Annotated in this window: 49 protein-coding genes and 2 pseudogenes; 20 read left to right on the top strand and 31 right to left on the bottom strand. The window is 69.6% G+C overall.

The features are described 5' to 3' along the window. The 17 genes from ABD378_RS12270 to ABD378_RS12350 all read right to left on the bottom strand — a co-directional run. The coding region (locus tag ABD378_RS12270) for a cytochrome P450 (RefSeq protein WP_425583832.1) at window positions 1-1404 on the bottom strand (1404 nt) is incomplete at its 3' end. 70 nt (window positions 1405-1474) lie between these two features. Beyond that, window positions 1475-2089 (bottom strand): GTP-binding protein, encoded by a 615-nt coding sequence (locus tag ABD378_RS12275; RefSeq protein ID WP_344520681.1) that lies wholly within the window; start codon window positions 2087-2089, stop codon window positions 1475-1477. Further along, complete coding sequence (locus ABD378_RS12280; RefSeq protein ID WP_344520683.1) at window positions 2070-2459, bottom strand: DUF742 domain-containing protein; 390 nt, start codon at window positions 2457-2459, stop codon at window positions 2070-2072. The genes ABD378_RS12275 and ABD378_RS12280 overlap by 20 nt, the downstream gene beginning before the upstream one ends. Further along, window positions 2456-2863: a roadblock/LC7 domain-containing protein gene (locus ABD378_RS12285; protein WP_344520684.1), complete on the bottom strand. Its 408-nt coding sequence runs from the start codon at window positions 2861-2863 to the stop codon at window positions 2456-2458. Before ABD378_RS12285 ends, ABD378_RS12280 begins: the two co-directional genes overlap by 4 nt. Beyond that, window positions 2860-4506, bottom strand: coding sequence for an ATP-binding protein (locus tag ABD378_RS12290; RefSeq protein ID WP_344520685.1), 1647 nt, complete (start codon window positions 4504-4506; stop codon window positions 2860-2862). Before ABD378_RS12290 ends, ABD378_RS12285 begins: the two co-directional genes overlap by 4 nt. Window positions 4507-4871: 365 nt before the next feature. Beyond that, window positions 4872-7682, bottom strand: a complete 2811-nt coding sequence (locus tag ABD378_RS12295) for a DEAD/DEAH box helicase (RefSeq protein WP_344520686.1) — start codon at window positions 7680-7682, stop codon at window positions 4872-4874. 52 nt (window positions 7683-7734) lie between these two features. Continuing rightward, complete coding sequence (locus tag ABD378_RS12300; protein ID WP_344520687.1) at window positions 7735-8643, bottom strand: diacylglycerol kinase; 909 nt, start codon at window positions 8641-8643, stop codon at window positions 7735-7737. A 58-nt stretch (window positions 8644-8701) separates the two neighbouring features. Beyond that, a complete protein-coding gene (gene tatC, locus ABD378_RS12305; protein ID WP_344520688.1) occupies window positions 8702-9664 on the bottom strand; it encodes a twin-arginine translocase subunit TatC in 963 nt (320 codons plus the stop codon). A 47-nt stretch (window positions 9665-9711) separates the two neighbouring features. Then, entirely contained in the window at window positions 9712-10002 is a 291-nt protein-coding gene (gene tatA / locus ABD378_RS12310) for a Sec-independent protein translocase subunit TatA (RefSeq protein WP_344520689.1), read from the bottom strand. A 249-nt stretch (window positions 10003-10251) separates the two neighbouring features. Further along, window positions 10252-10449 (bottom strand): hypothetical protein, encoded by a 198-nt coding sequence (locus tag ABD378_RS12315; protein WP_344520691.1) that lies wholly within the window; start codon window positions 10447-10449, stop codon window positions 10252-10254. 9 nt (window positions 10450-10458) lie between these two features. After that, entirely contained in the window at window positions 10459-10710 is a 252-nt protein-coding gene (locus tag ABD378_RS12320) for a hypothetical protein (RefSeq protein ID WP_344520740.1), read from the bottom strand. A gap of 11 nt (window positions 10711-10721) precedes the next feature. Further along, complete coding sequence (locus tag ABD378_RS12325; RefSeq protein ID WP_344520692.1) at window positions 10722-11711, bottom strand: helix-turn-helix transcriptional regulator; 990 nt, start codon at window positions 11709-11711, stop codon at window positions 10722-10724. A gap of 15 nt (window positions 11712-11726) precedes the next feature. Continuing rightward, window positions 11727-12680, bottom strand: a complete 954-nt coding sequence (locus ABD378_RS12330) for a helix-turn-helix transcriptional regulator (protein ID WP_344520693.1) — start codon at window positions 12678-12680, stop codon at window positions 11727-11729. A gap of 150 nt (window positions 12681-12830) precedes the next feature. Continuing rightward, a complete protein-coding gene (locus tag ABD378_RS12335; RefSeq protein ID WP_344520694.1) occupies window positions 12831-13205 on the bottom strand; it encodes an FKBP-type peptidyl-prolyl cis-trans isomerase in 375 nt (124 codons plus the stop codon). A gap of 43 nt (window positions 13206-13248) precedes the next feature. Beyond that, entirely contained in the window at window positions 13249-14250 is a 1002-nt protein-coding gene (locus ABD378_RS12340) for an FKBP-type peptidyl-prolyl cis-trans isomerase (protein ID WP_344520741.1), read from the bottom strand. Between the two features lie 130 nt (window positions 14251-14380). Continuing rightward, window positions 14381-15742 carry a Pup--protein ligase gene (pafA, locus tag ABD378_RS12345; protein WP_055550703.1) on the bottom strand — a complete coding sequence of 454 codons (1362 nt, stop codon included), beginning with the start codon at window positions 15740-15742 and terminating at the stop codon, window positions 14381-14383. Window positions 15743-15751: 9 nt separating this feature from the next. Beyond that, the gene (locus ABD378_RS12350; protein ID WP_344520695.1) at window positions 15752-17011 is read right to left on the bottom strand and encodes an MFS transporter; all 1260 of its coding nucleotides are present in this window, start codon (window positions 17009-17011) and stop codon (window positions 15752-15754) included. A 131-nt stretch (window positions 17012-17142) separates the two neighbouring features. On the opposite strand from ABD378_RS12350, the gene ABD378_RS12355 reads away from it, so the two are divergent. Continuing rightward, complete coding sequence (locus ABD378_RS12355) at window positions 17143-18168, top strand: LacI family DNA-binding transcriptional regulator (RefSeq protein WP_344520697.1); 1026 nt, start codon at window positions 17143-17145, stop codon at window positions 18166-18168. A gap of 67 nt (window positions 18169-18235) precedes the next feature. Here ABD378_RS12355 and prcA read toward each other — a convergent pair whose 3' ends face one another. From prcA to arc, 6 genes and pseudogenes are all read right to left on the bottom strand, one after another. Further along, the gene (gene prcA, locus ABD378_RS12360) at window positions 18236-19024 is read right to left on the bottom strand and encodes a proteasome subunit alpha (RefSeq protein WP_344520698.1); all 789 of its coding nucleotides are present in this window, start codon (window positions 19022-19024) and stop codon (window positions 18236-18238) included. Between the two features lie 53 nt (window positions 19025-19077). Continuing rightward, window positions 19078-19923, bottom strand: coding sequence for a proteasome subunit beta (gene prcB / locus ABD378_RS12365; RefSeq protein ID WP_344520699.1), 846 nt, complete (start codon window positions 19921-19923; stop codon window positions 19078-19080). After that, window positions 19875-20082, bottom strand: a pseudogene (locus ABD378_RS12370) (endonuclease domain-containing protein); the annotation flags it as partial. The pseudogene ABD378_RS12370 and the gene prcB, both read right to left, overlap by 49 nt. Window positions 20083-20172: 90 nt before the next feature. Beyond that, window positions 20173-20391, bottom strand: coding sequence for a ubiquitin-like protein Pup (locus ABD378_RS12375; RefSeq protein WP_249590985.1), 219 nt, complete (start codon window positions 20389-20391; stop codon window positions 20173-20175). A gap of 124 nt (window positions 20392-20515) precedes the next feature. After that, window positions 20516-22027, bottom strand: a complete 1512-nt coding sequence (dop, locus tag ABD378_RS12380; protein WP_344520702.1) for a depupylase/deamidase Dop — start codon at window positions 22025-22027, stop codon at window positions 20516-20518. A 213-nt stretch (window positions 22028-22240) separates the two neighbouring features. After that, window positions 22241-24007: a proteasome ATPase gene (gene arc, locus ABD378_RS12385; RefSeq protein WP_160503984.1), complete on the bottom strand. Its 1767-nt coding sequence runs from the start codon at window positions 24005-24007 to the stop codon at window positions 22241-22243. A gap of 254 nt (window positions 24008-24261) precedes the next feature. Here arc and ABD378_RS12390 point away from each other — a divergent pair, with 254 nt between their 5' ends. Continuing rightward, on the top strand, window positions 24262-24576 hold the full coding sequence (locus ABD378_RS12390; RefSeq protein WP_344520703.1) for a ferredoxin: 315 nt from the start codon (window positions 24262-24264) through the stop codon (window positions 24574-24576). Between the two features lie 79 nt (window positions 24577-24655). Here the strand turns inward: ABD378_RS12390 and ABD378_RS12395 are convergent, their stop codons facing one another. The 3 genes from ABD378_RS12395 to ABD378_RS12405 form a co-directional block, all read right to left on the bottom strand. Beyond that, window positions 24656-25234: a hypothetical protein gene (locus tag ABD378_RS12395; protein WP_344520704.1), complete on the bottom strand. Its 579-nt coding sequence runs from the start codon at window positions 25232-25234 to the stop codon at window positions 24656-24658. Between the two features lie 202 nt (window positions 25235-25436). Further along, window positions 25437-26348, bottom strand: a complete 912-nt coding sequence (locus tag ABD378_RS12400) for a tRNA (adenine-N1)-methyltransferase (protein WP_344520705.1) — start codon at window positions 26346-26348, stop codon at window positions 25437-25439. 49 nt (window positions 26349-26397) lie between these two features. Next, window positions 26398-27951 carry a site-2 protease family protein gene (locus ABD378_RS12405; RefSeq protein WP_344520706.1) on the bottom strand — a complete coding sequence of 518 codons (1554 nt, stop codon included), beginning with the start codon at window positions 27949-27951 and terminating at the stop codon, window positions 26398-26400. A gap of 130 nt (window positions 27952-28081) precedes the next feature. Between ABD378_RS12405 and ABD378_RS12410 the strand changes: the two genes are divergently transcribed. Together ABD378_RS12410 and ABD378_RS12415 are read left to right on the top strand one after the other, a co-directional pair. Further along, window positions 28082-28972, top strand: coding sequence for a RecB family exonuclease (locus tag ABD378_RS12410; protein ID WP_344520708.1), 891 nt, complete (start codon window positions 28082-28084; stop codon window positions 28970-28972). A 14-nt stretch (window positions 28973-28986) separates the two neighbouring features. Then, a complete protein-coding gene (locus ABD378_RS12415) occupies window positions 28987-29658 on the top strand; it encodes a response regulator (RefSeq protein ID WP_135332738.1) in 672 nt (223 codons plus the stop codon). Between the two features lie 60 nt (window positions 29659-29718). Here ABD378_RS12415 and ABD378_RS12420 read toward each other — a convergent pair whose 3' ends face one another. From ABD378_RS12420 to metH, 4 genes are all read right to left on the bottom strand, one after another. Then, a complete protein-coding gene (locus ABD378_RS12420; protein WP_344520709.1) occupies window positions 29719-31305 on the bottom strand; it encodes an ABC transporter substrate-binding protein in 1587 nt (528 codons plus the stop codon). Between the two features lie 67 nt (window positions 31306-31372). Continuing rightward, the gene (locus ABD378_RS12425; protein WP_344520710.1) at window positions 31373-32980 is read right to left on the bottom strand and encodes an ABC transporter substrate-binding protein; all 1608 of its coding nucleotides are present in this window, start codon (window positions 32978-32980) and stop codon (window positions 31373-31375) included. Between the two features lie 321 nt (window positions 32981-33301). Continuing rightward, complete coding sequence (locus ABD378_RS12430) at window positions 33302-34003, bottom strand: HAD-IA family hydrolase (protein WP_344520711.1); 702 nt, start codon at window positions 34001-34003, stop codon at window positions 33302-33304. 98 nt (window positions 34004-34101) lie between these two features. Next, window positions 34102-37620 (bottom strand): methionine synthase, encoded by a 3519-nt coding sequence (metH, locus tag ABD378_RS12435; RefSeq protein WP_344520712.1) that lies wholly within the window; start codon window positions 37618-37620, stop codon window positions 34102-34104. A gap of 322 nt (window positions 37621-37942) precedes the next feature. Between metH and ABD378_RS12440 the strand changes: the two genes are divergently transcribed. The 8 genes from ABD378_RS12440 to mtnB all read left to right on the top strand — a co-directional run bounded on the left by ABD378_RS12440 (window position 37943) and on the right by mtnB (window position 46367). Then, the gene (locus ABD378_RS12440; RefSeq protein WP_344520713.1) at window positions 37943-38707 is read left to right on the top strand and encodes an IclR family transcriptional regulator; all 765 of its coding nucleotides are present in this window, start codon (window positions 37943-37945) and stop codon (window positions 38705-38707) included. Between the two features lie 401 nt (window positions 38708-39108). Further along, the gene (locus tag ABD378_RS12445; protein ID WP_344520715.1) at window positions 39109-39900 is read left to right on the top strand and encodes an MIP/aquaporin family protein; all 792 of its coding nucleotides are present in this window, start codon (window positions 39109-39111) and stop codon (window positions 39898-39900) included. Between the two features lie 63 nt (window positions 39901-39963). Beyond that, complete coding sequence (glpK, locus tag ABD378_RS12450; protein WP_344520716.1) at window positions 39964-41511, top strand: glycerol kinase GlpK; 1548 nt, start codon at window positions 39964-39966, stop codon at window positions 41509-41511. Between the two features lie 5 nt (window positions 41512-41516). Continuing rightward, on the top strand, window positions 41517-43139 hold the full coding sequence (locus ABD378_RS12455) for a glycerol-3-phosphate dehydrogenase/oxidase (protein ID WP_344520717.1): 1623 nt from the start codon (window positions 41517-41519) through the stop codon (window positions 43137-43139). A gap of 136 nt (window positions 43140-43275) precedes the next feature. Beyond that, complete coding sequence (locus tag ABD378_RS12460; RefSeq protein WP_344520718.1) at window positions 43276-44340, top strand: LLM class flavin-dependent oxidoreductase; 1065 nt, start codon at window positions 43276-43278, stop codon at window positions 44338-44340. A 58-nt stretch (window positions 44341-44398) separates the two neighbouring features. Beyond that, the gene (locus tag ABD378_RS12465; RefSeq protein WP_344520720.1) at window positions 44399-45010 is read left to right on the top strand and encodes a 1,2-dihydroxy-3-keto-5-methylthiopentene dioxygenase; all 612 of its coding nucleotides are present in this window, start codon (window positions 44399-44401) and stop codon (window positions 45008-45010) included. Continuing rightward, window positions 45007-45762 (top strand): acireductone synthase, encoded by a 756-nt coding sequence (gene mtnC, locus ABD378_RS12470; protein WP_344520721.1) that lies wholly within the window; start codon window positions 45007-45009, stop codon window positions 45760-45762. Before ABD378_RS12465 ends, mtnC begins: the two co-directional genes overlap by 4 nt. Beyond that, entirely contained in the window at window positions 45759-46367 is a 609-nt protein-coding gene (gene mtnB / locus ABD378_RS12475) for a methylthioribulose 1-phosphate dehydratase (RefSeq protein WP_344520722.1), read from the top strand. Before mtnC ends, mtnB begins: the two co-directional genes overlap by 4 nt. A 247-nt stretch (window positions 46368-46614) precedes the next feature. On the opposite strand, the gene mtnA is transcribed toward mtnB, so the two are convergent. Further along, window positions 46615-47667 carry an S-methyl-5-thioribose-1-phosphate isomerase gene (mtnA, locus tag ABD378_RS12480; protein ID WP_344520723.1) on the bottom strand — a complete coding sequence of 351 codons (1053 nt, stop codon included), beginning with the start codon at window positions 47665-47667 and terminating at the stop codon, window positions 46615-46617. A 371-nt stretch (window positions 47668-48038) separates the two neighbouring features. Here mtnA and ABD378_RS12485 point away from each other — a divergent pair, with 371 nt between their 5' ends. From ABD378_RS12485 to ABD378_RS12520, 8 genes and pseudogenes are all read left to right on the top strand, one after another. Beyond that, window positions 48039-49097, top strand: coding sequence for a BMP family ABC transporter substrate-binding protein (locus ABD378_RS12485; RefSeq protein WP_344520724.1), 1059 nt, complete (start codon window positions 48039-48041; stop codon window positions 49095-49097). Further along, window positions 49081-50595: pseudogene (locus ABD378_RS12490) on the top strand (ABC transporter ATP-binding protein); the annotation flags it as partial. The gene ABD378_RS12485 and the pseudogene ABD378_RS12490, both read left to right, overlap by 17 nt. A gap of 448 nt (window positions 50596-51043) precedes the next feature. After that, complete coding sequence (locus ABD378_RS12495) at window positions 51044-52135, top strand: ABC transporter permease (protein WP_344520725.1); 1092 nt, start codon at window positions 51044-51046, stop codon at window positions 52133-52135. Continuing rightward, entirely contained in the window at window positions 52132-53031 is a 900-nt protein-coding gene (locus ABD378_RS12500; RefSeq protein ID WP_344520726.1) for an ABC transporter permease, read from the top strand. The genes ABD378_RS12495 and ABD378_RS12500 overlap by 4 nt, the downstream gene beginning before the upstream one ends. Next, a complete protein-coding gene (locus ABD378_RS12505; RefSeq protein ID WP_344520727.1) occupies window positions 53028-53837 on the top strand; it encodes a nucleoside phosphorylase in 810 nt (269 codons plus the stop codon). The genes ABD378_RS12500 and ABD378_RS12505 overlap by 4 nt, the downstream gene beginning before the upstream one ends. Window positions 53838-53872: 35 nt before the next feature. Continuing rightward, complete coding sequence (locus ABD378_RS12510; protein WP_344520728.1) at window positions 53873-55300, top strand: amidohydrolase; 1428 nt, start codon at window positions 53873-53875, stop codon at window positions 55298-55300. Window positions 55301-55302: 2 nt separating this feature from the next. Next, complete coding sequence (locus tag ABD378_RS12515) at window positions 55303-55914, top strand: sulfite oxidase-like oxidoreductase (RefSeq protein ID WP_344520742.1); 612 nt, start codon at window positions 55303-55305, stop codon at window positions 55912-55914. Next, complete coding sequence (locus tag ABD378_RS12520) at window positions 55907-56662, top strand: FAD-binding oxidoreductase (RefSeq protein WP_344520730.1); 756 nt, start codon at window positions 55907-55909, stop codon at window positions 56660-56662. Before ABD378_RS12515 ends, ABD378_RS12520 begins: the two co-directional genes overlap by 8 nt. The last annotated feature ends 102 nt before the right edge of the window (window positions 56663-56764 follow it).

Here is a 56764-nt window from a genome sequence, read left to right on the forward strand (position 1 = left end):
CGCCGGCCCCGCGGTCGGCTGAGGCGTCGGCGTCGCGGGATACGCGGGACGCGGCCCGGGGGACGACACCTGCCAGTCGTTGCGCGCGCTCGGCACCCGCGCCATGGGCCGCGCCATCACGTCCTGCGGGGGCCGCGGCGCGAACTGCACCGGAAGAGACACCAGATGCCGGGAGAGGATGGACGAGGTCCACGTCAACTCGTGTTCCTCGACGGAGAGTTCCACGTCCGGGAAGCGCATGAGCAGCGCGTCCACGCCCGTGTCGGCGATGGCACGGCCGATGTCCTGCCCCGGACACTCGTGCGGTCCGCCGCCGAACGCCAGATGGGAGCGGTTGCCCTGCATGTTGGCGGCGAGATCCGGACGTACGACGGGGTCGACGTTGCCCGGCGCGATGCCGAAGATCAGACCGTCGCCCGCCTTGATCTCCTGGCCGCCGAGCTGCGTGTCCTGCTTGGCGAAGTAGCCGACCATCGCGCTGAACGGCGGCTCGTCCCACAGGGACTGCTCGACCGCCTCCGGGACCGTCATCTGGCCGCCGCTGAGCTGGGCGCGGAAGCGCGGGTCGGTGAGGACCATGCGCAGGGCGTTCGCGATGAGGTTGGCCGTGGCCTCGTACGCGGCGATGAGCACGAGCCGCAGGTGCGCGCCGACCTCGTCGTCGGTGAGCTGCGCGGGCTGCGCGATGAGGTTGCTGGTGAAGTCCTCCTCCGCCTTCGCCCGGCGCCGCGCCACAAGGCGCATCAGCGCGTCCATGATGTACGCGTTGCTCGCGATGGCGGTCTCGGTGCCCTTGAGCATGTCGCGGGCGGCCTGCACGATCCGCTCGTTGTACTCCTCGGGCATCCCGAGGACATGGCACATCACCATCATCGGCAGATGCTCGGCGAACTGGCTCACGATGTCGGCGTGGCCGTCCTGGCAGATGTCGTTGAGCAGGAGGTTGCTGTAGCGGTTGATGTAGCGGCGGATCCCCCGGTGGTCGAGGCCCGCCATCGCCCCGGTGACCGCGCCGCGCAGCCGCTGGTGCTCGGCGCCCTCCGCCATGCTGGCCATGGGCTGCCAGGTGAAGACGGGGGCCAGCGGGTGGTCGGGGCCCGCGGTGCCGTCGATGACGGCCCGCCATGTGCGCGAGTCGCGGGTGTACTGCGAGGGGGTGCGGACCATGTGGAGGTTCTCGCTGTGGCCGAGGACCGCCCAGATGGGTACGTCGTTGTGCAGCAGGGCCGGGGCCACGGCGCCGTGTTCGGCGCGCAGCTTCTCGTACACGCCCGAGAGGTCGGTATCCGCCTCGGGCCCGTACAGACGGCGCATGCCACCTGGGCCGAGGCCGTGCGCGGGGCAGCCGGGCGGTGGCATGGCCGGGTCGTCCATGCCTGGGTGGGAGTGGGAAGGAGTCGTCACGTTCGTCGCTCCGGGGTCGCGGAAGAGATTCCGGGGTTGGAGATTCCGGGGTTGCGGATGGGATGAGGTGTCAGACGCGGGCCACCGACAGGGAGTGGAGGTACCGCATGAGGGTCAGCAAGGTGTCGCGGCTCGATGCGCGCTGCCGGGCGTCGCACTTCAGCATCGGCACCGCCTCGTCCAGGTCGAGGGCACGGCGCAGCGCCTCCATCGAGTGATGGGGCGCGTCGGGGAAGTCGTTGACGGCGACGACGAACGGCACGCCGCGCTCCTCCAGGCGGCCGATCACGTCGAAGCTGACTTCGAGGCGGCGGGTGTCGAGGAGGACGACGGCGCCGAGCGCCCCTTCGAAGAGGCCGTTCCACAGGAACCAGAAGCGCTCCTGTCCGGGGGTGCCGAACAGATAGAGCACCAGCTCCTCGGAGATGCTGATCCGGCCGAAGTCCATCGCGACGGTGGTGGCCGTCTTGGTCTCGGAGCCGTAGTTGTCGTCGACTCCGATGCCGGCCTGGGTCATGGTCTCTTCGGTGGTCAGCGGACGGATCTCGCTGACCGAGCCGACCATCGTCGTCTTGCCGACCCCGAACCCGCCCACGATAACGACCTTCACGGCGGCCGTGGCCGTGTGGGGCAGGACGTCTTCGCTGCGGGGCCCGGTGATCGTGTCAGAGCTTTTGAAGTCCATGCATCACCGCTTCGAGAAGGGAACGATCGGGGAGCGTGGAGCGGACGATCGGCGCGCGCGCCTGCACCAGGTCGGCCCCGAGCATCTTCGTCAGCAGGACGGTCACCACGCTGAACGGCAGCGCGAGATACGCCGAGAGTTCGGCGACCGACAGTGGCGTCTTGCACAGCCGCAGGACGGCGGAGTGCTCCGGCTCGGCCGTGGGGGGCGCCTCGCCGTGCGCGACGATCAGCGTGACGAGGTCGAGCGCCGCCCGCTCCGTGTCCTCACCGGTCAGGATGTAGAGCCGCTCGGGGTTCTCCGGGCTGCGCCGCTGCCGTTGGGGAGGGTCGTCTCGGTGGGAGGGGTTCTCGCCTTGCGGAGGATTCATACGGCCTGCCCATCTCGCCGGGGCGGGCTCGTCAGATGGGCGCCGATCCGGACGACCAAGTCCCGCATGCGGTTGCCGATGAGGCCCGCGTCGACGGTCTCGTCGGCGAGCACCGCGAGGTAGGCACCGGCTCCGGCGGCCATCAGATAGAAGTAGCCGCCGCCGACCTCGATGATCACCATGCGCATCCCGCCGTCGGCGTGCGGGATCTCGGTGGCGACCGCGGCGGCCAGGGACTGCAGTCCCGCGCAGGCGGCGGCGAGCCGGTCGGCGGCGTCAGGGTCGCCGCCGTAGCGCGCGATGCGCAGACCGTCCGCGGAGAGCACCACGATCTGCCGCGTCTGCGGCACCCCGTCGGCGAGCTCCTTGAGCATCCAGTCGAAATTGGCCCGTTGCTGGATCACTTCCAGCCCCCCTCGTCGGCGTTGTCGGCACTGCCAGCACTGTCTGGGGTGCCGTGGTCGTTCTCGCTGTGGCCCTTGGGGAACAACGGGTCATCGGCTGCGGACTCGTCGCCGTTGACGCCCTTCATGAAGGCCTCGATCCAGAGGCCGGGCTCCTTCTCCTCCTTCTTCGCCGGTTCCGGTACGACCGGCGCGGCCGCCTGCGGGGCGTACTGGGCGCGCTGCGCTGCGTACTTCTCGTCCGCGGCCTCCTGCGCGAGCCGTTCGGCCAGCGGGGTGCGGACCCGGCTGCGGCGCTGCGGCAGACCGTTCGACGTCCACTCGGTGACCTCGGGGATGTCGTCCTCCATGGCCGCGGTGAGCGACTTGGAGAGCGGCGGTCCCGCCGTCATCACGCGGGGCTTCTTGCGCCGGATGCCCTGGGCCTCCTCGATGGGCTGGCCCTCGGCGTTCACCCGGGGCACCGCGGACGCGCCGATGCCGTGCGCGAGGCCGGGGGCGGGCCCTGTGGTGATCATCTCGCGCGGGACGATGAGCACCGCGCGGACGCCGCCGTACGCGGACTGCCGCAGCGAGACCTGCAGGTTGTACATCTGCGAGAGCCGACCCACGACGGCCATGCCCAGGCGCGGGCTCTCACCGAGGTCGTTCAGGTCGATGCCGGCCTGGGCCTGCGCGAGCATGCGCTCGGCCCGTGCCCGCGCCTCCTCGCTGAGGCTGACGCCGCCGTCCTCGATCTCGACGGCGATACCGGTCTGCACCTCGACGGCGGTGACGTGCACACGGGTCTGCGGCGGCGAGTAGCGCGTGGCGTTGTCGAGCAGCTCGGCGCAGGCGTGGATCAGCGGTTCCACGGACGTGCCGCGGATGGCGACCTTGGCGATCGAGTGCAGGTCGACGCGCTGGTACTCCAGGATCCGGGACATGGCGCCGCGCAACACGCTGAACAGCGGTACGGGCTTGGGCCATTGGCGTCCCGGACGGGCGCCGCCGAGCACGGTGATCGAGTCGGCGAGGCGGCCGATCAGCGCGGTGCCGTGGTCGATGCGGAGCAGGTCGTCGAAGACCTCGGGGTTGCGGCCGTGGAACTCCTCCATCTCGCGCAGTTCCGCGGACTGCTGGTGGACGATGGACTGGACGCGCCGGGCGATGTTGACGAAGGCGCGCTGCGAGGACTCGCGCATCGCCTCTCCGGTGTCCAGGGTGTCCAGGACGTTACGGAGCATCTGGCGCTGTGACTGCGGGAGTTCGGAGAAGGACTCGTCGCTGTCGACGAGATTGCGGATCACTTCCGAGGGTGCTTCGCCCTGGCGGAGCCGGAAGACGGCCTCGGGGATGATCTCCCTGCCCAGGCGGACGGTCTCGTCGTCATGGGACGCGATGCGCCGCTCCAGGAATGCGAGCCGCTGTGCGTACTGGGTGTGCAACTCCCGGATGGACCGGCCGCGGCGCACCGCTTCGGCGCCGACCGCGATGACCACGAGGGTCGCGATCGCGCCGCACCAGCCCACCGCGATGCGGGCGGGTTCCGTTACCGCGGCGACGGCGGCTCCGGTCGCCGCGGCCATCAGCATGGCGGGCAGCAACAGCACACGTGCGTAAGGGACTTCTCGGCCACCGGGAGGCGATTGAACACTCACCATGTATGCCCTCTGAACACTCGTCTTGGGGGAGGAATGGGGGTTGATTCTGTGAAATGGGGGGAGTTTACGGGGAGTTGAGCGCGGGAGACGTATGCGAACTATCGAAAGATTTGGGAACAAGCGCGCGAATCTATCGCAACTCGTTTCAACTCGCCGCGCTCCGGGCGAGCTTAGTCCGCCGGAATCATCGCCGAGTCATATTCAGCAACCCTCTGCAGCGGCCTTGCCGACGGGCATACACTCGGCTCCATTTGCACGCGTGGCGATCAATCGAACACGTGGAGTGATGGCGTCGAACAGGCGGATCCGGGTACGAAAAAGGGCGGGCCCGGGGGTGAAACCCCCGGGCCCGCCCTGTCCCCGTGTCAGCCGACGGAGCTGTACGCCACCACACCCCGCAACAGCTGATCCACGGCCTTGCGGGCGTTCTTGGCCACGGTCGAACCCTCGCGGGGAGCGGCCGCGGAAATCTGCCCGAGGACGTCGATCACCTGCTTGCACCACCGCACGAAGTCCCCCGCGGGCATCTCGACCTCCCGGAGCACCTCGTCGAGGCCCTTGTCGGACGCCCACATGTACGCCGCCCAGGCGAACCCGAAGTCGGGCTCCCGCTGCCCGACCCCTTCCGCCTGGTTGATCTTGAACTCTTCCTCCAGGGCGTCGAGCCGCCCCCAGATCCGCACCATCTCGCCGAGAGAGGCCTTCACCTTCCCCGAGGGCATCTTGGGCGCGAGCGCGTCGTCCGCGACCCGGGCCTCGAAGACCAACGCCGAGACGCAGGCGGCCAGTTCGGCCGGGCTGAGCCCTTCCCACACGCCTTCCCGCAGGCATTCGCTCGCAAGGAGGTCCAGCTCTCCATAGAGCCGGGCGAGCCGCTTGCCGTGCTCGGTGACCTCGTCACCCCGCAGGTAGTCCATCTCCGTGAGCAGCGCGACGATCCGGTCGAAGGTCCGCGCGATCGTGTTCGTGCGCCCCTCGATGCGCCGCTCCAGCTGCACCGTGTCCCGCCGCAGGCGGTAGTAGCGCTCGGCCCACCGCGCGTGGTCCTCGCGGTCGTCGCACCCGTGACAGGGGTGCGCCCGCAGTTCCGTGCGGAGCCGGGCGATCTCGCGGTCGTCGGCTGCGGCGGCGCGTCCCTTGCGATGCCGCTCCGGGACGATGTGCCCCGCCTTCGTGCGCAGCGCGGACGCCAGGTCCCGGCGCGACTGCGGCGAGCGCGCGTTGAACGACTTCGGGATGCGCATCCGCTCAAGCGCCTCGACCGGCACCGGGAAGTCCATCGATGCGAGCCGCTTGACCTGCCGCTCGGCGGTGAGGACCAGGGGCCTTGGCCCGTCCTGGTGCTCGAAGCCGCGGTGGCCGTTGACCCGCCCCGCGGGGATCCCCGGATCCAGGACGAGCGCCAGGCCGGCGTACTTCCCGGTCGGCACGTGGATGACGTCACCGGGCTTGAGCTTCTCCAGGGCAGCGGCGGCGGCCACCCTGCGCTGGTTGGCACCCTGCTTGGCGAGCTCGGTCTCCCGGTCCTTCAGCTCGCGGCGCAGGCGCGCGTACTCGTCGAAGTCGCCCAGGTGGCAGGTCATCGAGGCTTTGTAGCCCTCGAGCCCCTCTTCGTTCTTCTGCACCTGGCGTGAGATGCCGACGACCGACTTGTCGGCCTGGAACTGCGCGAAGGACGTCTCAAGGAGCTCGCGCGAGCGGTGCCGCCCGAACTGCTCGACCAGGTTCACCGCCATGTTGTACGACGGCTTGAAGCTGGACCGCAGCGGGTACGTGCGCGTGCCGGCCAGGCCCGCGAGGTGCTCCGGGCTCATGGCGCGCTGCCACAGGACGACCGCGTGGCCCTCGACATCGATGCCGCGACGCCCGGCACGGCCGGTCAGCTGCGTGTACTCACCGGGGGTGATGTCCGCGTGCTGCTCGCCGTTCCACTTGACGAGCTTCTCCAACACCACACTGCGCGCGGGCATGTTGATGCCGAGCGCGAGGGTCTCGGTGGCGAAGACGGCGCGCACGAGCCCACGGACGAAGAGCTCCTCCACGACCTCCTTGAAGGTCGGCAGCATGCCCGCGTGGTGCGCGGCGATGCCGCGCTCCAGGCCCTCCAGCCATTCGTAATAACCGAGGACGTGCAGGTCCTCGTCCGGGATGGCGGCCGTGCGCTCCTCGACGATCTCGCGGACCTGGGCCCGCGCGTCCTCGTCGTTCAGCCGCAGGCCCGCGTGCAGGCACTGCTGCACGGCTGCCTCGCAGGCCGCGCGGCTGAAGATGAACGTGATCGCGGGAAGGAGATCTTCGGAGTCGAGCCGGTCGATGACCTCGGGCCGTCCCGGCGTCCAGATCCGCGACCGCTGTCTGCGCTCGCGCTCGCGGTCCGCCTCACGGATCATCTTGCCCTTGCGGCGGTCACGCGGGTTGTACGAACGGCTGGCCTCCATCCGCGCCATGCGCGTGAGGTCGGGGTTGACGGCCTTTCGCTGGCCCTCCCCCTCCTCGAAGAGGTCGTACATCCGACGCCCGGCGAGGACGTGCTGGAACAGCGGCACGGGGCGGTGCTCCGAGACGATCACCTGGGTGTCGCCCCGCACGGTGTCGAGCCAGTCGCCGAACTCCTCGGCGTTCGAGACGGTCGCCGACAAGGAGACCAGCGTCACCGACTCCTGGAGGTGGATGATCACCTCTTCCCAGACGGCGCCACGGAAGCGGTCGGACAGATAGTGCACCTCGTCCATCACCACATAGCCGAGGTTCAGCAGCGACTGCGAGCCCGAATACAGCATGTTCCGCAGCACTTCGGTGGTCATCACGACCACCGGAGCATCGGAGTTGACGCTGTTGTCGCCGGTCAGCAGACCGACCTTGTCCGCGCCGTACCTCTTGGAGAGGTCGGCGTACTTCTGGTTGGAGAGCGCCTTGATCGGCGTCGTGTAGAAGCATTTCTTGCCCTGCAGCAGGGCCAGGTGCACGGCGAACTCGCCGACGATCGTCTTGCCCGAACCCGTGGGGGCGGCCACGAGCACTCCCTTGCCCGCCTCGAGCGCCTGACAGGCCTCGATCTGGAAGGGGTCGAGGCCGAATTCGTACATCTCGCGGAAGCCGGCGAGTGCTGTGGCCTGCTCGACAGCGCGCTCGCGCGCCGCCGCATACCGCTCGGCCGGTGAGAGGTCCTCTGTCATCGTGCTTTCGAGACTACCGGCCACCACTGACAACGGACGATCATTATCTGCCTTACGGTTCCTGCGACCCCCGGGGGCCAAGGACCCGCACGGCCCCCGGCACGCACTCGGCCTTCAGCGGAAGCCCGCCGAGCTGCTCCCCGTCCGCGTACCCGGTGACCCCCGAGGCCGCGAGCTCCACCTTCGCCGCCCGGAACACGGTGACCTTGGGATGGTCCAGGTGCGTGCCCTTGTAGACCCGCGGGAAGACCTTCAGGAGCGTCGTACGGCTGCAGTCGCCGACGACCGTGACATCGAAGAGGCCGTCGCTCATGTCGGCCCGCGCGCAGATCTTCATGCCACCGCCGTACGACGATCCGTTCCCGACGGCGACGAGTGTCGCCTCGACCTGGTGGACCTGGTCGTCGTCCAGCGTGATCCGGTACGGGATGGGCCGGAAGGCGGCCAGCTCGGCGACCATCGCCAAGTCGTACTTGAAGCGCCCGGTCGGCCAGCGCATCCGGTTGCCCCGGTCGTTGACCCGCGAGTCGAAGCCCGACGCGAGCACGGTGCCGAACCACGTCTTGCCCACCCGGCCCAGGTCGATGTCGCGGGTACGCCCCGCGCCGAGCGCGTCCGCGACGACCGCCCCAGCGGCGGCCGGATCGCGCACCGGAAGCCCGAGGGCACGCGCGAAGTCGTTGCCGGTGCCCACGGCGATCACGCCCAGGGGCGTCGATGTCTCTGCGACGGCCTGCAGCGCGAGGCTCGCCATGCCGTCGCCGCCGACGGCTATCAGTGCGCGCGTACCGGCATCCACGGCATCGCGCGCCCGGCGCAGCGCGTCGGAAGAGTCCTCGCCGATGACCGTGCGCACGGAGAATCCCGAGGCCCGCAACGCGGAAGCGGCCGGCTGCGCCGCGTGGGCGCCCCGGCCGCGTCCCGCGGTGGGATTGACGAAGAGCGTGATCTCGCTGGTCACTGGAGGTCCCCCCGGACGGAGTTTGAGGGAGGACCTTACAAGGTCACGTCACACAAGGTCACGTCACGTCGTCGAAACCGTTTACCCGGTCCCGGTCGGCGCCGTCGCCGCTCGCCTGCTCGGGCAGCGCCCTGTTCGCGGACACGGTCTCGATCTCGCCGACGTCCTCGGGGGTCAGATCGAGGTCGGACGCCTCGTCGTCATCGGGCCCGGCCGCCTCGATCTTGGCCTTGCGCCGGTCGTTGAGGAGCGAGAAGCCGGTGGCCGCGAAGTACAGCACCCAGATCGGCCCGGCGAGCATGATCATGGTCAGCGGGTCCGTGCTCGGCGTCGCCACGGCCGCGAAGACCGTGATGCCCATGATCATGGCGCGCCACCAGCCGAGCATCCGCTGCCCGGTGAGCACTCCGGTGAGGTTCAGCATCACCAGGAGGAGCGGCAGCTCGAAGGAGAGGCCGAAGACGATCACCATGCGGGTGACCAGGTCGATCAGCTCGTCCAGCGGCAGCTGGTTGTCGACGCCGCCCGGCGAGAACTCGAGCAGCACGCGCGCCATCGTCGGCAGTGTCTGGTACGCGAAGTACCCGCCACCGAGGAACAGCGGGAAGCCTGCGCCCACGAATCCGTAGGCGTACTTCTTCTCGCTCTTGTGCAGGCCGGGGGCGACGAACGCCCACAGCTGGTACAGCCAGATCGGCGAGGCCAGCACCACACCGGCCATCAGGGAGATCTTCAGGGCGAGCGTGAACGGCGTGATCAGACCGTTCAGCACGATGCGCGCGCAGGTCTCCTTGCCGCCCTTGTCGGCCAGCTCGGTGAAGCTGGATTCGCACCCCACGGAGCTCAGGATCGGGTTCGTGAAGAACTCGATGATGTCCTTGTAGAAGAAGGCAGCGACGATCGCGACGACGATGATGGCCAGCACGGCCTTCGCGAGCCGGTTGCGGAGCTCGCGCAGGTGCTCCGCAAGCGGCATCCGCCCCTCGGGATCCTGTTCCTTCTTGCGGGCAGACTTGAGCAACCCACGTCCTCATCTCGTGCGGCAGGCCGGCCGTCGCCGGCCTTGGATCAGCGCTTAGTCGTGCTGTCGGTGGGCTCGGTGACCGGGCGCGAGCTGGTCACGTCGCCGGGCGCGGCCTGGATGGTGCGCGGCTGGGCGGCGGAAGGGTCGCTGGGCGGGTCGGCCGGGGCGGCTTCGTCCTTCTTGCCGTCCGTCTTCATCGCCTTGGCCTCGCTCTTGAGGATGCGCGCGGACTTGCCGAGCGACCGGGCCATGTCGGGAAGCTTCTTCGCGCCGAACAGGAGAACGATGACGACGAGAATGAGAATGATCTCGGGGGCGCCGATCTTTCCGAACATAGGTCTTTACCTTCTCACCGAGGCGGCAGGGGCGGGGCTGCCGGACAGGCCGGACTTGCTGTCCGGCCACCGTGCTGGCAGCGATCGTAACGCTCAGGGGTGAACGCAGGGCAATCCCTGTGCGTACTCCCAGTTGCGGCCCGCGCCTCGCACTCCGGGCCACTTCAGCAGCGTACCTTCCGGACAAGGGAAGTTGACAGGCCGCGGTGTCGATGCGCGTCTCGGCTGCACCGTCAGGACTCACAGGATCTAAAGGACATCTCGGCCCGCACGGACCACACCGGTCGCGGCCGCCTCGAGATCCTCCGCCGCGCGGTTGATCCGCTGTGTGGTCTCCGTCACTTGGGAGCTGAGGCGCTGCGCCTCTACGAAGACCCGGATCGCCAGTACGCCGAGCACGGCGAGGCCACAGAACCCCGCGGCAATCGCCAGCATCGCCCAGAACATGCGCCGAGCCTAGACGGTCGAGTGCAGACGCAGCGTCCGCACCCCGCCGCCGGTGAGCAGTTCGACGATGCGCTCGCCCGCTGGCTTGCGCACCGCGATGCCGCACTCGGGGCACGTGAACGAGTAGAAGGTGGTCCGGGCGGAGGCTCCGATGGCCAACCGCAGGGCGCCTGCGGAGAGTTCGAAACCGGCGCGGCAGTCGGGACAGGCGGCCTTGAAGAGCACAGGGGCGATTCTCGACATTCCGGGAATCTCGGACATGATGCTGGTGTTCAACGCCCTTGCTCCTGCCTGTCGTACGACCCGTCGGGTTGTCTGTCGTAGGCCGCGAGCGCCTCGCGCGCCGCAGCCCGTGCGCTGTCCGCGAGATCCGCCGGGGAGACGATGTGGCCGTCCCCGCCGAGCCGCAGCGCGAGCCTGCGCAGCGAAGTGGGGTCCGGGGTGCGCAGCGTGATCCGCAGCCCACCGTCGGGGAGTTCATCGGCGCTGTCGTGGGGGTAGTACTCGGCGACCCAGCGGCCGCCGGGCCCGACCTCGATGACGACCTCGGGGTCCTCGGCGGCGGGCTGCACCAGTCCCTCGGAGAGGTCGCGCAGTTCGACCTCGGGCGGCGAGGACGCCTCGTCCAGGATCCTGATCTCGGCCACCCGGTCGAGGCGGAAGGTGCGGCGCGCCTCGGAGAGGTAGCACCACCCCTCCATGTACGTGTGCCCGACGGCGAAGAGCCGGATCGGGTCGACCTCGCGCTCGGTTAGCTCGTCACGCGCCGGTGAGTAGTAGCGCAGCCAGAGCCGGCGCCGCTCGGAGATGGCGCGGTCGACGTCGGCGAAGACACCGCCCTCGGACTCGAAGGTCACCGAGAGCCGCGCACTGGCGCCCGCGTTGTCACCGGCCGCCGTCTCCAGCTTCGCGGTGGCGCGCACCAGCGCCTGCCGGTCGCTCTCGCGCAGCCCAGGAAGCGTGGAGACCGCACGGGCGGCCACCAAGAGCGCGGTGGCCTCGTCCGCGGCGAGCCGCAGGGGGGCCGCCACGTCGTCGGCGTTGTGCCACCAGATGCGGTCGCCGTCGGTGTCGATGTCCAGGAGGTCGCCGCCGCGGAAGCTGGTCCCGCACAGCGGCAGCACGTCCAGGTCGGAGATCAGCTCGTCCTCGGTGATCCCGAAGGCGCGGGCGACATCGGTGACGTGGGCGCCGGGGCGCTCGCGCAGATAGGTCACCAGGGAGAGCATCCGCCGGGTCTGGTCGATGGCGTTCGAGGCCATGGTCTGTACGTCCCCTCAGCCCTTGGCCACGGCGCGCAGCCGGTCCACTACGTCGGCCCGCAGCTCCGCGGGCTCCAGGACCACGACATCGGGCCCGAACTCCACCAGCCAGGCGTCGAGCCCGTGCCCGTACGGAATCTCCAACTCGTCCCACCCCTCGCCCACTTCACGTATCTGGGCGGCCTTGGCGCGCAGCGGATAGCCCGCGCCCGTACGCAGTCTGATCAGGGCGGAGCGGTCGGCGCTCTCCCCCGCCCAGCTCGCGACGGTCTCGCGCACCGTGACCACATCGGGGATGTCCGCGGTGAACTTGCCGGCGCGGGCGCGGACCTTCCCGGTGATGCGGGAGAGCCTGAAGACCCGCTCGGCGCCGCGGTCGCGGTCCCAGCCCGCGAGGTACCAGTGGCCGCGCCAGCACTCCAGGGCCCACGGCTCGACGTGGCGCTGCTCGGGGCGGGCCGCGGTGGCCTTGCGGTAGTCGAAGACGACGGGGCGGCGGTCCCGGCAGGCGAGCATCAGCGGCTCGAAGGACGCCTCGTGCACGGGGATGCGCGGTTCGAGCGCGCTGTGTGTGCCGTACGGGTCGACGTCCTCCGGCAGTCCTGCGGCGCGCAGCTTCTGCAGGGCGCCGCTGGCGGCTCCGGCGAGGCGGGCCTGCTGCCAGACCTTGGCGGCGAGGCCGAGCGCTGCGGCCTCCTCGGCGTCGATGGTGATGGGCGGGAGGCGGTTGCTGTCGCGGCGCGCGAGATAGCCCACGTCGCCGTCGAGGTTCTCCACCGTCTCGATGACCAGGCCGAGTTCGCGCAGATCGTCCTTGTCGCGCTCGAACATCCGGTTGAAGGAGTCGTCGGACCCCGCCTCCAGATAGGCCTCGATGGACTCGCGCAGCTCGCGCTTGCTGAGCGGCCGCCTCGTCCCGAGCAGACACAGCGCCAGGTTCATCAGCCGCTCGGCCTTGGCAATGGCCATCGACGCCCTTTCTCAACAGTGCTTCCGACCGCCGACCGTACCGCCCCGGGGTGTCGTGGCAAAAGTCGTGGCAACAGCCGAGGGCCCATGCCAGGACAGGCATGGACCCTCGATGGGCAGGTCTGATCAGACCCTGACCTCAGTCGTCACTCAGACGCCGACGAGGTCGCAGACAAAGATCAGCGCCTCGCCGGGCGCGATACGGCCGCCACCGGCGCCGCGCTCGCCGTACGCCAGGTGCGAGGGGATGGTCAGCCGGCGGCGTCCGCCGACCTTCATGCCCTGGACGCCCTGGTCCCAGCCGGCGATGACCTGGCCGGCGCCCAGCTGGAACTGGAGCGGCGTGCCGCGGTTCCAGGAGGCGTCGAACTCTTCACCGGTGGAGAAAGCCACACCCACGTAGTGGACGGAGACGGTGGCGCCCGCCTTCGCCTCGGGCCCGTCGCCCTCCCAGATGTCCACGATCTCGAGGTCGGCCGGTGCCGGACCTTCGGGGAAGTCGATCTCGGGCTTGTCGATGCTCACGTCTAGTGCTCCTGCTTGATACGAATGGCCAGCTGGGACAGTGTTACATCTTCGCGAGGATGTCCACGGTGAAGACCAGCGTGGAGTCCTTCTTGATGGTGCTGCCCTGCGGCGGCTGGTCGCCGTAACCGAGCTTCGGCGGGACGACGACCAGGACGCGGCTTCCGACCTTCTTGCCGGTCAGGCCCTGCGCCCAGCCCTTGACGACCTGCGCCAGCTGGAACGAGGCGAGCTGACCGCTCTTGTACGAGGAGTCGAACTCCTTGCCGTCGGCCCACAGCACGCCCTTGTACTGGCACAGGAGGCTGTCGGTCTCCTTGATCTCGTCGCCGTCGCCCTCGAGGATGTAGTTCGCGACGAGCTTCTTCGGGGCGTCCTTCTTCGGGACGTCGATCTTGGGAGCCTTGCCGTCCGTGTTCGTGCCGACCTTGGGGAGGTCGATGTTGGACTGCGCGACCTCCTTGCCCTTGGCCGAGCTCTTGTTGCTGAAGGTGCCCACGAGGTCCACGACGAAGACCAGCGTGTCCGAGCCCTTGATGCCCGCCTGCTTGTTGCCCTCGGTGCCGTAACCCATCTTCGGCGGGATCGCGAGCTGCACACGGCTGTCGAGCTTCTTGCCGACCAGGGCCTGGTCCCAGCCGGGGATGACCTGACCGACGCCGATCGGGAAGACCGTGGGGTTGCCGCGGTCGTACGAGTTGTCGAAGACCTTGGCCGTGGCCCAGATCTGGCCGAGGTAGTTCGCCTGGAGGTAGTCGCCCTTCTTGACCTCGTCCCCCTTGCCCTCGATCAGCGTCTTGACCGCGAGGTCGGACGACGGCTTGCCGGGCCCCTTGGCGACGGTCGGCTTCTCACCGAACTTCGTCCCCTTCGTGATCTCGGGAACGGGCCCGTCCACGATCTTCGCCGTCGGCGCGGCCGACGTCGAGTTGGAAGGGGACGGGCTGTCGCTTGACTTGGCCTTGTCGGCCTTTTTGTCGTCACCACACCCGGCCAGCGTGAGCAGGCCGGCCGGGACAGCAAGGAGAAGTGAGCGTCGGCGCACGGTGGGGGCCTCGTATCGGTCGATCTTGTCGGTTGGCGTGCGCGCAACTCTACGCATGGAGAAGGGCGCCGTACGAGGAACGTACGGCGCCCCGCGTTGCGTTCCCGCAACGCACCTCCTGTATCGGGGGTTACATACCGGCGATCAGTTTCTCCACCCGGTCGTCGACCGACCGGAAGGGGTCCTTGCACAACACGGTGCGCTGTGCCTGGTCGTTGAGCTTCAGGTGCACCCAGTCGACCGTGAAGTCGCGGCGCTGCTCCTGGGCCCTGCGGATGAAGTCGCCGCGCAGCCGTGCGCGGGTCGTCTGCGGCGGCACCGACTTGCCTTCGAAGATCTTCAAGTCGTTGCAGATACGGGCGGCTTGACCCTTCCTCTCCAGGAGGTAGTAAAGCCCTCGACGGCGGTGGATGTCGTGATACGCGAGGTCTATCTGCGCGACCCGCGGATGCGACATGGTCATGTTGTTCTTCGCTCGGTACCGCTCGATGAGCTTGTACTTCATGACCCAGTCGATCTCCGTGCCGATGCGGTCGAGGTCCTCGGCCTCGATCGCGTCGAGCGTGCGGCCCCACAGCTCGAGGACCTGCTCGACCGTGCCCGTGCGGATGCCGCGGCGGTCCACGAAGTCCACGGCCTTCTCGTAGTACTCGCGCTGCACTTCGAGGGCCGAGGCCTCACGGCCGCTGGCCAGGCGCACCTTGCGGCGGCCCGTAATGTCGTGACTGACCTCGCGGATCGCCCGGATCGGGTTCTCCAGGGTCAGGTCGCGCATCACCGTGCCCGCTTCGATCATGCGCAGGACGAGGTCGGTGGCGCCGACCTTCAGGAGCATGGTCGTCTCGGACATGTTCGAGTCGCCGACGATGACGTGCAGCCGGCGGTAGCGCTCGGCGTCCGCGTGTGGTTCGTCGCGGGTGTTGATGATCGGCCGGGAGCGGGTGGTCGCGGAGGAGACCCCTTCCCAGATGTGCTCGGCACGCTGACTGACGCAGTACACGGCGCCGCGCGGAGTCTGCAGCACCTTGCCCGCGCCGCACAGCAGCTGTCGCGTGACGAGGAAGGGAATGAGGATGTCCGCGAGCCGCGAGAACTCCCCGTGCCGGGCCACCAGATAGTTCTCGTGGCAGCCGTAGGAGTTTCCCGCCGAGTCGGTGTTGTTCTTGAAGAGATAGACGTCGCCCGCGATTCCCTCCTCGTGCAGGCGGCGTTCGGCGTCGACGAGCAGGCCTTCCAGAATGCGCTCGCCCGCTTTGTCGTGGGTGACCAGCTCGGTCACGTTGTCACATTCCGGTGTCGCGTATTCCGGATGTGACCCGACGTCAAGATAGAGGCGGGCGCCGTTCCGCAGAAAGACGTTGCTGCTGCGGCCCCATGAGACAACACGGCGGAAGAGGTAGCGCGCCACCTCGTCAGGAGACAGACGCCGCTGTCCCCTAAACGTGCACGTGACGCCGTACTCATTCTCCAGCCCGAAAATGCGGCGGTCCATGACTGAACATTACGCCTGATGCCCTGCCCTGAAACCGGGTTCGACGGCACCGTTTCGATCATTTTCCGATGAACCCGCAACGACCGCTGAATCAGCGGGTAGTGCGAGCGCCCGCGCTGTGGCCAGCAGGACAAGCAGCGCGGCGATCCCCGCGAGCCCCGGAACGGCGAAGCCCCACACGGTCCCGCCCCACTCGACGACCGGCCCCGCCGCGGCCGTGCCGAGCGACGCGCCGACCGTGAACGTCGTCACGAGCCAGGAGAACGCCTCGGTGACGGTGCCCCGGGGAGCGTGCCGGTCGACGATGATGAACGCGCATGCGAGCGCCGGCGCGAGGAAGACCCCCGCGACGCCCGCGAGCGCCGTCATCGCGACGGCGCCGGGCGTCAGCGTCAGCGGCCAGTAGCCGAGTGCGAGCAGGGCCACCAAGAAGGTCAGCCGCTTCTCCGGTACGCCTGCCCACTGCCGCGCCCCGTACACGGATCCGCCGATGAGGGCGCCGAGTCCGAGCGCCGCCATCATCCAGCCGTACACCGCGTCGCCGCCGTGCTCATCGGCGTACGACACACCGGCGACGGTGATGGAACCGAGCGCCATGCCGATGAAGAGGAACGCGCCGAGCAGCGCGATGAGCCCGGGTGAGCGCAGCGCGCCGAGCCAGTGCGCCTCGCGGGGCGCCGAGCGCCACGCGCGCGAGGGCTTCGACATCACCACGGAGAGGGCGCCGAGCACACCGATGACGTTCACGACGAGCAGCGCGACCTGCTCCGACCAGAGCGCCACACAGCCCGTGATGAGCAACGGCCCGACGGTGAACATGACTTCCTGGGCGATGGCGTCCATGGCGTACGCCCTGTGGACCTGCTCCTCCTTGCCCAGGACGCTCGGCCACAGCGCGCGCAGGCCGCCCTCCAGGGGCGGTGTGAAGAGACCTGCCACGCCCACCGCGACGTACCCGAGGCCGAGCGAATCGGGCCCGGTGAAGGCGAAGGCCCCCATGCCGAGGGCGGAGATGACCGCCGACGGAAGCTGGATCCGCGGCTGCCCGTAGAGGTCCACCAGGCGGCCGAGCAGCGGCTGCCCCACCGCGTTGGCCACGCCGTACACCGCGGCGAGACCACCGGCCAGGCTGTACGTCCCGCCCTCCGCGCGGATGAACAGCACGATGGCGATCGCGGCGGTGGCGTTCGGCAGCCGGCCCACCAGCGTGCCCGCGAGGAGACGCCCCGCGTATCTCGTCCGGAGGATCTCCGCGTACCCGGCAGCCATGCTTCCCGCCCCTCCGCTCGGCGACGTCGCACCGAGGTTTTACGTATAACGTCGAGCGTCATACGTACCATGAGCGCTCACCGCGGGTCCATCCCGATCTCCCCGCGGGACCGACCTGGGAGGTACCAGTAGTGGCCGGGCCACAGCAGGAGGCCGCAGGGCCACGCCCCACGAGCCGCGACGTCGCACGCGCCGCCGGGGTGTCCCAGGCCACCGTCTCCCTCGTGTTCGGCGAGAAGTGGCGCGGCCGGGTCGCCGAGCGCACCGCCGAGCGCGTCAGGGCCACCGCCCGCGAACTGGGCTACCGCCCGAACCTCGCGGCCCGCAACCTCCGCCTCGGCCGCACCAGGACAGCGCTCCTCGTGGTCCCCGCCCTCACCAACGAATTCTTCGCCCGCGTCTACACCGGAGCCGCCCGCGTCGCCGGCGAACACGGCTTCGGAGTCGTCCTCTACCCCTCCCCCGACGGCCTGGGCCCCGCCCGCGACCCCTTCGACTCCAGCCGCGCCGCCCTCGACGGCATTCTCGCGTCCTCCATCGCATCCGACGCCCTCGCCACCATCCAGGGAGACGCGCTCCCCCTGGTCATGCTCGACAGCGACCCGGCGGGCAGCCTCGGCGCGGCCACCGTCAACCTGGACATCGGCGACGGCATGCGCCAGACCGCCGAGCACCTGCTCGCCCTGGGCCACCGCGACTTCCTGCACCTCGCCGCGGGCGTCGACTCCTGGACCTTCGACGTACGCTCCGACGCCCTCGCACAGGCGCTGAGGGGCACCGACGCGGCCGTACGCACCGTCCGGGCGCCCCTCACCGTCGACGATGCCCGCACGGCCGCTGAAGCCGCCCTCTCCGCCCCGGGACCCCGCCCCACCGCTCTCGTCTGCGACGACGACATCCTCGCCGCGGGCGCCTGCAAAGCGGCCCGCAGGCTGGGCCTGCGCGTGCCCGAGGACCTCTCGGTGACCGGCTTCGACGACCTCACCCTCGCAACCGCCGTGGAACCCGAACTCACCACCGTGCGCCTGCCCGCGGAACTGTTCGGCGAACGCGGCATGACGTCCCTGCTCGCCGTCCTCGACGGGCGCACACCCCGGACCGACACCCTCCCCGTCGAGCTGGTGATCCGCGGCTCGACGGCACCCGCCGCCCGTTGACCCCCCACATGCGTACGCCCCGCGCCCCGGCCGCTGGGCCGGGACACGGGGCGTACGACGAACCGAACTACTCCTCGGTCGACCCGGAGTCGGGGGCGGAGCCGGATTCGGCATCCAGCTCCTCGTTGTCGGACTCCGCGTCCGTGGGCGCCGAGGCGTCCCCCTCGAGCAGCCGCGCCAGCTGACGCCCGACGATCCGCTTGAACTTCCGCTGCTGCGGCCGCGTACGGTCCAGGACCGCCACCTCGAGCCGCTCCGCGGGGATCTCCCGCTCACTGCCGTTGGTGTCGCGGGACAGCGACTGCACGGCCAGCTTCAGCGCCTCGGCGAGCGTCATCCCGTCACGATGACGCTGATCGAGATACGTGCTGATCTGTTCGGCATTGCCGCCGACCGCGACCGAGCCGTGCTCGTCCACGATCGAACCGTCATGCGGAAGCCGGTAGATCTGATCGGCGTCAGCCGTGGCACCCACCTCGGCGACGACCAACTCCACCTCGTACGGCTTCTCCGCCTGGCTCGAGAAGATCGTGCCAAGCGTCTGGGCATAGACGTTCGCGAGCCCACGGGCCGTCACGTCGTCACGGTCGTAGGTGTACCCACGCAGATCGGCGTACCGCACGCCACCGATCCGCAGGTTCTCGTACTCGTTGTACTTGCCGGCGGCCGCGAAGCCGATCCGGTCATAGATCTCGCTGAACTTGTGCAGCGCACGGGACGGGTTCTCGCCGACGAACACGATGCCATCGGCGAACTGCAGCACAACAAGGCTGCGACCACGGGCGATGCCCTTGCGGGCGTATTCCGCCCGGTCAGCCATGGCCTGCTGGGGTGAGACATAGAACGGCGTCGACACCGGCTATCCGTCCCTTTCTGTCAGTGACTCAGTCAGTGGCGAATACGGATCGATCAGAGCAGCGAGGCCCGCGGGCCGTCGGGCTGCTCCAGGCGCCGCTCCAGGATCGAGCGGGCGATCTCGGAGGACTCGTCGTCCGCCAGCCTCCGGAAACCCTCGTCGGAGATCACAGTCACGATCGGATAGATGCGGCGGGCCACATCCGGGCCACCCGTCGCCGAGTCGTCGTCCGCGGCGTCGTACAACGCCTGCACGACGAGCGTCGTCGCCTCCTGCTCCGTCAGATCGTTGCGGTAGAGCTTCTTCATCGCCCCACGCGCGAAGACCGAACCGGAGCCGGTGGCCGCGAAGCCGTGCTCCTCGGAACGGCCGCCCGTGACGTCGTACGAGAAGATGCGCCCCTTCTCGCGGTCCACGTCGTACCCCGCGAAGAGCGGGACAACTGCCAGGCCCTGCATGGCCATTCCCAGATTCGACCGGATCATCGTGGAGAGACGATTGGCCTTGCCCTCCAGGGAGAGCGTGGCACCCTCGACCTTCTCGAAGTGCTCGAGCTCCAGCTGGAAGAGCTTGACCATCTCCACGGCGAGACCGGCGGTGCCTGCGATGCCGACGGCCGAGTACTCGTCGGCCGGGAAGACCTTCTCGATGTCGCGCTGCGCGATGACATTGCCCATGGTCGCCCGCCGGTCACCGGCGAGCACCACGCCGCCGGGGAACGTCGTCGCCACGATCGTCGTGCCGTGCGGCGCCTCGATCACACCCTGCGTGGGCGGCAACTGCCGGTTGCCCGGCAGGATCGCGGGCTGGTGCTCGGACAGGAAGTCCATGAAGGACGAAGAACCAGGCGTCAGGAAGGCAGCTGGTAGACGCCCGGTGCTACGAGTGTTGGCTTCCACGCGTTTCCTTCCAGGTAAGTGACGGCCCGCCGCAAAGTGTCAGGATCTTCTCCCAACTCGCCGATGGCCGCATTGCAGTTGAAGCACAGTACGTCAGGGACCCTACCCGGCTCATGGGAGTGATCCACATGTGCGGCTGGGGGCGTTGAGACAGATCACATCGACTCGCGTCGACGCCGCCGGTCATGCGCGGCCCGGTACTCCGCCACGCATTCCCGGCACCGCTCGCGCCCTCGCCCGCCGCGCCCGTTACTGCCCGCCCTTTTGAACAAATGAGCGAACGAAGTCCTCGGCGTTCTCTTCAAGCACGTCGTCGATCTCGTCCAGGACGGAGTCCACGTCGTCGCTCAGCTTCTCCTGGCGCTCCTTGAGGTCTTCGGAGCCCTGCGCTTCCTCTGTCTGCTCCTCGACCTCCTCGGTGGAACGCGTTGCCTTCTGCTGTCCGCCGCCGGTGTCCTTGGTCGCCATCTACCTCACCCCGCTCGTTAGGTTCGATGCACTTGATCAGACCCTATAAGCCAGGTCTGACATCGGCCCCGTAGTTACTGCAACGTCCGGGGACCACCTCGATGATTCCCACACGCCGGGTCTTTCAGCCTCCGGAGAGCACCCGTACTAGGTCCTCTGCCGTGCGGCAGCGGTCCAGGAGCTCCTTGACGTGGTTCCGCGTGCCGCGCAGCGGCTCCAGTGTGGGCACGCGCTGGAGCGAGTCGCGGCCAGGAAGGTCGAAGATGACCGAATCCCATGAGGCAGCGGCCACGTCGTCCGCGTACTGCTCCAGGCACCGGCCGCGGAAGTACGCGCGCGTGTCCTCAGGAGGCTTGGTCTGGGCGCGCTCGACCTGAGGCTCCTCCAGAAGGCGCTTCATCTTGCCTCGGGCCACCAGACGGTTGTAGAGGCCCTTGTCGGGCCGTACGTCCGCGTACTGGAGGTCGACCAGGTGCAGCCGCGCCGCGTCCCAGTCGAGGCTGTCACGGCGGCGGTAGCCCTCCATGAGCTCCCGCTTGGCGACCCAGTCGAGCTCTCCGGAGAGGCTCATCGGATCGCTCTCCAGACGGCCCAGGACGTCTTCCCAGCGGGCGAGGACGTCCTTGGTCTGCTCGTCGGCGTCGGAGCCGTACCGCTCCTCCACGTATTTGCGGGCCAGCTCGAAGTACTCCATCTGGAGCTGGACCGCGGTCAGTGTCCGGCCGCTACGGAGCGTGATCAGGCGCTTGAGTGTCGGGTCGTGCGAGACCTGGTGCAGGGTGCGCACGGGCTGGTCGACGGCGAGATCCACCGCGATGAAGCCGTCCTCGATCATGGCGAGGACCAGGGATGTCGTGCCCAGTTTCAGATACGTCGAGATCTCGGAGAGGTTCGCGTCGCCGATGATGACGTGCAGGCGGCGGTACTTCTCGGCGTCGGAGTGCGGCTCGTCCCGAGTGTTGATGATGGGCCGCTTGAGGGTGGTCTCCAGGCCCACCTCGACCTCGAAGTAGTCGGCGCGCTGGCTGAGCTGGAAGCCGTGCTCGTGGCCGTCCTGGCCGATGCCGACGCGGCCGGCGCCCGTGATGACCTGCCGGGACACGAAGAACGGCGTCAGGTGGCGCACGATGTCCGAGAAGGGGGTCTCCCGCTTCATCAGATAGTTCTCGTGCGTGCCGTACGAGGCGCCCTTGTTGTCGGTGTTGTTCTTGTAGAGGTGGATCGGCTGGGCGCCGGGCAGCTGCGCGGCGCGTTCGGCCGCCTCCGCCATGATGCGTTCGCCCGCCTTGTCCCACAGGACGGCGTCCCAGGGGTTGGTGACCTCGGGTGAGCTGTACTCGGGGTGCGCGTGGTCGACGTAGAGGCGCGCCCCATTGGTGAGGATCACGTTGGCGAGGCCGATGTCCTCGTCGGTGAGCTGACTGGCATCGGCGGTCTCACGGGCGAGGTCGAAGCCCCGTGCGTCCCGCAGGGGGTTCTCCTCCTCGAAGTCCCAGCGGGCGCGTCGCGCCCGGTGCATCGCCGCGGCGTAGGCGTTGACGATCTGGGACGAGGTGAGCATGGCATTGGCGTTCGGGTGGCCGGGGACGGAGATGCCGTACTCCGTCTCGATGCCCATTACTCGCCGTACGGTCATGCGGCCCTCCTTGCCCGGCGGCGCTCCCCTTCGGGAACGGCGCTCAAGTACCGCTGGTTCTCCGGTGCGTGTGCGGTGCCCGTCCCCGCACTGCGCGACTCGGCGGTACCGAAGAGCCTAGAGCGCCTTTGCGCTGGTGGGGAGATCATTGCCTTCATTGAAAAACAGACAGCTGCGGGTACCCACGAAGGACACCCGCAGCCGCCCTGTCTTCTACAGGTACTGACCGGTGTTCGCCACCGTGTCGATGGAGCGCCCGGTGTCCGCGCCCTGCTTTCCGGTGACGAGCGTACGGATGTACACGATCCGTTCGCCCTTCTTGCCGGAGATGCGGGCCCAGTCGTCCGGGTTCGTGGTGTTGGGCAGGTCCTCGTTCTCCTTGAACTCGTCGATGCAAGCCTGCAGGAGGTGAGAGACCCTGATGCCCTTCTGGTTGGCGTCGAGGAAGGCCTTGATGGCCATCTTCTTGGCGCGTCCGACGATGTTCTCGATCATGGCGCCGGAGTTGAAGTCCTTGAAGTACAGGACTTCCTTGTCGCCGTTGGCGTACGTCACCTCGAGGAAGCGGTTCTCCTCGGACTCCGCGTACATCTGCTCCACGACGGACTGGATCATGCCGTCCACGGTGGTACGCCGGTCGGCGCTGTGTTCGGCGAGGTCGTCCGCGTGCAGCGGGAGCCGCTCGGTGAGGTACTTGGCGAAGATGTCCTTCGCCGCCTGGGCGTCCGGGCGCTCGATCTTGATCTTCACGTCGAGTCGTCCTGGCCGCAGGATCGCGGGGTCGATCATGTCCTCACGGTTGGAGGCACCGATGACGATGACGTTCTCCAGGCCTTCCACGCCGTCGATCTCGGCGAGCAGCTGGGGGACGATGGTGTTCTCCACGTCCGAGCTGACTCCGGATCCGCGGGTGCGGAAGAGGGATTCCATCTCGTCGAAGAAGACGATGACGGGGGTGCCCTCGCTCGCCTTCTCCCTCGCACGCTGGAAGACCAGGCGGATGTGACGCTCGGTCTCGCCGACGTACTTGTTGAGGAGTTCGGGGCCCTTGATGTTGAGGAAGAAGCTCTTCCCCGCAGCCGCTCCGGTCACCTCGGCGACCTTCTTGGCAAGGGAGTTGGCGACGGCCTTCGCGATCAGCGTCTTGCCGCAGCCGGGGGGCCCGTACAGCAGGACGCCCTTGGGCGGCCGCAGTTCGTGCTCCCTGAAGAGGTCCGGGTAGAGGTAGGGCAGTTCGACCGCGTCGCGGATCAGCTCGATCTGGTTGCCCAGGCCGCCGATCTGTTCGTAGCCGATGTCCGGTACCTCTTCGAGGACGAGCTCTTCGACCTCGCTCTTGGGAACCACTTCGTAGACGTAGCCGGAGCGGGGTTCGAGCAGGAGTGCGTCGCCGGGGCGGATGGTGACGTCGAGGAGTGGCTCGGCGAGCCGTACCACCCGCTCCTCGTCGGTGTGCCCGACCACCAGGGCGCGCTCGCCGTCCTCGAGGATCTCCTTGAGGGTGACGATGTCCCCCACGCTCTCGTACTCCATGGCCTCGACCACGTTGAGCGCTTCGTTGAGCATTACTTCCTGGCCGCGCCTGAGCTCTTCGAGCTCCACGCTGGGGCTGACGTTCACCCGGAGCTTGCGGCCCCCGGTGAAGATGTCCGCCGTGCCGTCCTCGTTCGCCACGAGGAAGACTCCGAAGCCGGCCGGCGGCTGCGCGAGCCGGTCGACTTCCTCCTTGAGGGCCACGATCTGGTCTCGGGCCTCACGGAGCGTGTTGGCGAGCCGCTCGTTCTGTGCGGATACGCCGGCCAGGTTGGTCTGCAGCTCGACGATCCGCTCTTCGAGAATCCTCGTATGCCGCGGAGAGTCGGCGAGCTTGCGTCGCAGGACGGCGATTTCCTGCTCGAGATAGGCAACCTGACCGGCGGGGTCCTCAGACCCTCGCCCCGGCCGGATGCCGCGGTTGATGTCGTCGTCGTGGGCTGCCACGGTCCTCACCTCCTCCAAGGGGAGCTGGACGCTTCCAGACCCTACCTGGGTGGGTGTCGATTGAAACCCCTAGATCACAAAGACGGTAGAGGTGTGTCCGATCTTCACCCTTGCGCTCTCCCTCACGTCAGGTCATTACCCACCCAGCAACATCGGAAAGCGGGCGGTTGTATCGTCGAAGCGTTCAACACCCGTCAGGGCTGGCCCGACTTGTACCCGAGTCGGTGGGCTCGACGCAGCGATCGGCAGGAGAGATGACCGTGCAGAACGAGGCTGGGACCGGCCCTGAGGGCCGCGATCTCCTGGAGGTCTGGATCGACCAGGACCTCTGTACCGGCGACGGCATCTGCGCGCAGTACGCGCCCGAGGTCTTCGAGCTGGACATCGACGGTCTGGCCTATGTGAAGAGCGGTGACGACGAGCTCCTGCAGACGCCGGGCGCCACAACGCCCGTACCGCTGACGCTTCTGCGTGATGTGGCGGACTCGGCGAAGGAGTGCCCCGGCGACTGCATCCACGTGCGTCGCGTTTCGGACAGCGTGGAGGTCTACGGCCCCGACGCGGCGTGAGGCCGCGAACTCAGCGATGAAGAAGGGCCTGTGCCCGCCGTCGGACGGCGGGCACAGGCCCTTCTTCGTGTCTCTTCGGTCACACGCTGTGCGCCCCGGCCGGCGTGGACCGCGCGAACGTGCCGTCCTTCCATTGCCACTTGGCCTCGTCCTCGAGGTCCGGGCAGCAGCTGGGCACGCTCGGTGACGAGTACCCGAGGAGCGTGGCGGTGATCACACCATCACGTACGGCGAAGTCGCTGACGTTCTGGCGGTCCCCAGGGTCGACGAGGGTGGCGACGACCCTCGGCTTGCCCTGCGTGGCCCGCGTGACGACGTACACGCCGTCGGGGGGCGTGCCCGATCCGGCGGCGCAGTGCACCACGGCGACGGTCTCGGATCTGCCGTCCCCGTCGAGGTCCCCGGAGGCCTTCTTCTTGACCACGGGTTTCACGCTGCCGCAGGTGATGGGGTACGTGACGGTGGCCGCGTCCGGGGCGGGCGCGGGGGCCGCCGCGGTCTTGCTCGACGGCTTGGAGCCCGGCTGGGCGGCGTTCGCGGGGTCGGGCTGCAGAAAGGACGAGCCGGCGATGACGGCGGCGAGCGCGGCCGCGGTGGCCAGCCAGTGGATGGGGCGGGTGGTGTTGTGTGCCAGTTCCGGGACGGCGGGGTGCTGCACTAGGAGTGTCTCCTGTGAGGGCTGTGCCGGTGGGGGAGGTGGCCAGCATCGTGCCATACCTCACAGTGAGGCGGAACACCGGGGTCGACGGCTTCCGTGAACGGAAAGGCGCCGCAGCCGAGTTCCCCGGTCGAAGGGGGAACTCGGCTGCGGCGCCAGTGCGTTCAGCGGGTGTACGCGGGTGACTGCGCTGTCAGCGCTGTCAGCCCTCCGCGCGGGGTGTGCCGCCGCCGGCGTTCGGGCCGGTGTAGTCGTCGCCGTACGCGCCCTTGGAGGGGCGGCGGCGGCGCATGGGCGGCTCGACGCCGTCCGCGAGGCGGCGGGCGGTGAGCAGGAAGCCGGTGTGGCCGATCATGCGATGGTCGGGGCGGACCGCGAGGCCCTCGACGTGCCAGTTGCGGATCATCGATTCCCAGGCGGTCGGCTCGTTGAAGCCGCCGATCTCTCGGATGGACTCGACGGTCCTCGCGAGCTGGGTGGTGGTCGCGACGTAGCAGCAGAGGATGCCGCCCGGGACGAGCGCCTTGGAGACGACGTCCAGGCACTCCCAGGGGGCGAGCATGTCGAGGATGACGCGGTCGACGTCGGTGTCGCTCAGGTTGTCCTGGAGGTCGCCGACGGTGAGCTGCCAGGCGGGGTGCGGGGCGCCGAAGTAGCGCTCCACGTTCTGCTGGGCGATCTCGGCGAAGTCCTCGCGGCGTTCGTACGAGTGCAGCATCCCCTCGTCGCCGATGGCGCGCAGGAGGAAGCTGCTGAGCGAGCCGGAGCCCACACCCGCCTCGACGACGCGGGCGCCGGGGAAGATGTCCGCGAAGGCCAGGATCTGCCCCGCGTCCTTGGGGTAGACCACGGCGGCGCCGCGGGGCATGGAAAGGACATAGTCGGGGAGCAGGGGGCGCAGCGCGAGGTAGGCGACGTTTCCCGTGGTGCGGACAACGCTGCCCTCGGGAGCACCGATCAGCTCGTCGTGGGGGAAGGAACCCTTGTGGGTGTGGAAGTTCTTCCCGGCCTCGAGCGTGAACGTGTAGTGGCGGCCCTTGGGGTCGGTCAGCTGAACCTGGTCCCCGACCTTGAAGGGCCCGCGTCGGCGGGCGGCACCGGTCGGTTCGGACATGTGAACAGCCTACCGGCCCGTGCGGGGGCCCAGGACCAGGGTGGCGGCGTCAGCTGGGGCGGGCCATCGCCTTGACGAAGGCGCGCTCCACATCGGCGGCGGACAGGACTCCGTAGATCTCCCCGGAGGCCTCGACCACGAGGTACTCCGTGGCGGGCGTCGCCCGGAGGGTGTCGAGGAGCTCTTCGCCTGCGAGCTCGGCGGAGATCCGCATGCCTTCGGTGATGTCCTGGGCGAGGCCGCTGACGGTGACCCAGGGGCGGCGGTGCTCGGGCACGCCGACGATGCCGGCCTCGCGGACCACCGACATCGGGTCGCCGTCGGCGTCGACCACGACGAGGGCGCGGGCGCCCGCGTCGTTGGCGCGGCGCAGCGCCTCGGAGAGCGGGGTGTTGCTCTCGACGGGGACGGCGCGGCGGGTCAGGGCGCGGGCGCGGAGCTCGGGCAGGTGTTCGCGCAGCCGGGCCATGCGGAGGCTGTTCCCCGCGCCGGTCCAGATGATCGCGGCGAGGATCGCGGCCAGCAGGGCGTCCGTGACGGTGTCCATGCCGCCGATGTCCTGGGTCTCGCCGCCGAGCGCGCCGGACTGGTTGAGGAGGGGCAGGCCGATCAGGACGGAGATGGCGAGCGCGCGGCCGACCCAGGCGGCGGCGATCGTGCCGCTCATGGGCTTGCCGGTGATCTTCCAGACGACGGCGCGGAGCATGCGGCCGCCGTCCAGGGGCAGGCCCGGCAGAAGGTTGAAGGCGGCCACGATGAGGTTGGAGATCATCAGGCCGGCGAGCAGGACGCCGGGCACGGTGCCGGGTTCGACGGCGCGCATGCCCGCGTAGAAGACGCCCGCGAGGACGAGGGAGAGCAGCGGGCCCACGAAGGCGAGGACGAACTCGCGTCCCGGTGTCTCCGACTCCTTCTCGATCTCCGAGACCCCGCCGAAGAACTGCAGCTGGATGCGGCGCACCGGCAGTTTGAAGCGCAGGGCGGCGACGGTGTGGGCCAGCTCGTGGACGAGCACGGAGGCGTAGAAGGCGACGGCGAAGAAGAGGGAGACGAGGTAACGGGCGTTGCCGAGTTCGGGCAGGACGCGGTCGAGCTGGCCGCCGAAGACCCAGGTGATGAGGGCGGCGACGAGGAACCAGCTCGGCGCCACGTACACGGGCACGCCGAAGGGGCGCCCCATCAGCAGCCCTCCCCCGGGGCCCTTCTTGTCCTTGGGAGGGGTGAGCTTGGGAGCGGGGCCGTGGCTGGCGTGGGCGTAGTCGGGGTGGGCGTCCCGCGGCGTCTTCGCGGGCGGGTCCTGCGGGATCTTCGTGAGGCGGTCGCCGGGCCGCGGGGGTTCCTCCACGGGACGCGGTGCCTGGTCGGGTGCCGCATCGGGGGCCTGGGGCCGGGCGGTGCCGTCGCCGCCGTCGCCGCTGTCACCACCGGCGGTGCCGGCGGTGCTGTCAGGGCCCTCCGCGCCCTCGGAGCCTCCCTGCACGGGCCTCGCGGAGTCGGCCGTGTCCACCGGACGTGGCGACTCCGGGTGGCCGTCCGCCTCGTCCGGCCGCAGGCCGTCCGTCCCGTCGGACCGCGGCCTGCCGCTCCCGCCGCTCTCGTCCACGATGTCCCCTCGTTCGATAAGCGTCCCTCGCTCCTGTCCGGCGCGGTACACGCACGATCATGCAGGGCGAGAGGGTCTGTCGTCGATGGTATGCGGCTGTTGTCAGTGGCGGGTCGTAGGGTCTGTCCTCATGGAAACAAGGACCGAGGGTGCCGTGACGGCCGTGACGGCCGTGCGTCCGGCGTCCCTGTCGCCGTCGCGCGCCAGTGACTTCATGCAGTGCCCCTTGCTCTACCGGTTCCGGGTGATCGACAAGCTGCCGGAGAAGCCCAGCGAGGCGGCGACCCGCGGCACGCTGGTGCACGCCGTCCTGGAGCGGCTCTTCGACGCGCCTGCGGGCGAGCGGACCGCGCCGCGCGCCAAGGCCCTGATCCCGGGCCAGTGGGACCGCCTGCGCGAGGCCAAGCCCGAGCTGACGGAGCTGTTCGCCGGCGACGAGCAGGGCGAGCGGCTTGCGCGCTGGCTGGCGGACGCGGAGAAGCTCGTCGAGCGCTGGTTCACCCTGGAGGACCCGACCCGCCTGGAGCCCGCCGAGCGCGAGCTGTTCGTGCAGGCGGAGCTGGACTCGGGCCTGAAGCTGCGCGGCATCATCGACCGCGTGGACGTGGCGCCCACCGGCGAGGTCCGCATCGTCGACTACAAGACGGGCAAGGCCCCCCGCCCCGAGTATGCGGAGGGCGCGCTCTTCCAGATGAAGTTCTACGCCCTGGTGGTGTGGCGCCTGAAGGGCGTGATCCCGCGCCGCCTCCAGCTGGTCTATCTGGGCAGCGGCGACGTCATCACGTACGACCCCAGGACCGAGGACCTCGAACAGGTCGAGCGGAAGCTGCACGCGCTGTGGGAGGCGATCACGCTCGCCACCGAGACGGGTGACTGGCGGCCGCGGCCGACGAAGCTCTGCGGCTGGTGCGACCACCAGGCCGTATGTCCGGAATTCGGCGGGACTCCCCCGCCGTACCCCCTTGCGGTGAGGGTGCCCGAGTCCGAAGAGGACGCGCAGGGCAGAATGGCCCCGGGCTAGCTAAGGAGAGTTACGTGGCGATCCGTGTCCTACTGGTCGACGACCAGCCACTGCTGCGCACCGGGTTCCGGATGATTCTGGAGGCCGAGCAGGACGTCGCGGTCGTCGGCGAGGCCGGAGACGGCCTGCAGGCTCTCGACCAGGTGCGGGCGCTGCAGCCCGATGTGGTCCTGATGGACATCCGCATGCCGCGGATGGACGGTGTCGAGGCGACCCGGCAGATCACCGGGCCCGGCCGGGACGGACCGGCGAAGGTCCTGGTCCTGACCACCTTCGACCTCGACGAGTACGTGGTGGAGGCGCTGCGGGCGGGTGCCAGCGGCTTCCTGCTCAAGGACGCCCCGGCGAACGAGCTGGTGCAGGCGATCCGTGTGGTCGCGTCGGGCGAGGCGATGCTCGCGCCGAGCATCACGCGCAGGCTCCTCGACAAGTACGCGGGTCATCTCCCGTCGGGCGACGAGCCGGTGCCCGACACCTTGCACACGCTCACCGAGCGGGAGGTCGAGGTCCTCAAGCTGGTGGCGCGCGGCCTGTCGAACGCGGAGATCGCGGCGGACCTGTTCGTGAGCGAGACAACGGTCAAGACGCATGTGGGCCATGTGCTCACGAAGCTCGGGCTGCGCGACCGGGTGCAGGCGGCCGTGTACGCGTACGAGAGCGGCCTGGTGCGGCCCGGCGCCCAGTAAGAGAAGGAAAAAAGGTGGCCGCCCCTGAGCCAGGGGCGGCCACCTTTTTCGTTCCCGCGATCAGGCCTTGCTGAGCTCCCAGAAGCGGAACACCGTCGACGCGTCGAGGCACGACTCGACGCCGTACACGTCGTCACGGATGACCGCGTACTGCTTGGCCTGCCAGACCGGCAGGATCGGCAGCTCGTTCGCGACGATGTCCTGGAGGTCGGAGTAGTCCTCGTCGGTCTTGGTGCGGTCGGTCTCGGCGGCGGTGCCGGGGATGATCTTCCCGGTGATGTCGCTGTTCTGGTAGCGGTTCTCCAGAACGTTGCCCTTGCCGAAGAACGGCTGCGTGAAGTTGTCCGGATCCGGGTAGTCCGGCACCCAGCCCTTGACATAGACGCCGTACTTGCCGGACTTGATGTCCCGCTCGTACTGGCTGAATTCGATCGACTTCACGTCGGCGTCGAACAGACCGCTCGCGTTGAGCTGCTTGGCTATCGCCTTCAGCTCCTGGTCGGTCGAGGGGCCGTAACGCGAGGGCGTGGACCAGAGCGTGAGCTTGACCTTGCCGCTCAGGCCCTCCGCGCGCAGGGCGGCCGCGGCCTTGGAGCGCTGCGGGCGGGCGCCGTAGGTGTCGAAGAAGGCGGTGTTGTGACCGCCGATCCCGGCCGGGACGATCGAGTACAGCGGCGTCGCCGTGTCCCGGTAGACGTCCTTGACCAGGGCGTCACGGTCCAGGAGGTACGCCATGGCCTTGCGGACGCCCAGCTTGCCCGCGACCGGGTCCTTCATGTTGAAGACCAGGTGCTGGACCTCGGCGCTGGTGCCCTCGACGACGTCGATGTTCTGGCTCGCGTCGGAGGTGTCCTGCTCGATGTCCTCGATGTCCTTGGCGGCGAGGCCTCGGTACGCGATGTCGATCTCGTCGTTCAGGAGCGCCTTCTTCAGGCCCTTCTGGTCGTCGTGGAAGAACTTGAGGGTGACGCCCTTGTTCTTCACCTTGGCGGTGCCCTTGTAGTCGGGGTTGACCGAGAAGACCGCCTGCTCCTTGTCGAAGGAGTCAAGCTTGTACGGTCCCGAGCCCGTGGCCTCGTCGCCCCCGCGCAGCGCGTCCATGTCGTACGAGGCGTGGTCGACGATGGAGCCCGCACCGGAAGCGATCTTGCTGGGGAAGGTCGCGTCGGCGTACTTGAGCTTGAAGACGACCTTCTTGGCGTTCGGAGTCTCGACGCGGTCGAGCATCGGGAACATGATCGCCGGACCGGCGTCGTCGTTGATCTTCATCATGCGGTCGAAGGAGTACTTGACGTCCTTCGAGGTCAGCGCGTTGCCGTTGCTGAACTTCAGGCCGTCCCGCAGCGTGCACTCGAAGACCTTGGTCTCCGTGTCGGTGAAGCCGCACTCCTTGGCGGCCTCGGGCTCCGGCTCCGTGGCCCCGTTCGGGAAGCTCATCAGGGACTGGAAGACGTTGTTGAACAGGAGCCATGACCCGGGGTCGTAGCCGGATGCCGGGTCGGTGGCCAGGACGTCGTCCGACATCCCCATCACCACCGAGTCGCCGTCCTCCCCCGCTCCACCCGATTCCGTGCCGCAGCCGGTCAGCAGGGCGGCGGCCAGTCCTCCCGTGAGGGGCAGGGCCAGCCACTGGTTCCGCAATTTCACGTACGTGCCTTGTCGTTGATGTCCATCGGTGGAGCGGAGTCCGGCGGTGTGCCGGTGTGCGCGGAGGTCAGCCGCTCACACCGCGGCCGAGCTCCCACAGCTGCAGGTTCGAGGAGGAGTTGAGGGCCCACTCGACGCCCGTGATGTCGTCGCGGGCGGCGATGTACTGCCTGCCCTGCCAGAGAGGGAGCACCGGCACGTCCTCGGCGACGATGTCCTGGATCCTCTGGATGCTCTTGGAGGCGGTGAGCCGGTCCGCCTCGCGGCGCGAGTGCGGGATCAGCTCCTCGTTGATGGTGCGGTTCACGTACGGCGAGCCGAGGAAGTTGTCCTTGTCGAGGAACGGCGCGAGGAAGTTGTCGGCGTCGGGGAAGTCGGGGAACCAGCCCATCCCGTAGACGTCGTACGCGCCCTTCTGCTCGGCGGCGCGGAAGGTGTTCCAGACCTCGCCCTTGATCGACACGTCGAACAGGCCGCTGGCGTTGAGCTGCTTCTTGAGCAGCTCGAACTCCTTCTTGGTGGCCGGGCCGTAGTGGTCGGTCGTGTAGTGCAGGGTGAGCTTGACCGGGGTACTGATGTCGGCCTTCTGCAGCAGGTTGCGGGCCTTGGCCGCGCTCGGGTCGCCATACTTGTTGAAGAACGAGTTGGTGTGGCCCGTGACCGTGGTCGGCACCAGGGAGTAGAGCGGCTCGGCCGCGTCGCCGTACACGCCGGTCGCGAGGGCGCCGCGGTCGATGACCTGCGCCATGGCCTGGCGGACGGCCTTGGACTTGACGGTGGTGGCGTCCGTGTTGAAGCCGAGGTAGCGGATCTCCAGGCCGGGCATCTCGACCAGCTCGATGTTCTTGCCCGGGTCCTCGTCGAGCTGCTTGATCTGCTCGGGCGACATGGTGCGCGTCATCATGTCGATGTCGCCGCTCTTGAGGGCCTTGCCCATGGCGTCGGTGGAGTCGTAGTTGCGCAGCTCGATCTCGTCGCTCTTGGGCTTCAACGCGCCCTTGTAGTCGGGGTTCTTGGAGAACACCGTCTTGATGAGCTGGTTGCCCTTGACCTCTTGCTTGGCGGTGTAGGGGCCCGAGCCGTCCACGTCGAAGCCGTCGCGCAGCTTGTTCTTCTCGTAGTGGTCCGAGCTGACGATGCCCGCGGTGGGCGTGGCCAGCTTGTACGGGAAGGTCGCGTCGGGGCTCTTGAGGTGGAAGACGACGCCCCGGTCGCCCTGGGTCTCGATCGCGTCGACGTTGGCCACCAGGCCGTCGGAGCCGCTGGGGTCCTTGACCTTGATGTCCCGCACCCGCTCGATGGAGAACTTCACATCGGTGGCGGTCAGCGGCTTGCCGTCGGCGAACTTCAGGCCCTTGCGCAGCGTGCACTCGTAGCGCTCGTTGCCGGTGTCGGTGAACCCGCACCTCTCGGCGGCCTCCGGCTCCGGCTCGCCGTCGCCGCGCGGCATGGCCATCAGCGTCTGGACCGTCTGGCGCAGGATGTTCCAGGAGCCCGCGTCATAGGCGTACGCCGGGTCGAAGGGAGCCGGGACCTCGGGCGAGGTGGCGAACCGGTCCGTGGTGCCGACGGCGATCGCGTCGTCTCCCCCACCGTCGCCCGCCCCTCCGCACGCCGCGAGCGCGGGAGCGAGCAGACCGATGACGGCCGGCAGCACCAAAGTCTTACGGTTCATGCTCGACGTTCTCCAGAGCTGTTGGTCCCGTCGGGACCGGCAACGAGGGGTGGGGTCAGTCGGTCCGTGGGGGCAAGGCGATGTTCTCGCGACGACATTAGTCCGCGCCACCAGGAGGGCCGGAAGGGACCGGAGTTGACCCCCAATCACGCAGCGAAACCGGGCGCGGACACACCGATAACCCGACACGGGAAGGTTTCGTCAGGTTCCCCTCAATCAGGACACAACGCCACTCCACAACCCGCCCATATCGGAGGTCCGGCACAGCCGTGAGCGACTGTCGACCCCCTATGGAGTGGGAAAGGTCACAACTTCAACTGTTCAGCGCTTTCCGGCCATCAGGCCTTGCAGGAAAGGCAGGTTGACGTGTTCGAGGGACGGGACGATGGTCCTGCCTGACGCTGGGGCGATGGGCGCGACGGACGGTACGGCCACCACTCTGCAGCCCGCGGCCTCGGCCGCCGCGACGCCCGTCGCGGTGTCCTCGATGACGGCACATCTGGCCGGTTCCGCGCCAACCCCCGCCGCCGCGAGGAGATAGGGGTCCGGGTGCGGCTTGGTCCGGGTCACCTCGTCGCCCGCGACGGTGAGCGTGAAGTGATGGGATCCGATCGAGTCGAGCACGCGGTCGATGATGCGCCGGTGCGACGCGGAGACCAGTGCCATCGGCACCTCGTGCGCGGCGAGCTCGGCAAGCAGCCGGGCGGCCCCCGGCATCAGCGGCAGGGCGCGGCCGATGCGGTCCTCGAAGCCGTCGTTGAGCAGCACGGTCAGCTCGGGCACCGTGATGTCCGCACCGGTGGACGCGATGAGGAATCCGGCACTGCGCGTCATGGGACCGCCGACGACCACGTCACGCCAGGCCTCGTCGAGCGTATGTCCGAGTGACGCGAAGACCTCGACCTCGGCGTCCCACCAGAACCCCTCGGTGTCCACGAGTGTTCCGTCCATGTCGAGGAGCACCGCCTGCAGGGCGGAGCCTTCGGCCGTTCGGGTACCGAGCGCGGGAACCGTACTGGTCATCCGGGCACACCTCCATGAGGGACGAGAAGGCCGGTTGCTCCCTTTTGACGGGGGAGCAACCGGCCTGCGCTGGACCGACAAGTGTACGACTTGACCGCTTAACGCGCGTTGAAGTATTTCGCCTCGGGGTGGTGGATGACGATCGCGTCCGTGGACTGCTCCGGGTGGAGCTGGAACTCCTCGGAGAGCTGCACACCGATCCGCTCCGGCTCCAGGAGCTCGGCGATCTTCGCGCGGTCCTCCAGGTCGGGGCAGGCGCCGTAGCCGAGCGAGAAGCGGGCTCCGCGGTACTTCAGGGCGAACATGTCCTCGACGTCGGCGGGGTCCTCTCCCCCGAAGCCGAGCTCGGCACGCACGCGCGCGTGCCAGTACTCGGCGAGCGCCTCGGCCAACTGCACGGACAGGCCGTGCAGTTCGAGGTAGTCGCGGTAGGAGTCGGCGGCGAACAGCTCGGCGGTGGCCTCACCGATCTTCGAACCGACGGTGACGACCTGCAGGCCGACCACGTCGGTCTCGCCGGACTCCTCCGGGCGGAAGAAGTCCGCCAGGCACAGGCGCCGGCCCCGGCGCTGGCGCGGGAAGGAGAAGCGGGTGCGCTCGTTGCCCTCGTCGTCCAGGATGATCAGGTCGTCGCCCTTGGAGACACAGGGGAAGTAGCCGTAGACGACGGCTGCCTCGAGCATGTTCTTGGTGTGCAGCTCGTCGAGCCAGCCGCGCAGGTGGGGCCGCCCCTCGGTCTCCACCAGCTCCTCGTACGAGGGCCCGGCGCCGGTCCTGGCCTGCTTGAGGCCCCACTGGCCCTTGAACAGGGCACCCTCGTCCAGCCAGGACGCGTACTCCTTGAGCTGGATGCCCTTGACGACGCGGGTGCCCCAGAACGGCGGGGTCGGGAGCGGGTTGTCGACGGAGACGTCCGAACGGGCGGGGCCCTCGTCCTCGGACACCTCCAGGACGGGAGTGTCCTTCTTGGCCACCCGGCGCTGCTTCAGCTCGGGCAGCGTGGCGCCGGGGACGCCGCGCTTGACCGCGATGAGGGCGTCCATCAGGCGCAGGCCCTCGAACGCGTCGCGGGCGTAGCGGACCTCGCCCTCGTAGATCTCGTGCAGGTCCTGCTCGACGTACGCACGGGTGAGCGCGGCGCCGCCGAGGATCACCGGGAAGTCGGCGGCCATCTTGCGCTGATTGAGCTCCTCCAGGTTCTCCTTCATGATCACGGTCGACTTCACCAGGAGACCCGACATGCCGATCACGTCCGCGCGGTGCTCGGCCGCGGCGTCCAGGATCGCGGCCACCGGCTGCTTGATGCCGAGGTTGACCACGTTGTAGCCGTTGTTGGACAGGATGATGTCGACGAGGTTCTTGCCGATGTCGTGGACGTCGCCGCGGACGGTGGCCAGGACGATGGTGCCCTTGCCCTCGGAGTCCGACTTCTCCATGTGCGGTTCGAGGTGAGCGACCGCGGTCTTCATGACCTCGGCGGACTGCAGCACGAAGGGCAGCTGCATCTGTCCCGAGCCGAAGAGCTCGCCGACGACCTTCATGCCCTCCAGGAGGGTGTCGTTGACGATGTCGAGCGCCGGGCGGGTCTCCAGGGCCTCGTCGAGGTCGGTCTCCAGGCCCTTCTTCTCGCCGTCGATGATGCGGCGCTGGAGGCGCTCGTCCAGTGGCAGGGCCAGGAGCTCCTCGGCCTTGCCCTCCTTCATCGACTTCATGTTGACGCCCTCGAAGAGCTCCATGAGCTTCTGGAGGGGGTCGTAGCCTTCGGCGCGGCGGTCGTAGATCAGGTCGTGGGCCGCCTTCACCTGCTCGTCGTCGAGGCGCGCGATCGGCAGGATCTTGGAGGCGTGCACGATCGCCGAGTCCAGGCCCGCCTTGACGCACTCGTCGAGGAAGACGGAGTTCAGGACGACACGGGCGGCCGGGTTGAGGCCGAAGGAGATGTTCGAAAGGCCCAGGGTGGTCTGCACGTCCGGGTGGCGGCGCTTGAGCTCGCGGATCGCCCCGATGGTGGCGATGCCGTCCTTGCGGGACTCTTCCTGACCGGTGCAGATGGTGAAGGTCAGGGTGTCGATGAGGATGTCCGACTCGTGGATGCCCCAGTTGCCGGTCAGGTCGTCGATGAGGCGCTCGGCGATGGCGACCTTGTGCTCGACGGTGCGGGCCTGGCCCTCCTCGTCGATGGTCAGCGCGATCAGCGCGGCGCCGTGCTCCTTGGCGAGCGCGGTGACCTTCGCGAAGCGGGACTCGGGGCCGTCGCCGTCCTCGTAGTTGACGGAGTTGATGACCGCGCGGCCGCCCAGCTTCTCCAACCCGGCCTGGATGACGGGGAGTTCGGTGGAGTCCAGGACGATGGGCAGGGTGGAGGCGGTGGCGAAGCGGCCCGCGAGCTCGGCCATGTCCGCCACACCGTCACGGCCCACGTAGTCGACGCAGAGGTCGAGCATGTGGGCGCCCTCGCGGATCTGGTCGCGGGCCATCTCCACGCAGTCGTCCCAGCGGGCCTCCAGCATGGCCTCGCGGAACTTCTTCGAGCCGTTGGCGTTCGTGCGCTCGCCGATCGCCATGTACGCGGTGTCCTGGCGGAAGGGCACGGTCTGGTAGAGCGAGGCTGCGCCGGGCTCGGGGCGCGGCTCACGTCGGGTCGTCTCCACACCGCGGACCCGCTCGACGACCTGGCGCAGGTGCTCGGGGGTCGTGCCGCAGCAGCCGCCGACCAGGGAGAGGCCGTACTCGCGTACGAAGGTCTCCTGGGCGTCGGCCAGCTCCGGCGCGGTCAGCGGGTAGTGGGCGCCGTCCTTGCCCAGGACCGGCAGGCCCGCGTTGGGCATGCAGGAGATCGGGACGCGCGAGTGGCGGGCGAGATAGCGCAGGTGCTCGCTCATCTCGGCCGGGCCCGTGGCGCAGTTCAGGCCGATCATGTCGATGCCCAGCGGCTCCAGGGCGGTCAGCGCGGCGCCGATCTCCGAGCCGAGGAGCATCGTGCCGGTCGTCTCGACGGTGACCGAGCAGATCAGCGGGAGGTTCGCGCCGGTGGCGTCCAGGGCGCGGCGGGCGCCGAGGATCGCGGACTTGGTCTGCAGGAGGTCCTGGGTGGTCTCCACCAGGAGGGCGTCCGCGCCGCCCGCGATCATGCCTTCGGCGTTGATCTGGTAGGCGTCGCGCAGCACGGTGTACGGGGCGTGGCCCAGGGTCGGCAGCTTGGTGCCGGGGCCCATCGAGCCGAGGACCCAGCGCTGCTGTCCGGTCGACGCGGTGAACTCGTCGGCGACCTCGCGGGCGATGCGGGCACCGGCCTCGGAGAGCTCGAAGTTCCGCTCGGGGATGTCGTACTCGCTCAAGGCGGCGAAGTTCGTGCCGAACGTGTTCGTCTCGACGCAGTCGACGCCGACCGCGAAGTACTCCTCGTGGACCGAGCGGACGATGTCCGGGCGGGTCACGTTCAAGATCTCGTTACAGCCCTCGAGGTTCTGGAAGTCCTCGAGGGTGGGGTCCTGTGCCTGGAGCATCGTGCCCATCGCGCCGTCGGCCACCACCACGCGGGTGGCGAGGGCTTCGCGGAGGGCATCGGCTCGGGTTCCGTTCGAGGAACCGGTCGAGGGGGTTGGCAACGAGGCCATGAAAGAGCTCCCTGAGGTGCGACGGCTGTCGGCTTTGCGCTTCGGAGGAAGGCGCACTCGGTCAGGGTAACGGGACGAAGGTCCACAGCGCGCGAGTGTTCACGAGGCGGACGCCGGGTCCGGTCGGGCCGCTGCCGGCGGTGTGGCGCGGGGCGTGGCGGGAAACGGCGAGAAACAGCGAGAACTGGCGAGAAACCGACGAGAACCGGCGAGAACCGCCGAGAAACACGGCCTGCCGCTCTGTCGCGGGAGGTCGACAACGACCGATAGTGTTCAGCATTGTCGAACGTTGGAGTCACAGGGGACGGAGGAAGGGGCTGCGATGGCACGGAACATCCAGTCGCTCGAACGGGCGGCCGCGATGCTGCGGCTGCTCGCGGGCGGAGAGCGACGGCTCGGCCTCTCGGAGATCGCGTCCGCCCTTGGCCTGGCCAAGGGCACGGCCCACGGCATTCTGCGCACGCTGCAGGCGGAGGGCTTCGTCGAGCAGGACTCCGCTTCGGGCCGCTATCAGCTCGGCGCCGAGCTCCTGCGCCTGGGCAACAGCTATCTGGACGTGCACGAGCTGCGGGCCCGCGCCCTGGTGTGGACCGACGACCTGGCCCGCTCCAGCGGCGAGAGCGTCTACCTCGGCGTGCTGCACCAGCAGGGCGTCCTGATCGTGCACCACGTCTTCCGGCCCGACGACAGCCGCCAGGTCCTCGAGGTCGGGGCGATGCAGCCGCTGCACTCCACGGCCCTGGGCAAGGTGCTCGCCGCCTACGATCCGGTGGCGCACAGCGAGGCAGCGGAGGCCGACTGGCCTGCCCTCACCACGCGCACGGTCGTGGACCCCGACGACTTCGAGGGCGTCCTCGACATGACCCGCGCGCGCGGGTACGCCTCCGACGTCGAGGAGACCTGGGAGGGCATCGCATCCGTGGCCGCGCCCATTCACGACCGGCGCCGCATGCCGGTCGGCGCGGTCGGCATCACCGGTGCGGTGGAGCGTGTCCAGAAGGACGGGGAGCTGCGCCCCGATCTGATCGCGGCCGTACGGGACTGCGCTCGCGCCGTATCGCGGGACTTGGGCGCCGGGCGGTTCTGAGCCTGCTGGACCGGTGACAAAACCGCGGGCCGTCCGTGGCTGATCGCGCGGTTCCCCGCGCCCCTTCGGGGCGCGCACCCCGACAAGCCCCCTGCTCAACATGCAGGGGGCACTCTTCTGCGCGACCATCGATGCACGTGTTTCACCCCGTGGCGACCCCCGCCACGACCGATAACCCGGAACGATCAATAACGATCGTGTTTTCAATAACGGAACTCTTGACGGGTAAGTAACCCCGGGGTGAGACTCGCGTCCATCGGTCGGCATTGTCGAACACCTACCGGCATTACGCGCTAGAGTGTGACAAGGCCAAGGGCCGGCAACGACCTCACCTGAGGTCGCGGACCTCCGGAGGGACCCGGGGTTCGCCTTCCCCTGGACGAAGGACAAAGGAGTCGCGGGTGTCCAGCTCCGACATCTTCATCGGCGAGACCATCGGTACCGCCATACTCATCCTGCTCGGCGGCGGCGTCTGCGCCGCCGTCACGCTCAAGGCCTCGAAGGCCAAGGACGCCGGCTGGCTCGCGATCACCTTCGGGTGGGGCTTCGCGGTGCTGACCGGCGCCTACCTGGCGGGTGGCGTGTCAGGCGCCCACCTCAACCCTGCGGTCACGCTCGGCCTCGCCATCGAGGGCGGCACCAAGTGGAGCGATGTTCCGCTCTACCTCGGCTCGCAGCTGCTCGGCGCGATCATCGGCGCGATCCTGGTCTGGCTCACGTACATGGGCCAGTTCAAGGCGCACCTGACCGACCCGTCGATCCTCGCCGCCCAGCCGGCGGACGAGGGCCTCGTCGACCAGAAGGCCGCGCCCAAGGCCGGTCCGGTGCTCGGCATCTTCTCGACCGGTCCTGAGATCCGGAACTACGCGCAGAACGTGCTGACCGAGGTCATCGCGACCGTCGTGCTGGTCCTGGCGATCCTCACGCAGGGCCTGAACGACAACGGCAACGGCATCGGCGTCCTCGGTGCGCTGATCACCGCGCTCGTCGTCGTCGGCATCGGTCTCTCGCTCGGTGGCCCCACGGGCTACGCGATCAACCCGGTCCGTGACCTGGGTCCGCGCATCGTGCACTCCCTGCTCCCGCTGCCCAACAAGGGCGGCTCGGACTGGACGTACGCATGGGTGCCGATCGTCGGCCCGCTGATCGGCGGCGCCATCGCGGGCGGTATCTACAACATCGCGTTCAAGTAGGAGCGCGACAGATACCGATGACCGCCTGAGACAGACCGCCGAGCAAGAAATCAGGAGCACACCGTGACCACCGACGCACACACCGCAGGGCCCTTCATCGCCGCGATCGACCAGGGCACCACATCGAGCCGCTGCATCGTCTTCGACAAGGACGGCCGGATCGTCTCGGTCGACCAGAAGGAGCACGAGCAGATCTTCCCGAAGCCGGGCTGGGTCGAGCACGACGCGACCGAGATCTGGACCAACGTCCAGGAAGTCGTCGCGAGCGCCATCTCCAAGGCGGGGATCACTCACGAGGACATCAAGGCGATCGGCATCACCAACCAGCGTGAGACCACGCTGCTCTGGGACAAGAACACCGGCGAGCCGGTGCACAACGCCATCGTCTGGCAGGACACCCGCACCGACGCCCTGTGCAAGGAGCTCGGCCGCAACGTCGGCCAGGACCGCTTCCGCCGTGAGACGGGCCTGCCGCTCGCCAGCTACTTCGCCGGGCCGAAGGCCCGCTGGCTGCTCGACAACGTCGAGGGCCTGCGCGAGCGCGCCGAGGCGGGCGACATCCTCTTCGGCACCATGGACTCCTGGGTCATCTGGAACCTGACGGGCGGTGTCAACGGCGGCAAGCACGTCACCGACGTCACCAACGCGTCGCGCACCATGCTGATGAACCTGCACACCATGAAGTGGGACGAGAAGATCGCCGAGTCCATCGGCGTTCCGATGGCGATGCTCCCCGAGATCCGCTCCTCCGCCGAGGTCTACGGCGAGGTCACCGGCGGCAAGCTCGGCGACGTCCTGCCCGGCATCCCCGTCGCCTCCGCGCTCGGCGACCAGCAGGCGGCCCTCTTCGGCCAGACCTGTTTCGCCAAGGGTGAGGCCAAGTCCACGTACGGCACCGGCACCTTCATGCTGATGAACACCGGTGAGTCGGCCATCAACTCCTACTCGGGCCTGCTGACCACCGTCGGCTACCAGATCGGCGAGCAGAAGCCGGTCTACGCCCTCGAGGGTTCCATCGCCGTCACCGGTTCGCTGGTGCAGTGGATGCGCGACCAGATGGGCCTGATCAACTCCGCCGCCGAGATCGAGACGCTCGCGTCGTCGGTCGAGGACAACGGCGGCGCCTACTTCGTACCGGCCTTCTCCGGCCTCTTCGCCCCGTACTGGCGCTCCGACGCCCGCGGTGTGATCGCCGGTCTCACTCGGTACGTCACCAAGGCGCACATCGCGCGCGCCGTCCTGGAGGCCACGGCCTGGCAGACCCGTGAGATCACCGACGCCATGACGAAGGACTCCGGCGTCGAGCTCACGGCCCTCAAGGTCGACGGCGGCATGACCTCCAACAACCTGCTGATGCAGACCCTCTCGAACTTCCTCGACGCACCGGTGGTGCGCCCGATGGTGGCCGAGACGACCTGCCTCGGCGCCGCCTACGCCGCCGGTCTCGCCGTCGGCTTCTGGTCCGGCACCGACGAACTGCGCGCCAACTGGCGCCGGGCGGCGGAGTGGACCCCCCGCATGGACGCGGACACCCGCGCCCGTGAGTACAAGAGCTGGCTCAAGGCCGTAGAGCGTTCCATGGGCTGGCTCGACGAAAGTGGCGAGGAGTAAACAACATGACCACCCTGCAGAGCGTCCCTGCCCTCGGGACGCATCCGGCTGCCGGTTCACGTGCTTCTTTTGGAGTGGCGAGCCGCGCCGAGACCCGGGAGCAGCTTTCCAAGGCGACGTACGACCTCCTGGTGATCGGCGGCGGAATCCTGGGCATCTCCACCGCCTGGCATGCCGCGCAGTCGGGACTGCGGGTGGCTCTGGTGGACGCCGGTGACTTCGCCGGCGCCACCTCCTCCGCCTCCTCCAAGCTTCTCCACGGCGGTCTGCGCTACCTGCAGACCGGCGCGGTGAAGCTGGTGGCGGAGAACCACTTCGAGCGTCGCGCGGTGTCGCGTCAGGTGGCCCCCCACCTGGCGAACCCGCTCACCTTCTACCTGCCCGTCTACAAGGGCGGCCCGCACGGCGCCGCCAAGCTGGGCGCGGGCGTCTTCGCCTACTCGGCGCTGTCCGCCTTCGGCGACGGCGTCGGCCACCTGCTCAGCCCCTCGAAGGCCGCGCAGGACGTGCCGGAGCTGCGCACGGACAACCTCAAGGCCGTGGCCGTGTACGGCGACGACCAGATGAACGACTCCCGCATGGCCCTGATGACGGTCCGCGCGGCCGTCGAGGCCGGCGCCGCCGTCCTCAACCACGCCGAGGTCACAGGACTTCGCTTCACCAAGGGCCGGGTCACGGGCGCAGAGCTCAAGGACCGCATGGACGGCACCGAGTTCGGCGTCAACGCCCGCCTGGTGCTCAACGCGACCGGACCGTGGGTCGACCACCTGCGCAAGATGGAGAACCCGGACGCGGCCCCCTCCATCCGCCTCTCCAAGGGCGCGCACCTGGTCCTCAAGCGCACCGCCCCCTGGAAGGCCGCGCTGGCCACGCCGATCGACAAGTACCGCATCACGTTCGCCCTGCCCTGGGAGGACATGCTGCTGCTCGGCACGACCGACGAGGAGTTCGAGGGCGACCCGGCGGACGTCGGCGTCACCGAGTCGGACACCGCGCAGATCCTGGACGAGGCCGCGTTCTCCATCCGCGACCAGCAGCTGTCCCGCGATCTGATCACGTACTCCTTCGCGGGTCTGCGGGTTCTGCCCGGCGGTCCCGGCGACACCTCCAAGGCCAAGCGCGAGACGGTCGTCACCGAGGGCGCGGGCGGCATGCTCTCGGTCGCGGGCGGCAAGTGGACGACCTTCCGCCACATCGGCCGTACGGTGATGAAGAAGCTGGAGGCGCTGCCCGGCCACCCGCTCGGCGACGACTACGAGCCGATCTCGCAGCTGCAGAAGCGGCTTCCGCTGCCCGGCATCGCCAACCCGCGCGCGGTCGCGCACCGGCTGCTCGTCGACGGTCCGGCGCCCGGCCCGCGCATGGCCGCCGACACCGCCAAGCACCTGGCGACGCACTACGGCTCGCTCTCCTTCGACATCGCCCGCCTGGCGAACGAGAACCCGGAGCTCGCCGAGCGCGTCTCGCCGGACGCCCCCGAGATCTGGGCGCAGGTCGTCTACGCCCGTGACAACGAGTGGGCCGAGACGGTGGACGACGTCCTGCGCCGCCGTACGACGCTGACGATCCGCGGCCTTGCCACGGACGACGTCCGCGCCAAGGTCCAGGACGTGCTCGACGGCAAGTAGGCACTAGCTGATCGAAGGGGCGGCTCCCGCTTGGGGGCCGCCCCTTCGGCGTACCCGGCCGGGCCGCCATGGCGCGTACATACGCGTGCAATACGGCGCGGGGAGAGTGGGGAGGTCGCACCACGGAAGGGACACCATGAAGTTCCAGGTCCTGTCGATCATCGGCCATGCCCCGCATCCGCTGACCGGTCAACTCCCCACGTCAGCCGACCGGTTGGCGGACGTGATCGAGGTCGGCGTGGCCGCCGAGCGGCTCGGCTACGACGCGTACGCCGTGGGCGAGCGGCACGCGGGCGCCTTCCTCTCGTCGAGCCCCACCGTCGTGCTGGGCGCGCTCGCCGCGCGGACCACCCGGATCAAGCTGCTCACCGGCGTCACGGTCGTGGCGATCCTCGACCCGGTGCGGGTGGCCGAGGACTACGCGACGCTCGATCAGATCTCGCGCGGCCGCGTCGAGTTGGTGATCGGCAAGGGCGCGGAGGCCGGGCACTTCGATCTCTTCGGGCTCGACGAGGAGCGGCAGTGGGATCTGCAGAAGGAGAAGTACGAGCTGCTCCGCCGCCTGTGGAGCGAGGAGAACGTCGACTGGGAGGGCGAGTTCAGGCCCGCGCTGAAGGACGTGACGACGGTGCCGCGCCCGTACGCGGGCCTGCCCCGCATCTGGCACGGTTCGGCGACGTCCCTCAACTCCCCCGATCTGGCGGCCAAGCACGGGGATCCGCTCTTCACCGCCAACGCCGTCCAGCCGCGTGCCGCGTACGCGAAGCTCATCGCGTACTACCGCGAGCGGTTCGAGGAGTACGGGCACGATCCGGCGCGCGCCCGGGTGGCCGCGGGCTCGGGCGGGCTGCTGATCGCGGACTCCGCGGAGCAGGCGGTCGCGCGCTACGGCGAGCTGTACGAGGCGAGGGTGCGCCAGAACTTCAGGCCGCGTCTGGAAGGCAGGGCGGGCTACAACACCCCCTTCCGCACCATCGAGGACGCGATCGCCGACGGGCCGCAGCTCATCGGCTCCCCGCAGCAGATCATCGACAAGATCCTCGGCTACCACGAGGTGTACGGGCACGACCTGCAGTCCGTCACCGTGGACGGCTTCGGCCTGGAGCGCGGCGAACAGATCGAGACGTTGCAGCGGTTCGCCGAGGAGGTCGCGCCGGTGGTGCGCGGGGCGGCGCCGTCCACGCTGTGGGACACCGTGTGACGTGGCCGGACCGCGAGCTACGATCCGAAGACATCCCTGACCTGCCCTGGAGTGATCAATGACCCTCCTGACGACCTGGCCGGAGTCCGGCCCCGAGACCGTCGTACGCCGCACCGCGGACCCGGTCGAGATCGCCGCCGCGCTCGCCCCCGTCGGCGTGCGCTACGAGCAGTGGCCGGTACGCGATGACGTGCCCGCCGACGCGGACAGCGACACCGTCTTCGCCGCGTACCGCGCGGAGATCGACCTGCTGAACGCCGAGGAGGGCTTCCAGACGGTCGACGTGGTCGCGCTGCACCCCAGCGACGACCCCGAGTGGCCCGAGAAGGCGAAGGCGGCCCGGCAGAAGTTCCTCGCCGAGCACACGCACGACGACGATGACGAGGTGCGCTTCTTCGTCGCGGGCTCGGGCATCTTCTATCTGCACGTGGCCGGTGAAGTGCACGCGGTCTACTGCGAGAAGGGCGATCTGCTCGGGGTGCCGCGCGGCACGACGCACTGGTTCGACATGGGCACATCCCCTTCGTTCACGGCGATCCGCTTCTTCCACGAGGAGGACGGCTGGATCGGCACGTTCACGGGCAGCCCGATCGCGGACCGCTTCCCGGACTTCGACGCGATCCACGCGGGTCACACGGGTCACGCGGGGAACGCGGGGAACGTGGCGTGAGCGTCGAGTTCGACACGGGCTCCGTGGACGCCGTGGTGCTCGACATCGAGGGCACCACGAGCGCCACGGGCTTCGTGGTGGATGTGCTGTATCCCTACGCGCGCGAGCGCTTCGGGTCGCTGCTCGCCTCGCGGGGCGACGAGCCGGAGGTGGCGCGGGCGGTCGCGCAGGTGCGCGAACTGGCCGGTGAGCCGGACGCGGATGCCGGGCGCGTCGAGAAGATCCTGCACGGCTGGGTGGACGAGGACCGCAAGGCGACGCCCCTCAAGACGCTCCAGGGCATCCTCTGGGCGGAGGGCTTCGCGCGGGGCGAGCTGGTCTCGCACTTCTACCCCGAGGTGATCGGCGTACTGCGGGGCTGGGCCGCGGACGGGGACAGGGACGGGGGCGGGGTGCGGTTGTACGTGTACTCGTCCGGGTCCGTCGCCGCGCAGCGTGCGTGGTTCACGTACTCGCCGGAGGGTTCCCTGATGGAGCTCGTGAGCGGTTTCTACGACACGGAGAACGCGGGGCCGAAGCAGGATCCCGGTTCCTACCGCGCGATTTCGGCCGCTGTCGGGGTGGACCCGGACCGCACGCTCTTCCTCTCCGACCGGCTCGGGGAGCTGGATGCGGCGCGGGACGCCGGGTGGCGGACCGTGGGTGTACGGCGGGCCGGGGAGCCCTACTTCGCCGCCGGGGTCGGCGGACATCCGGAGGCCGCGGCCTTCGACGAGATCAGCCTTGTGTCAGGAACCAGGAGCGTTCGATGAGTGAGACCACTTCAGTTCTCGACCTTGAGGAGGCGGGCGCCGTCCTCGCCGCGGAGGCCGCGCGTTTCGCGTCGTTCGGCTGGATGCGGGGTACGTCCGGGAACCTGTCCGTGGTCCTCTCGCGTACGCCGCTTCAGCTCGCGGTGACGGCCAGTGGGCGCGACAAGGGTGAACTCACGTCCGCGGACGTGGTGTTGACGGACGCGTCCGGTGCGGCGCTGGGCGCGGGGCGTCCTTCGGCGGAGGCGGCGCTGCATGCGCGGGTCGCTGCGCTCACTGGGGCTGGGGCTGTGGTGCATGTGCACACCGTGGCTTCGGTGGCCATGGGGCACCGGAAGCCGGGGGGCGTGGCGTTCCGGGACCTGGAGATGCTGAAGGGGCTCGGGCACGGGACGCATGAGGTTGCTGTGACGCTGCCGGTGATCGAGAACAGCCAGGACATGGTGGTGCTGGGGGATCGGCTTGAGGCGGCGCTTTCGCCTGGGATGCCTGCGGTGGTTGTCGCTGGGCACGGGCTGTATGTGTGGGGAGCGGATCCTCGCGAGGCGCGGCATCGTACTGAGGTGGTGGAGTGGTTGCTGGAGCTTGAGCTGACGCGGGGCTGATTTTTCCCCAACCCCGCCCCTTCCCGAAAACCCGCTGGGCGCGGGGGCCTTGGTTGCCGTCATCACCGGCTCCGCCGAGTTCGTCCTCAAACGCCGGACGGGCTGGAAGATTCCGGCCGGGCTGGATATATCCAGCCCGGCCGGCGTTTGAGGCCATCTTGTCGGGGTCTGGGGCGGAGCCCCAGGTAGGCCCGGGGCGCAGGCACGGTTTTCGGGAAGGGGCGGGGCTGGGGAAAAGGAACCGTTCTTAGCTCAGCCCAACCGACGGCAACTCACCCGCAGCGACCTCCAACACGCCCCGCTCCGTCACCAGCGCCGTCACCAGCGCCCCCGGGGTCACATCAAAAGCAGGATTGTGGCCCCGCGACTCCGCCGGAGCGGTCCGTACGCCCGCCCACTCCAACACCTCGTCCTCACCCCGCAGTTCGATGTGGATGTCCGAACCCGTCGCCGTGGCGAGATCCACCGTCGTGGTGGGAGCGGCCACCACGAACGGGATCCCGGCGTACGCGCACGCCAGCGCGATCCCCACCGTGCCCACCTTGTTGGCCGTGTCGCCGTTCCCGGCGATCCGGTCGGCCCCGACGATCGCCGCGTCCACCTCGCCCCGCAGGATCGTGCCCGCGGCAGCCCCGTCCGCCTGGACGAAGTGGGGTATCCCCTCCTGCGCCAGCTCCCACGCGGTGAGCCGCGCGCCCTGCAGCAGGGGGCGGGTCTCGTCGGCGTAGACCGTCTCCAGGCGGCCACGGCTGTGGAGTTCACGTATGACGCCCAAGGCCGTGCCCCAGCCCGCCGTGGCGAGCGCGCCCGTGTTGCAGTGGGTGAGGATCCTCAGCGGCCGGTCCTGGGACACCCGCTTCAGGAGCCAGTCGGCTCCGAACGCGCCCATCGCGTGGTTCGCCTCGAGGTCCTCCCGCACGATCGCGTCCGCCTCCGCGAGCACCGCGGGCAGACCCGCGTCGATGAGCGGCGCGACCCGGTCCACGCACACCATCAGGTTCACGGCGGTGGGCCGCGCCGCACGCACCCGCGCGACCTCCGCGTCGAGGCGCGCACGGTCCCAGCCCTCGCGCGCGCCCTGCGCCATGGCGAGCGCGACGCCGTACCCACCGGCCGCGCCGATCGCGGGGGCGCCGCGGACCACGAGCCGCACGATCGCGTCGATCAGCTGGTCGACGGTGGTGACGTCGAGGCGCTCCAGGGTGTGCGGGAGCGCGGTCTGGTCGATGAGGGAGAGGGAGGGCGTGCCGCCCTCCGCGGCCACCGTCCACGTGACAGCGCGCAGGTCCTGGCTGCTCATGTACTCAACTCCGGGAAAATAGGGGCGTTTCAGGCCATGCGGGGAGGGGTGTCGTCACCGTACCTGACGTGCTCGAACCATATTTCGAGACGTTCGTGCGGCTGTCCGAAATCCGGTGTTACCCTCACCGCCACCCAGGACGGACCGACCCACGGTGCGAGGAGGACGGCCATGAAAGACCAGCGGACCGCTGGCCCCATGGGCTGCCCCATGCGCTGCACCGCCGTGACCGACGGCCGCCGAATGTGCCGCTGTCGCCGCGGTTTCCGCTGTTGTCGCTGAGCGACGCCGCTTCGCACGTCCGACCCCCTCCCTGCCACCGCCTGGGCTCCCAGGCTCCTTCGAGAAGGCGCTCCCGTATGTCCCTGCGCATGCCGCTTCGCATATCCCGCCGTACGTCCCTTCGGCTGTCCTCACTCGCCGTCGGCGCCGCCCTTCTCGCCACCGGCTGCAACGCGGCGGCGAAGAAGGGCGGTTCGGACGGCGAAGGCGCCGAGGGAGCCAAGGCGTTCACGCTCGTCACGCCCGACCCGGTGGCCCAGAACGAGTTCCTCAAGCTGGCCGTCAGCGGGGTGAAGTCGGCGGCGAAGGCGCAGGGCGCCGGGACCCCGAAGGTCTTCCAGAGCAGCGATACCTCTTCGCAGCAGCAGAACGTGCAGTCGGCCGTGGACTCCGCGCCCGACGTCATCGCGCTCGTCGGGTTCGAGTTCGCCGACATCGCCGCGCAGCAGGCCGAGGCGCACCCGAAGCAGCAGTTCCTGCTCGTCGACGCGTGCACGAAGAAGACGTACAAGAACGTCACCTGCGCGGTCTTCCGCGAGCACGAGGCGGTGTACCTCGCGGGCGCCGAGGCCGGTCTTCTCACCAAGAGCAAGAAGGTGGGCGCCGTCGACGTCCTCGACACCCCGCAGTTCCGCCGCTACAGCGAGCCGTTCGCGGCCGGTGCGAAGAAGGTGAAGGCGGGGGTCAAGTCCCGCACGCTCTTCGTCGGCGGGCAGTCGCCGTTCAATGACGCCGCGCGCGCCAAGGACCAGGCGTCGACGCTCGGTTCCGGCGGGGTCGACCAGGTGATGGCGGCCGCGGCGGGCGGCAACACCGGTGTCTTCCAGGCCGCGAAGGCCAAGGGCTTCGAGGCGTACGGCGTCGACGCGAACCAGTGCCTGGGCAACCCGGGGGTCGTCGTCGACAACGTACTGAAGAAGACCGATGTCGCCGTCGAGAAGGGCATCGCGCAGATCCTCAAGGGCAAGGGCGGCGCCACGGTGTCGTACGGCCTCAAGGAGGGCGGCATGTCGCTGACCGGCCTCGAGCCGGGCGTCGCGGACTCCAAGTGCCTGATCGCCGACCACGAGGACGTGCTGAAGCGCGTCGAGTCGCTGCGGGACGACATCGTCGCCGGGAAGCTGAAGGTCAATGACCCCGCGGCCTGAGACCGTCGTCGGCTCCCCCGCCGTCGAACTGCGCGGTATCACCAAGGAGTTCCCCGGCACGCTCGCCAACGACCGGGTGGATCTGACCGTCGCGCGTGGTGAGATCCACGCCCTGATGGGCGAGAACGGCGCGGGCAAGTCGACGCTGATGTCGGTCCTGTACGGGCTGCAGCGGCCGGACGCCGGGCAGATCCTGCTCGACGGGCGCGAGGTGACCTTCGCGAGCCCGAGCGAGGCGATCGCTGCGGGCCTGGGCATGGTGCACCAGAGCTTCAAGCTCTTCCCGTCCTTCACGGTCGCCGAGAACGTCGTGTACGCGGCCGAGCCGCGCCGTTTCGGTCTGACGGACCGGGCCGAGGCGCTGCGGCGGGTGGGCGCGCTCGCCGATGAGCACGGGCTCGCGGTGGACCCCGCGGCGAAGGTCGGGGACCTGCCGGTGGGCGTGCGCCAGCGCGTGGAGATCCTCAAGCTCCTTTACCGCGGCGCTCGTACGCTGATCCTCGACGAGCCGACGGCGGTCCTGACCCCCTCCGAGGCCGACGCCTTGTTCGGTGTCCTTCGCTCCCTCGCGGACGACGGGCGCACGGTCCTCCTCGTCACCCACAAGCTGCGCGAGGTGATGGAGGGCAGCGACGCGGTGACGGTCCTGCGGGACGGCCGGGTGGCGGCGCGGATGCGGACCGCGGACACCAGCGCGGACGGTATCGCCGCGGCGATGACGGGGCGTGCGGTGGAGCTGGACCGCGTACATCCGACGGGCACGCCGGGCGGCGATGTCCTTCTCGTCGATTCCCTGTCGACGGACGCCGTGCGCGAGGTCACGCTCTGCGTCCGCGCGGGCGAGATCGTGGGCATCGCGGGCGTGGCGGGCAACGGTCAGAGTGAACTCGTCGAGGCGATCGCCGGGTTGCGTCCGGTCTCCGCGGGGCGGGTCACGCTCTGCGGGCAGGACATCACGGACGCCTCGGCGGCGGGGCGCCGCGCGGCGGGTCTCGCCTACGTCCCCGAGGACCGCGTGGCGGTCGGCACGGCGCCGGCGGCGACGATCGCGGAGAACCTGGCGATGGGCCACCACCGGGGGCACGGCCTCCTGCGCCCGTCCTGGCTCCGCGAGCACGCGCGCGTCCTGATCGACCGCTTCGGCATCAAGGCGGCATCGCCCCGCCACACGGCGGGCTCACTGTCGGGCGGCAATCTGCAGAAGCTGGTGATCGGCCGTGAACTCGCCCACGAATCCCCCCTGTTGATCGTCGAACAGCCCACCCGGGGCGTCGACATCGGCGCCATCCAGACGATCCACGACCAACTGATCGCCCACCGCGACGCGGGCCACGCGATCCTCCTGGTCTCCGCCGAACTGAGCGAGATCCGCGGCCTGTCCGACCGAGTCCTGGTGATGTACGAGGGCCGGGTGGCCGCGGAGTTCTCTCGCGGCGACGCGACCGAGCGGGCCCTTGGCCTCGCCATGGCGGGCGGGTCCGGCGCGGGCGGGTCCGGCGCGGATGGGACCGGCGCGGTCGGGACCGCCGCGGACGAGACCGGCTCGGGCAGCACCGCCACGGACGAAACCGGCGCGGACGGGACCGCCACAGACGGAACTGGCCCGGGCAGCACCGCCACGGACGAAACCGGCGCGGACGGGACCGCCACAGACGGAACCAACGCGGGCAGGACCGCCGCCGCCGGGGCCGCGGTGACGGGCTCGCGCACCGTGCCTGACGCCGCCTTCCCGAGCAGTGGTCAGAACGGTGAGCCGACCACGGCCGACGCGTCCACGTCCCACCGCGCCTCCACCGCCGAGCCGCCCACCTCGGCGACTGCCGCGTCGTCCGCCGAGCCGGTTGCCGAGTCGCCCACCCCGCAGGCTCCCGTCGTGGCCTCGCCCGACCGTGACGCCGAGTCCGGCCCGGTCATCCCCTCCCCCCGCGAGAAGGAGGCTCCCTGACATGGGTGCCGCGATCCGTTCCCTCGGCGGCCGGAGCCTCCGCGCGCCCGCGCTGCACTCCGTCGTCGCCGCCGTTCTCGTCGGCGCGCTTTTCCTCGTCGGGACCGGCGCCGACCCCATCGGGGCGTACGGCTCCGTCGTCAGCGGTGCGCTCGGGCCCGACGGCATCGGGTCCACCCTCACCACCGGGACCAGCATCATCGGGCTCGCCCTCGCGCTCGCGATCCCCATGCGGGCGGGGCTGCTCAACCTCGGCGGGGACGGGCAGTTGGTGCTCGGCGGGATCGCCGCCGTCGCCACCGGGCTCTACTCGCCGCTGCCCGCGCCCCTCACCGTCGTCGCCTCGCTGCTCGCGGGCATGGCGGCCGGCGCCGCCTACGCCGCGCTCGCCGCCGTCTGCCAGAACCGGTTCGGGGTGCCGCTGCTCGTCAGCAGTCTGCTGCTCGGGTATCCGGCGATGTCCTTCGCCTCCTACCTCGCGCGCTTTCCGCTCAAGGAGGACGGGTCGAGTCTTCCGCAGACGCGGCGGCTTCCCGACGGGGTCGAGCTGCCCGCCTTCGGGTCGTCGACCGTCACCGTCGGGCTGCTCCTCGTGGCCGTCGCGGTCGCCGTCTTCGTCTTCGCCGACGCCCGTACCGCCACCGGCTACGAGATCCGCATGACGGGCCTCAACCCACGCTTCGCCGCCTACGCGGGCGTCGACAGGCCGCGGCTCACGCTGCGGCTGATGGCGCTCTCCGGCGCCGTCGCGGGCCTGGTCGGCGCCATCGGCGTGCTCAGCTTCCCCTATCGCTTCATCGACGGTTCGCTCACCGCGGCCGGGCACACCTGGACCGGTCTCACGGCCGCGCTCCTCGCCGCCGCCGCGCCGATCGGGACGGCTCTGGCCGCCCTGTTCTTCGCGGCGCTCGAAGTGGGCGGGCTCGCCATGGAGCGGACCACCGAAGTGCCGCGCGAACTGACGCAGGTCCTGCAGGCCGTCGTCATCGTCTTCCTCGCGGCCCGGCTCAACCTGACGTGGCGCCGGGCCAGGAAGAAGCCCGGAGAGCAGCCCACCGACGAGATCGAAGTGAAGGAAGTGAGCGTGCGATGAGCATCGACTCCGCGCTGTTCCACTCGGCGCTCCTCGCCCTCACCCCGATCCTCCTCGCCGCGCTCGGCGGCGCGGTCTGCGAGCGCGCGGGCGTCTTCAACATCGGCCTCGAAGGCATGATGCTGATCGGCTGCTTCAGCGGCGTCGCGGGCAGCTGGTTCACCGGGAGCGCCTGGCTGGGTGTCGTGTTCGCCGCCCTCGCCTCCGCGGCGTACTCGATGATCCTGGCCGTCGGGACGATCTCGCTGCGCGGGGACGCCGTCGTGCTCGGCGTCGCGCTCAACCTCCTCGCGGTCGGCCTGACCGGATTCCTGCTGCGTACGGTCTTCGGCGTACAGGGCACCTTCTCCGATCCGGGGCTGGCCGGTCTCGGCGGCATCGACATCCCGTTCGTCGGGGCGGTCCTCTCCGGGCACTCCGCGCTCGTGTACCTCTCGTGGGCCGCCGTCGCCGTGGCCGCCGTGTTCCTGGCCCGCCATCCCTGGGGCCTTCGTCTGCGCGGCGTCGGCGAGGCGCCCGACGCGGCGGCGACGCTGGGCGTGAGCCCGGCGAAGTATCAGTACGCCGCCGTCCTGACATCCGGCGTCCTCTGCGGCCTCGCGGGCGCCCAACTCGCCCTCGGCAACGTCACGTTGTTCTCCGAGAACATGACGGCCGGGCGTGGTTGGATCGCCGTGGTGGCCGTGATGCTGGGCCGCGCCCTGCCGCTCGGCGTCCTGCTCGCCGGGCTGCTCTTCGGCATCGCGGAGGCCGTCGGCTTCCGTCTTCAGGGGCTCGGCATGCCGCAGCAGGCGACCGACGCCGCGCCGTACGTGGTGACCCTGGCCGCCCTCTTCCTGTCCACGGCGCGCAGGCGCCGCCGCAAGACGACGCCCCTGGTAGGAGCCTCCTCATGACGACCGACGCAACTGACGCAACCGACGCCCGTACGCTCACCGAAGCCGTCGCGCTCACCGACGCACTGCCCATCACCCGCGTCCCCCGCACCGGCCTGCCCACCCGCGCGGTCGTCGTCGGCGACCCGGCGCGCGCCACCGCCGTCGCCGACCTCCTGGACGACGCGAAGGAGGTGTCGTACCACCGCGAGTACCGCACCTTCACCGGCACCTGGCAGGGCACCCCGGTCGTCGTCGCCTCGCACGGCGTCGGCGCCCCCGGTGCGATCCTGCTCTTCCAGGAGCTCGCGGAGGCGGGCGTCACCACCATCCTGCGGCTCGGCACGGCGGGCGCGATCCGCCCCGGCATCCGCGACGGCGACCTGGTCATCGCGGACGCGGCGGTGCGCGACGACGGCGTGACGCAGCAGCTGATCCCCGCCGAGTACCCGGCGTTCGCGACTCCGGAGGCGGTCATCGCGCTGCAGCGTGCGGCCCGCGCGGCCGAAGCCCCGTACCACCGGGGCGTGGTGTGGACGCGGGCCGCGTTCCAGCCGGGCTTCCTGCCGCTGCCGGGCGAGGCGTACGCGGCGGCCGGGATCGCGGCCATCGAGATGGAGCTCTCGGCGCTGTACGTCTTCGCGTCCACGCACGGTCTCGTCGCGGGCGGCGCGCTCGTCGTGGACGGCGCGAACGCCGATGAACTCGTCGACGAAGAGGCCACCGGTGGCTACAACCCGCACCGCGACGTGGTGGCCGAGGGAGTCGACCGTGGCGCCCGGATAGCCTTGGACGCGCTGCGCCTGCTGGCTTCCACGGAGCACTGAGCCGCACCTGAACAACGTCACGGAGAACGGAACCGATGCACCCCACTGACCTGCCGGCCCAGGACCGGGGCGGCTCCATAGATCTCCTGGTCCACGGCGGCGACGTCCTCACCGTCGACGCGTCAGGCACGGTCGTGGCGGACGGCGCCGTCGCCGTGCGCGACGGACGGATCGTCGAGGTCGGCCCTGCCGAACGGCTGCGCGCCGCATACGAGGCCACCGATGAGCTGGACGCCGGCGGCTGCCTCGTCCTCCCCGGCCTCATCAACACGCACACACACCTGGCGATGACCCTGTTCCGCGGCATCGCCGACGACGTGACGCTGCAGGGCTTCCTGGCGCGCGTGATCCCGGCCGAGGCGGAGCTGCTCTCGCCCCGGACGGTGACCGCGGGGATCCAGGGCGCGATCGCGGAGTCCGTACGCGGCGGGGTCACCGCCGCGCTCGACATGTACTGGTTCCACGAGGCGGCCGAGGCCGTGGCCCGCGACGCCGGGTGGCGCCTCCTGACAGGACCCACGTTCATGGACGTGCCGGGCCCGCCGGACGGCCGCCCCTACGCGGACCGGCTCGGCTGGGCCGCGGCGGACCTGGCCGCCCTCACCCCGGCGCCGGGCACCCGCCCAGGGATCTTCGCGCACTCCGCGTACACCCTCGCGCCCGAGCAGCTGACGGCGATCAGCGCGCTCGCCCGCGAGCACGGCGCCCTGCTGCACATCCACGCCGCCGAGAACGCGGGCGAGGTGGAGATGGTCACCCGGCAGCACGGCATGCGTCCCGTGGAGCTGCTCGACTCACTCGGCGTTCTCGGCCCCGACACGCTGCTCGCGCACGCGGTCGACCTCACGGACGCGGAGATCGAGGCCATCGCCCGCACCGGCACGGCCGTCGCGCACTGCCCGGTGTCGAACCTGAAGCTCGGCTGCGGCATCGCGCGCGTGCCCGACCTGCTCGACGCGGGCGTCACGGTGGGCCTCGGCACGGACGGCGCCGTGAGTTCCAACACGCTCGACCTCCTCGGCGCGGTGAAGCTCGCGGCGCTCGTGCACAAGGCGGGCGGCGATCCGACGGCGGTCGGCGCCGAGCAGGCGCTGCGGATGGCGACCATCGAGTCGGCGCGGGCGCTCGGCCTCGGCGAGGAGCTCGGCTCCCTGGAGCCGGGCAAGCGCGCGGACCTGATCGTGCTCGATCTCACCCGGCCGCATCTCACGCCGCGGCACGACCCGTGGTCGATGCTGGCGTACGCCGCCGCGTCGTCCGACGTACGTGACACGGTGGTCGACGGTCGCGTCCTGATGCGCGACCGTACGCTGGAGACGCTGGACGAGCAGCGCGTGCTGCGAGCCCTGCGGGACGCGGCGGCCTCCGCGGCGCCCGGCCCCACGAGCACGACAAGCACGACGGGCACGACGAGCACCTCCGAAACGGCATCAAGCACCTCCGAAGTGGCAAGCACCGTATGACCATCGAACCCACCCGCGGCTTCACCGGCCGCGCCCGCGCCGCCGACCGCGACCCGCGGCTCCCTCCCGGGCAGTACGACGCGGCGGACGGCTGGCCCGTCCTGTCCGCCGAGGTGACGCCCGAGCTCGCGCCCGCGGACTGGACGTTCCGCGTGGACGGGCTCGTCACGTCCCCGCACACCTGGACGTGGGACGAGGCACACGCGCTGCCCGCGTCCGAGTACCGCGGCGACATCCACTGCGTGACCAGCTGGTCCAAGTTCGGGGTGCGCTTCGGCGGGGTGAGCCTGGACGCGTTCCTGGCCGCCGCGGGGCCGCGCCCCGAGGCCACGCACGTCGTCGCGTACTCGCACACGGGCTACACCACGAACCTCCCCCTCTCCGACGTGACGGGCGGGAAGGCGTGGATCGCCTGGGAGTACGGGGACGGCCCGCTGCCTCCCGAGCACGGCGGCCCGGCGCGCCTGATCGTGCCCCACCTCTACTTCTGGAAGAGCGCGAAGTGGGTCGCGGGGCTGCGGCTCCTTGACCACGACGAGCCGGGCTTCTGGGAGCAGAACGGCTATCACCACCGGGGAAATCCCTGGCGTGAGGAGCGTTACTCCGGTGACTGAGACTTTCGTTCCCCCGACGCGGTTCGCCGTGCCCGGGCGCATCGCGGTGAGCAATCGCGCGGCTTCCGTCTGGCAGCGGGCGACCGTGGTGGAGGTCCGCCGGGACAACGCCGCCGGGACCGTCTCGACCTTCCGTCTGAAGGTGGCCGACTGGCAGGGGCATCTGCCGGGCCAGCACGTGATGCTGCGGCTGACGGCGCCCGACGGCTACGTGGCGCAGCGCCACTACTCGCTCGCCTCCGCCCCGGCGGACGCCGCCGAGCGCGGCGAGATCGAGCTGACCCTGGACCACGTGCCGGGCGGCGAGGTGTCCGGGCATCTGCACACGGTCGCCCGCGTCGGCGACGTGGTGGAGGTGCGGGGGCCGCTGTCCGGTTTCTTCGCGTGGCCCGGCGACCGTCCCGCGCTGCTGCTCGGCGCGGGCTCCGGCGTGGTCCCACTGATGTCGATGCTGCGGCACTGGCGGCGGGGCGGGAGCGCGGTGCCGCTGCGGCTTCTCGTGTCGGCGCGGACGCGTGAGGATCTGATCTACGCGGAGGAATACGGCGATGAGACCACGGTGGTGTTGACGCGGACGGAGGGGCGGCTTCGCGCCGAGCACCTGGCCCCGTTCCTCGGCCCCGCTCAGCCCGAGGGCGGCTGGGAGGCGTACATCTGCGGGTCGAACGGCTTCGCCGAGCACGCCTCGCGCCTGCTGGTGGCCGGGGGCCAGCCGGTTGACCGGATCCGCATCGAGCGGTTCGGGTAGGGGCGATCCCTGCGGGGCTATCCCCAATCCCACCCCTTCCCGAAACCATGGGGCTCCGCCCCCTGGACCCCCGACAAGATGTCCTCAAACGCCGGCCGGGCT

Source organism: Streptomyces rectiviolaceus, assembly GCF_039533825.1.
Classification (GTDB): domain Bacteria; phylum Actinomycetota; class Actinomycetes; order Streptomycetales; family Streptomycetaceae; genus Streptomyces; species Streptomyces rectiviolaceus.

What these genes read in the sequence shown, in the direction of transcription:
- ABD378_RS12275 (WP_344520681.1), bottom strand. Translation starts at nt 2,089, where the DNA reads ATGGACTTCAAAAGCTCTGACACGATCACCGGGCCCCGCAGCGAAGAC.
- ABD378_RS12280 (WP_344520683.1), bottom strand. Translation starts at nt 2,459, where the DNA reads ATGAATCCTCCGCAAGGCGAGAACCCCTCCCACCGAGACGACCCTCCC.
- ABD378_RS12290 (WP_344520685.1), bottom strand. Translation starts at nt 4,506, where the DNA reads ATGGTGAGTGTTCAATCGCCTCCCGGTGGCCGAGAAGTCCCTTACGCA.
- ABD378_RS12295 (WP_344520686.1), bottom strand. Translation starts at nt 7,682, where the DNA reads ATGACAGAGGACCTCTCACCGGCCGAGCGGTATGCGGCGGCGCGCGAG.
- tatA (WP_344520689.1), bottom strand. Translation starts at nt 10,002, where the DNA reads ATGTTCGGAAAGATCGGCGCCCCCGAGATCATTCTCATTCTCGTCGTC.
- ABD378_RS12315 (WP_344520691.1), bottom strand. Translation starts at nt 10,449, where the DNA reads ATGTTCTGGGCGATGCTGGCGATTGCCGCGGGGTTCTGTGGCCTCGCC.
- ABD378_RS12320 (WP_344520740.1), bottom strand. Translation starts at nt 10,710, where the DNA reads ATGTCCGAGATTCCCGGAATGTCGAGAATCGCCCCTGTGCTCTTCAAG.
- ABD378_RS12325 (WP_344520692.1), bottom strand. Translation starts at nt 11,711, where the DNA reads ATGGCCTCGAACGCCATCGACCAGACCCGGCGGATGCTCTCCCTGGTG.
- ABD378_RS12330 (WP_344520693.1), bottom strand. Translation starts at nt 12,680, where the DNA reads ATGGCCATTGCCAAGGCCGAGCGGCTGATGAACCTGGCGCTGTGTCTG.
- pafA (WP_055550703.1), bottom strand. Translation starts at nt 15,742, where the DNA reads ATGGACCGCCGCATTTTCGGGCTGGAGAATGAGTACGGCGTCACGTGC.
- ABD378_RS12350 (WP_344520695.1), bottom strand. Translation starts at nt 17,011, where the DNA reads ATGGCTGCCGGGTACGCGGAGATCCTCCGGACGAGATACGCGGGGCGT.
- ABD378_RS12375 (WP_249590985.1), bottom strand. Translation starts at nt 20,391, where the DNA reads ATGGCGACCAAGGACACCGGCGGCGGACAGCAGAAGGCAACGCGTTCC.
- dop (WP_344520702.1), bottom strand. Translation starts at nt 22,027, where the DNA reads ATGACCGTACGGCGAGTAATGGGCATCGAGACGGAGTACGGCATCTCC.
- ABD378_RS12390 (WP_344520703.1), top strand. Translation starts at nt 24,262, where the DNA reads ATGACCGTGCAGAACGAGGCTGGGACCGGCCCTGAGGGCCGCGATCTC.
- ABD378_RS12400 (WP_344520705.1), bottom strand. Translation starts at nt 26,348, where the DNA reads ATGTCCGAACCGACCGGTGCCGCCCGCCGACGCGGGCCCTTCAAGGTC.
- ABD378_RS12410 (WP_344520708.1), top strand. Translation starts at nt 28,082, where the DNA reads ATGGAAACAAGGACCGAGGGTGCCGTGACGGCCGTGACGGCCGTGCGT.
- ABD378_RS12425 (WP_344520710.1), bottom strand. Translation starts at nt 32,980, where the DNA reads ATGAACCGTAAGACTTTGGTGCTGCCGGCCGTCATCGGTCTGCTCGCT.
- ABD378_RS12430 (WP_344520711.1), bottom strand. Translation starts at nt 34,003, where the DNA reads ATGACCAGTACGGTTCCCGCGCTCGGTACCCGAACGGCCGAAGGCTCC.
- metH (WP_344520712.1), bottom strand. Translation starts at nt 37,620, where the DNA reads ATGGCCTCGTTGCCAACCCCCTCGACCGGTTCCTCGAACGGAACCCGA.
- ABD378_RS12440 (WP_344520713.1), top strand. Translation starts at nt 37,943, where the DNA reads ATGGCACGGAACATCCAGTCGCTCGAACGGGCGGCCGCGATGCTGCGG.
- ABD378_RS12455 (WP_344520717.1), top strand. Translation starts at nt 41,517, where the DNA reads ATGACCACCCTGCAGAGCGTCCCTGCCCTCGGGACGCATCCGGCTGCC.
- ABD378_RS12460 (WP_344520718.1), top strand. Translation starts at nt 43,276, where the DNA reads ATGAAGTTCCAGGTCCTGTCGATCATCGGCCATGCCCCGCATCCGCTG.
- ABD378_RS12465 (WP_344520720.1), top strand. Translation starts at nt 44,399, where the DNA reads ATGACCCTCCTGACGACCTGGCCGGAGTCCGGCCCCGAGACCGTCGTA.
- mtnB (WP_344520722.1), top strand. Translation starts at nt 45,759, where the DNA reads ATGAGTGAGACCACTTCAGTTCTCGACCTTGAGGAGGCGGGCGCCGTC.
- mtnA (WP_344520723.1), bottom strand. Translation starts at nt 47,667, where the DNA reads ATGAGCAGCCAGGACCTGCGCGCTGTCACGTGGACGGTGGCCGCGGAG.
- ABD378_RS12485 (WP_344520724.1), top strand. Translation starts at nt 48,039, where the DNA reads ATGCCGCTTCGCATATCCCGCCGTACGTCCCTTCGGCTGTCCTCACTC.
- ABD378_RS12495 (WP_344520725.1), top strand. Translation starts at nt 51,044, where the DNA reads ATGGGTGCCGCGATCCGTTCCCTCGGCGGCCGGAGCCTCCGCGCGCCC.
- ABD378_RS12500 (WP_344520726.1), top strand. Translation starts at nt 52,132, where the DNA reads ATGAGCATCGACTCCGCGCTGTTCCACTCGGCGCTCCTCGCCCTCACC.
- ABD378_RS12505 (WP_344520727.1), top strand. Translation starts at nt 53,028, where the DNA reads ATGACGACCGACGCAACTGACGCAACCGACGCCCGTACGCTCACCGAA.
- ABD378_RS12510 (WP_344520728.1), top strand. Translation starts at nt 53,873, where the DNA reads ATGCACCCCACTGACCTGCCGGCCCAGGACCGGGGCGGCTCCATAGAT.